Here is a 55,405-nt window from a genome sequence, read left to right on the forward strand (position 1 = left end):
GACCCCGCACCCCACCACAACAACGGCGGGCCGACCCCGCACGCCGTCACCAGCTTGTGGTCACCACTATTTTCGTGTCAGCGAGACCGAGCATTGCCCGTTCGCAGCGCCGCAGGCGCTGCAAAACAAACACAGCACATCAAAACGGATCCGCTGCCGCTCGGCGCAGGACCTCACGGGCGAGCGGGCCGTGCAGGGCGTCGATCGGTTTGCCGGGCAGGCTGTCGTCCTCGGTGAAGATCCATTCCAGGATCTCTTCGTCGGTGTACTTGGCGTCGCGCATCACCGTGATCAGACCGGGCAGTGGCTTCACCACCGCCCCGGTGTCGTCGAAGAAGCGCTCGGGGATGCCCGCCACGCCGTTTCGGCGCACGGCGATCAGTTGGTGATCGCGCAGCATCTGATGCACCCGGGTCACCACCAGCCCGAGTCGGTCGGCCACCTCCGGCAGCGGTACCAGGGTCACCGACTGGGGAAGGACGTCCTCACTACAGGGAAATGCACTCACCCGCACAACGGTAGACCGTCCAGCCTCGCAGGTCGTGAGACACCCGGTGTGGCCGGAGTCGATACCATCGTGAGGGCCGCAAGGAGCGGCTGATCACTTGGCGCAGGTATCGCGCGAGGGGTGAGAGCTTTGTGAAAGCCGGAGGACGTCACTTGATCGGCCAGATGCTGGAAGGGCGCTATCGGATCGATGCGCCGATCGCCCGCGGCGGCATGTCGATGGTCTTCCGGGGGGTCGACACCCGCCTGGACCGGCCGGTCGCCATCAAGGTGATGGATCCGAAGTTCGCTGGTGACCCGCAGTTCCTGTCCCGGTTCGAGTTCGAGGCGCGCGCGGTCGCCAAACTCAAGCATCCGTCGCTGGTCGCGGTGTACGACCAGGGCGTCGACGGCGACCACCCGTTCCTGATCATGGAGCTGGTCGAGGGCGGCACCCTGCGCGAGCTGCTGCGCGAGCGCGGCCCGATGCCGCCGCACGCGGTACGCGCGGTCGCCGAGCCGGTGCTGGCGGCGATCGGCGTCGCGCACGCGGCGGGGCTGGTGCACCGCGACATCAAGCCGGAGAACGTGCTGATCTCCGATGCGGGTGAGGTGAAGATCGCCGATTTCGGCTTGGTCCGCGCGGTCGCCGCGGCGAACACCACCTCGGCGAGCGTCATTCTCGGCACCGCCGCCTACCTCTCGCCTGAGCAGGTCACCAGCGGCACCGCCGACTCGCGCAGCGACGTGTACTCCTTCGGCCTGCTGATCTTCGAAATGCTCACCGGTCGTGTGCCGTTCACCGGCGACACGTCGCTGTCGGTGGCCTACCAGCGCATCGAGAACGACGTGCCGAGCCCGAGTGGTTTCATCTCCGGGGTGCCGCCGGAGTTCGACGAGTTGGTCGCCAAGGCCACCGCGCGGGAGCCCGCGCACCGGTTCGCGGACGCGAACGAGATGGCCGGCGCGCTGCGGCAGATCGCCACGGCGCTGCAACTGCCCGCCTACCGGGTGCCCGCGCCCCAGGAGTCCGCCGAACATCTCAGCGCCAGCTACCGGGCCGTTCAGCCGGAGCACGATGGCCCCCAGGGTCTCGCCGGTGCGTCGGTGCGTGCGCCGCAGCCACCACAACCGGTGCAGCACACCAAGGTGGTGACCGCACAGCGCCCCCGCGTCGACTACGGTCCCCCGGACGGCTACGTCCGGACGGACGGCTACGACCAACCGCCGGTTCGCCAGGCCCACCCCGCGCCGCCGTATTCGCCCTACGCCGACGAACTCAACCGGTCCCGGCGCACCGTGTGGATGTGGGTGGCCATCGTCGCGGTCCTGACCCTGTTGGTCGGCATCGGCGGTTGGTGGCTCGGTTTCGGCCGCTATTCGCCGGTTCCGCCGATCGCGGGGTTGAGCACCGACAAGGCGATCGCCACGCTCCAAGAGGCCGGGTTCGAGACCGAGGTCCGGCAGAAGGCGTCGGACACGATCCCGGTGGGCGGTGTGGTCGGCAGCGACCCGTCGGCCGGGTCCAAGGTCACCAAGGGGTCGACGGTCGCCGTGCTGGTCTCCAACGGCAAACCCAAGGTGCCCGACGTCGAACCCGGTGACCAGGTGTCGAATGTCAACCAGTTGATCCGGGATGGCGGGTTGCAGCCGGTCGACGCCGGGGAGGAATCCAGTACCGCGCCCAAAGGCACCGTCGCCAGAGTGGAACCGAGGCCCGGCACCGTGCTGCCGCTCGGAGCGCAGGTGAAGGTGTTCCGCAGCAAGGGATCTCAACCCGTGCGGGTGCCCGACGTGCGTGGCCGCCCCACCGCGGAGGCGGTGAAGATCCTCACCGCGGCCGGGATCACGGTGCGGGAGAACCGGAGTCGGTTCGATCGCGGTGTCGAGGCCGACCATGCCATCGGCACCGAACCCGGTGCGGGAGCAACCATTCAGTCCGGTGACGGCGTCGTGTTGCTGGTCTCCAACGCGTTGAAGATGCCGAGTCTGCTCGGCGCCACCGTCGGTGACGCCCGGGCGCGGCTGACGAGCCTGGGTTTGCAGGTTCAGGTCAGCCAGCTCACCCGGTCGGATTCGTCGGTGATCATTTCGCAAACACCCGCTATCGGCGCCAACGTCGAGCCCGGTAGCACCGTGTCACTGGTCGCGCTCCCGTGACCTCGGCGCACCGCATGCCGACGGTGCGCCGAAACTCAGCGCAGCATCTCCGCGACCAGGAAGGCCAGCTCCAGCGACTGCTGGGTGTTCAACCGGGGATCGCAGGCGGTCTCATAACGGCCGGACAGATCCAGATCGGAGATGTCCTGGGCGCCGCCGAGGCACTCGGTGACGTCCTCGCCGGTCAGTTCGATGTGGATCCCGCCGGGGTGCGTGCCGAGCGCGTGGTGCACCTCGAAGAAGCCCTGCACCTCGTCGACGATGCGGTCGAAGTGGCGGGTCTTGAACCCGGTGGACGACTCGTGCGTGTTGCCGTGCATCGGGTCGCACTGCCAGATCACCTGGTGGCCGGTGGCCTGCACCTTCTCGATGATGGGCGGCAGCACGTCGCGGACTTTGGCATTGCCCATGCGGGCCACAATGGTCAGCCTGCCCGGTTCATTGTTCGGGTCCAGCCGCTCGACGTATTCCACGGCCTGCTCGGGCGTGGTGGAGGGGCCGATCTTCAGGCCGATCGGGTTGGCGATCAGCTCCGCGAACGCGACATGCGCGCCGTCGAGCTGGCGGGTGCGCTCGCCGATCCAGAGGAAGTGCGCGGACAGGTCGTAGAGCACCGGCTCGCCGATCGCGTTCTCGCTCAGCCGCAGCATGGCGCGCTCGTAGTCCAGCACCAGCGCCTCGTGGCTGGCGTAGATGCGCGCCGATTTCAGGCTGGGATCGTTGACCCGGCACGCCGTCATGAACGCGAGGCCGCGGTCGATCTCCTCGGCCAGCGCCTCGTACCGGGCGCCGGCGGGCGACTTGGCGACGAAGTCGCGGTTCCAGTCGTGCACCTTGTGCAGGTCGGCCATGCCGGCGCCGGTGAGCGCCCGCACGAGGTTCATCGCGGCGCTGGCGTTGGCGTAGGCGCGGACCAGGCGCGACGGGTCGTGCTCGCGCAGCGCCGCGTCGGCGGCCAGCGCGTTCACCATGTCGCCGCGGTAGGACTTGAGGCCGAGCGAATCGAGATCCGAGGAGCGTGGTTTGGCGTATTGCCCCGCGATCCGCGCTACCTTGACCACCGGCAGGCTCGCGCCGTAGGTGAGCACGACCGCCATCTGCAGCAGGGTGCGGATGTTGCCGCGAATGTGCGGCTCGGTGTTGTCGGCGAAGGTTTCCGCGCAGTCGCCGCCCTGCATGAGGAAAGCCTCGCCGCGGGCGACCTCGGCCAGCTGGGACCGGAGCTCCTCCACTTCGGCGGGCACGCAGATCGGCGGCACGCTCTCCAGTACGGTGCGCATCATGGCCGCCTGTTCCGGATCCCAGGACGGTTGCTGCAGCGCGGGGCGCGCGAGCGCGTCGTCCAGCCGTCTGCGCAGCTCGGCGGGCAGCGGCGGCAGTTCCGGCAGGCGATCGATGGGTACGTCGACGGTCCAGTTCACCAGTTCAGAATACGGACCGTTCGCCCTCCACGGATACCCGGTGCTAGTGGTGGAAGCTCGCACCAAGGTGTCGGAAATCTCCCCCGTATGGGGCCTTGCGAGCGACCATCAGCCGTCACCATAGGGTTTGCTGGGAACCCTTCACCTGCCGCAACGGCACCTGGAAGCCGAGGAGAGACCGATCTCGCTGAGATATTTCTACGACTGCGAATTCATCGAGGATGGCGTGACCATCGATTTGGTTTCTATCGGCGTCGTCTGCGAGGACGGCCGGGAGTACTACGCGGTGTCCACCGAATTCGATCCCGACCGTGCCGGACCGTGGGTACGCAAGTTCGTGCTGCCGCAGCTGCCGTCGCCGTCCTCACCGCTGTGGCGCAGCCGCGCGCAGATCCGTGACGAGCTGTACGCCTTTCTGGTGCCCCGGCCGAGCGTGCAGCCGGAGCTGTGGGCCTGGGTCGCCGCCTACGACCATGTGGCGCTGTGCCAGCTCTGGGGCTCCATGGTGGACCTGCCCAACGCGCTACCCCGCTACACGAACGAGCTGCGCCAGCACTGGGAGGCGCACGGCCGTCCCGAACTCCCGCCGATCCCGCCGGACGCCCACGACGCGCTGGCCGACGCCAGGCACAACCTGGCCAAATTCGACGCCATCGAAGCCGCCCGCCGCGCGGCGCCGTACCTGTGACACCCCCGGCGTGACACGCGACGGCCCCGAGTCGATTCGACTCGGGGCCGTCGCGTGCTGGAGGTCAGTGGCTGTGCTTGCCGTTCGACGCCTCCTGAGCCTTCTGCAGCACCTTCAGCTGCTTGTGCTCTTCCTCGTGCTCGATCTCGAAGTGCCGGTCGCTTTCCTCCTGCGGGTCCGGCCGCAGGAAGCTACCGGTGCCCGGCTGACCGGCCGAACCCAGCTGGTTCATCCGCTTCGGGACCGGGGCGCCCTGGTATTCCAGCGGGATCGGGTGACCGTGCTCGTCCACCGGGCCGAGTGGCTGATGCACCTCGATGTACTCACCGTGCGGCAGACGCTTGATCACACCGGTCTCGATGCCGTGCTCGAGCACCGCGCGGTCGCTGCGCTGCAAGCCCAGGCAGAACCGGTAGGTGAGGAAGTACGCGATCGGCGGTGCGACGAGCAGGCCGATGCGGCCGATCCACGTCGTCGCGTTCAGCGAGATGTCGAACTTCAGCGCGATGATGTCGTTGACGCAGGACAGCGTCAGCACCACGTAGAACGCGATCGCCATCGCGCCGATCGCGGTGCGGACCGGCACGTCACGCGGACGCTGCAGCAGGTTGTGGTGCGCGGCCCTGTCGCCGGTCAGCCGTTTCTCGATCCACGGGTAGGCGATGAGCACGGTGAATACGAGGCCCATGATCAGCGCGACCCAGAACACCGCGGGCACGGTGTAGTTGCCGATGTACAGCTCCCACGGTGGCATCAGCCGCGCCATGCCGTCGGTCCACATCATGTAGAAGTCCGGCTGCGAGCCCGCCGACACCTGCGAGGGGTTGTACGGCCCCAGGTTCCAGATCGGGTTGATCTGGAAGACGCCGCCCATGATGCCGACGATGCCCAGGGTGAAGGCGAAGAACGCGCCCTGGTCCGCGGCGAACACCGGCACGATTCGGGCACCGACCACGTTGTTCTCGGTGCGGCCGGGGCCGGGGAACTGAGTGTGCTTCTGGTACCACACCAACGCCACGTGCGCGGCGATCAGCGCCAGGATGATGCCGGGGAACAGCAGCACGTGCGCGATGTACAGGCGCGGGATGATGATGTCGCCGGGGAAGTCGCCGCCGAACATCAACCAGTGCATCCAAGTGCCAATGATCGGGATCGAGATCGTGATGCCGGAGAACGCCGCCCGCAGACCGGTGCCCGAGAGCAGGTCATCCGGCAGTGAGTAGCCGAAGAACCCTTCGAACATCGCCAGGATCAGCAGCAGCGAACCGATCACCCAGTTCGCCTCGCGCGGCTTGCGAAACGCGCCGGTGAAGAAGATCCGGAACAGGTGCACGATGATCGACGCCGCAAAGAGCAACGCCGCCCAGTGGTGCACCTGGCGGACGAACAGGCCGCCGCGCACCTCGAAGGAGATGTTCAGCGCCGTCTCGTACGCCCGCGACATCGTCACACCACGCAACGGCTGGTACGCGCCGTCATAGACGACGTGACTCATCGACGGGTCGAAGAACAGGGTCAGATACACACCCGACAGCAGCAGGATAATGAAGCTGTAGAGCGCGATCTCACCGAGCAGGAACGACCAATGCGTCGGGAAGACCTTGTTGATCGACCGCTTCATGAAGGCGGCGGCCCGGTACCGCTCGTCCGCCTCGCTGGCTTGGGCTGCGACAGAAGGACTCATGAACGGCGCTCCCAGTAGGCCGGGCCGAGCGGCTCGATGAAGTCGCCGTTGGCGACCAGGAAGCCCTCAGCGTTGACGGTGATCGGCAGCTGCGGCAGCGCGCGAGCGGCGGGACCGAAGACCGGCTTGCCCCATTCGGTCGCCGAGAACTGCGACTGGTGGCAGGGGCACAGGATCCGGTTGGTCTGCTGCTCGAACAGCGAGGTCGGGCAGCCGAGGTGGGTGCAGATCTTCGAGTAGGCGAAGTAGTCGCCGTAGTTGAAGCTCTCCTGACCCTTGCGCTTGATCGCCTTCTGCGCGTCTTCGGTGCGCAGGCGGATCAGCATGACGGCGTTGCGGATACCGCGCAGCGAGTCCAGCGTGGCGTGCTCGTCGCCGCGCCACTTCTCCTTCCACGGGAACACCGTCTCCATGGCGCCCGCGTCCAGGTCCTCCGGACGCACCAGCACGACGTCGTCCGGGCGACCGGTGTCGCGGCGGATGTAGATGGTCTCGCCCGGGTAGTCCGGGGTCCAGCCGGAGACCCACAGCGGCGACTTGTCGCCCTTGGCCCACGGGTTCTTGATCATGCCGCCGACGAACACCAGCAGCGCGCCGACACCGAGCACGCCGACACCGGCGCCCGCGGTGCGGGTGATCATCTTGCGGCGGCCGAGGGTGGAGGTATCCAGCGCGTCCTGCAGCTCGGCCACCAGGGTGCGGCGCTCGACTTCCGGCGAGGGGCCGTCGTGCCGCTCCTGGATGGACAGCTCGGCGGGGATGAACAACTTGCGGATCAGCACCACCGCCACGCCGATGACCAGCACCGAGATGCCGAAGGTCAGGCCGATCAGCGGGGTGAACAGGGAGTAGAGCCCGTGGCCCTCTTCCTCCTTAGCCTTGAACTCCCACGGCCAGAACAGGAACACACCGACCAGCGCGGCCGCCGCGATGCCGGACACCGCGAACCAGAAGGTCACCGCGCGCTCGGCCCGCTTCTCCGCGCGGGTGCCCGGGATCGGGAAACGTTCGCGACGGTAGGCGACATCCACGCCATCTCGCTCGGTACCAAGTTTGACCAGTTCATCGCGCGACATCGCGTCGAGTTCCGCCTCGGTCGGCTCCGCCGGGGTGGCGTGCGCCGACTGGTCCTTCGACGGTTGCGCGTCCTGGCCCTCATCCGGCCGGCCCATGTCGTCTCGCTCCTTATCCATCATGACCTCGATCCGATCCACATCGCGGCGCCGACCACGAGCGTGATGCCGACCACCCAGATGGCCAGGCCCTCGGTCGCGGGACCGAACCCACCGAGATCCCAGCCACCCGGGCTGTGCTCCTCGGACGAGTTCTTGACGTAGGCGATGATGTCGCGCTTCTCCTCCGGGCTCAGCTGACGGTCGGAGAACTTCGGCATGTTCTGCGGACCGGTGAGCATCGCGGCGAGGATCTGCTGCTCGTTCGCGGGTTCCAGCGGCGGCGCGAACTTACCGGAGGACAGCGCGCCGCCGCGTCCGGTGAAGTTGTGGCAGGACGCGCAGTTCATCCGGAACAGCTCCGAACCGCGGGCGATGTCCGCACCGCGCAGCGACTCCTGGGCGATCTCGCCGTTGGCGTCGCGGACCACCGTCGGACCTCCGCCGTTGGCGGCCACGTACGCGCTCAGAGCGTCGGTCTGGTGGGCGTCGAACTTCGGGGGCTTGCGCTGCGCCTGGGCCTCGTTGCGGGCCATCGGCATGCGACCGGAGGACACCTGGAAGTAGACGGCGGCCTCGCCGACACCGATCAGGCTGGGACCGCGGTCGGCCACACCCTGCAGGTTCGCGCCGTGGCAGGTGATGCAGGAGGTGTCGTAGAGCTGCTTGCCCTCGCGGATCAGCGCGGACTGGTCCTCGTTCGCGGTCGCGCGCTGGGGGTCCGGCGTCAGGGCCGATGCCAGGAAGCCTGCTCCGACGAGGCCCACCAGCAGCGCAAGCCCGCCCGCGATGCGACGGCGAACGCGGCGCTGCCTGCGCGTCTTGCTGGCCTGGCCGTTCCCGGGGCTCGCGGGCTCTGGCGCTGACGGGGGAGATGAACTCATCTGTGTCCCTTTGGAGTAGACGGAACCGACTTGTGCAAAAGATCTGGGGGCTCGCCGCGCCCGCTCGGCGGCGCGGCGTCCACGCTCAGCGGACGAAGTAGATCGTGGCGAACAACCCGATCCACACGATGTCGACGAAGTGCCAGTAGTAGGAGACGACGATCGCGGCGGTGGCCTGCGCGGGGGTGAACTTGCTCACCTTGGTGCGCGCCAGCAGGAACAGGAACGCGATCAGACCACCGATGACGTGCAGACCGTGGAAGCCGGTGGTGATGTAGAACACCGAGCCGTAGGAGCTGCTCGCGATCGACGTGCCCTCGTTGACGAGGTTGTAGTACTCGTAGCCCTGCCCGCCGACGAAGAACGCGCCCATCAGGAAGGTGATGACGTACCAGCGGCGCAGGCCGAACACGTCGCCCTTCTCCGCGGCGAACACGCCCATCTGGCAGGTGAACGACGACGCGACCAGCACGGCCGTGACCGGCACGGCGAGCTTCAGGTTCAGCTCGGTCGGTTCCGGCGGCCAGTGACCGTGCGCCTGCGCGCGCGCGACGAAGTACATCGCGAACAGGCCGGCGAAGAACATCAGCTCGCTCGACAGCCAGATGATGGTACCGACGCTGACCATGTTGGGCCGGTTCAGCGAATGCACACGCTGGGTAATGGCCGATCCTGGGGTCCCTACTGCGGTCGTCACGGGGGTAAGTATGACTCGTCGTAGTACGACAGGAGTACCCGGGTACGAAACTCGTTCCTTCGCGTCGGAAAAGACAGCGAAGGACAGGCTCTCGACCAGGCGCGGATCCAGGGCGACGCGGTGTGCGCGGCTGCTCGAACCGGTCGCACCGGCGGAGGAAAGCGCTGCCAGCATGACAGGCGAGGGTAAGGAAAAGCTGAGATGGAGGCGAAGGTGGCACCACGGCTGTGGCGACGGCTGTTCCGGCGGGACCAGCGAGCGGAGCTGGACCCGAACCGAGCGGATCTGGTGGTGGTCGCCGCCGGCTTCGACGACGCGGAGGCGTGTTCGACGGCGCTGGCGCGCGCTACCGGACTGACGCCGGACGCGCCCGCGGTGCTGCGCCATCACCTGCGCATCCCGCCCCAGCAGGTCGAGACCGTCTGCGCGATCGCCGCACAGGACGGATACGCGCCCGCGCCGCGGGTCGGCGGCCCGGGCACCGACGCTTTCGAAACGGTGATCCTGCAGCGGGTCCAACTGCTGGACGCGCTGCATTGCGCACAGGAGCGCTCGCGCATGGCCGGACTCGCACAGCGCCACGACGGCAACGCCGACGGCTGGGACGCACTGCAACCACGCTCGGTTTGATTCGCAGCGCCTACGGCGCCGCGCGTTCCGGGCGCGCACGGCGAATGCTCGATCTCGCTGCGCTGGAAACCGGTGGTGGGCCTAGGCTGCTTGCGGACAAACTGGTGCGCGAGACCAGTGTGACGGGAGAAGTGTGGAATGAGCGTGCGCAGCTGGCCCCAGGTGCTCGGGACCCTCGCCGACGGTGGCGACCTGGCGGCGGACGACACGGCGTGGGCGATGAACGAGATCATGTCCGACAACGCGACCCCCGCGCAGATCGCCGCCTTCGGAGTCGCCATGAAGATCAAGGGCCCCACCCCCGCCGAGCTGACCGGTCTGGCCGCGGGCATGCTCGACCACGCCCGGCTGGTGCCGATCGACGGTGACGCGGTCGACATCGTCGGCACCGGCGGCGATCGCTCCGGCTCGGTGAACATCTCCACCATGTCCTCGATCGCGGTGGCCGCCGCGGGCGTACCGGTGGTCAAGCACGGCAACCGGGCCGCGTCATCCAAGAGCGGCGGCGCCGACGTGCTCGAGGCGCTGGGCGTGAAGCTCACGCTCGGTCCCGAGGCGGTGGCGCGCTGTGTGCGGGAGGTCGGCATCGGGTTCTGTTTCGCGGCCGTCTTCCATCCTGCGCTGCGATACGCGGGAGCGGCGCGCCGTCAGATCGGCATTCCCACCGTCTTCAATGTGCTCGGGCCGCTGACGAACCCGGCGCAGCCGCGCGCGGGCCTGGTCGGATGCGCGTTCCCCGATCTGCTCCCGGTGATCGCGGGCGTGTTCGCCGAACGCGGCGCCAGCGCTCTGGTGGTGCGCGGCAACGACGGTCTGGACGAGATCACCACCTCCGACACCACCACCGCGTGGATCGTCTCCGGCGGCCGCACCCGCCAGGCGACCATCGATCCCACTCGGATCGGCATCCCGCGCGTGGAGCTGGACGCGCTGCGCGGCGGCGACGCCGAGGTCAACGCGGGCGTGGCCCGCGACGTGTTCGCCGGCGGCGGCGCGGCGGTGCGCGACGCGGTGCTGCTCAATTCGGCTGCCGCGATCGTCGCCTACGACTGGTCGCGTGGCGTGGGCGATCCCGACGCCGACCTGCACGACGCGCTGGCCGCGGGCATCGACCGCGCCGCCGAGGCGATCGACAGCGGCAAGGCGGCCGCGCTGCTGGAGCGCTGGGCGAAACTGACGCAGACGCTCGGCGACAACTGACTCCCCCGGCACGCTGCTCCCTGCCTGCGGTGGCGAAGGCGCGGCAAGTCACCGAGGAGGCGGTCCGCCGAGCCGGTCGGCCGTGGCAACCCGTTCCGCCGCGCCGGCGTCGAACACGCCGTCTCGAGCGACTGCCCTGGTCGGAGTGGATGGGCCGGATAGGGTCACACCCGCAATCCGGCGCATAGCTCAGCTCGTCGGGCGCCGCGCCGGTCGATCCGACCGACGAGGAGCACAGACATGCGATACACGGTTTCGGCGTTGATCGGTGTGCTCGCGGCGACGGGCATCGTCGCTGCCGCGCCCGTCGCCGCGGCGTCCGCGGGAGTTCTGATCATCGACGACACGACCTATCGGGAACCGAGCGGCTGCCTGCACGTCGGCGACGGGTCGGACGTGGAGGTGCGTAACTACACAGACGGCGTCGTACGGATCTACGATTCGCCCGAATGCTCCGGCGACGTGGTCGACATGCTCGGGCCCGGCGAGCGCAACGTGTTCCCGGCCTACAGCGTCGAGATCGAAGACTGAGCAGGCCGGGCTACTCCCCCAGCGAGAAACCCGCCTCCACCTCGGCGCGCGAGTACGACTTGAACGCGATGTGCGTCATCGTGCGCAGGACACCGGGCGTCTTATCGATCCGGCCGGTCACCACGTCGGCGATCTGCTCGTGATCGCGCACCCGCACGATCGCGATCAAGTCCACGTCGCCCGCGCAGGAGTACACCTCGGCGACGCCTTCGGTGTCCGCGACCGCCTGCGCGGTCTCGGGGATGCGGCCGTTATCGGCGTGAATCAGGACGATCGCGGTAATCATGGTGCTCAGCCTAAGCGGTCGAGGTACACCTGCTCGGCCGGTTGGGCACGCGCGGCCGCGTCGGCCAGCACCGCCCAGCCCAGCCACCGCGCCGCGCCGTACATCGGTTCGCGATACCCCTCGCTGGTCCGCACAATCCGCACCCCCGGTCGCGCCAACCAGCGCGCTACCACGGCGACTTCTTCGGGCGAGGCGCCGTGCAGCGGAGGAGCGTCCTCAGCGGGATCGGCGGCATCCCGTATCGACCCGGCCGAGGCCGAGACTTCGGCCGAGACCGTCGCGTCGGATTCCGCGATCGGCTCGACGTGACCGCGGTGTGCGGACACGGGGACTTCTCCGTCCGCGGGCGCATTCTCGAAGTGGGTGAAGTTGCCTGTCGGAACGACGGTTTCGGCGGCGGAAACGATCTGTTCCACGATCGGCATCGGCGGCACTCCGCGCGGGGCGGTACCGGAACCGGCGAGACGCCCGTATCGAATGACCGCGAACTCCCAACCGCCGCTGCCGTCCGGATGCGCGGCGATCAGCTCGGCGATTCGCGCGACCGCGGCGAGTCGCTGGGTGCGACGCAGCGCGCGCACCACCTGGACGACACGGTCACGCAACCGCGCCGCCGCCTCGAAATGCTCGGCGAGCGAGTGGCTTTCGATTCGATCGAGCATGGCCCGCAGCGGCGCGTCGGAGCGTCCGGCGAACAGTGCGCGTACGAGTGCGGGCGCGGGGGCATAGTCCGCCGCCCCGAGCGAACTCCCGTCCGAGCCCGCCGGGCAGCCGCCGACCACCGCGGGCGGGCATTGGTGGACCGCGCCGCGGGTCAGCCGGGCGGTGCAGGTGCGCAGGCCGGTGAACTCCGCGATGATCACGCCGAGATCCGCGGCGTCGTTGCGGGAGTTGAACGGCCCGAGCGCGTCCCTGGCCGGTTCCCGTACCACGGAGAAGCGCGGGAACGGCTCGTCGGTCAGGGTGAGCCACCATGCCCGTTTCGGGAACTTCGACCGTCGGTTGTACGGCGGAGTGTGCGCCACCAGCAGCCGCAGTTCCCGCACTCCCGCCTCGAGCGCGTGCGCGCACACCACGTGGTCGACCCGGAGCGCCAGCGACACCATCTCTTTCATCCGGCCTCTGGTTTCCGAGCCGGTGAAGTAGTTGCGGACGCGGCGCCGCAAGTTCACGGCCGTCCCTATATAGAGGACTTCATCGGAAGGACCACGGAACAGATACACCCCTGGGGCGGCGGGCAGGTCGGCGGCGAGGAAACGCTTGGAACGCTGCCGGGGCGTCACGTCGGGGAGGTAGTCGAGCAACTCGGTGAGGCTGTGCACGCCTTGGTTGCCGACGCGGCCGATCAGCGCGTGCAGCACGTCAACGGTCGCACGCGCGTCCTGCAGGGCGCGATGGGTCGGCTGGGTGGTGGCGCCGAGCAAACGGGCCAGCGAGCTCAACCGTACCGAGGGCGCTTCGTCGCGGCCGAGCACCCGCCGCGCGAGCTTCACCGTGCACAACACCTGCGCCGCGGGCCATGGGATGTCGCACTGCACCGCGGCGGCGCGCAGGAAAGCCATGTCGAAGCGGGCGTTGTGCGCGACGAGCACCGCACCGGCGGCGAATTCCAGGAAGCCCGGCAGCACCGCCTCGATCCGCGGGGCGGCGTACACCATCGCGGTAGTGATCCCCGTGACGTGCACGACCGCGGGCGGTACCTCGCGTCCAGGGTTGACCAGTGTGGCGAACTCGCCGAGCACCTCGCCGCCACACACCTTGACCGCGCCGATCTCGGTGATGCCGTCGGCACCAGGGCTGGTCCCGGTGGTCTCCAGGTCGACCACCACGAAGGTGGTCTCGTATAGAGGCGTGTCGAGTTCATCGAAGGCCAGTTGCTTGGCGGCGGTCGCGCGCGGCGCTGGGTCGGACACGGCGTGCAGCGTAGGGCCACGGTCCGACAGGCAACGGGCCCGCGATCTCGGCACGAAATGTCCGAATAACACCGTGCGGATTCGGTGGCGATACCCGGGAAATGATCTAGAAATGCCCAAAAGTGATGCATATCACACATGGGATGCCGCTGTATCAAACATTGAAGCGTGTCGGGAGATGCACGACCGACTGCCCCCGGGCGTGTCGGCCAACTCCGGCACCACAGCGCACGGATGCATCACCGTATTGCCGTCTACGCCTGTTTCATCCGGACCACCTGGGCAAATGGCCCCATGAAGAGGTTCGAGCCCCCGGGTGATCCACCCATCTCGCGCTACCGCCCGCACTCGGGCGCGCCCCACCATTTCGCTGTCGTTATCTTTCCGTGATTGCGTGGGACGCATCTCACACCCATTCGCCCGCGAATTCACCGGACGTCGGCTTTTCGCATTCCGCCCTCTTTACAAATCACTGTGATGTGTTCGTAACCTTTTTGAGACCTCACGGAGCACGACGAAGTCCGCGGCACCACCGGGTGCGGCGTCGTGGGGCAGATTGGGAGTACCGCATCATGACGACCAACGCCGTCAAGCGTCAGGCCCAGCGCGCTGTTGCCGCCGGGGCCGTCGGCGCCGCCACCCTCGGCGCGTTCCTGCTGCCGGCCGCCCCCGCGTCGGCCCAGCCGGTGACCATCCCCGGCGTCGGAACCTTCGAGGTTCCCAACGAGATCCCGGTCCCGCCGGGTGTCCCGGGTCTCGAGCTGCCGGGTCCGGCTCCGCTGCCCTTCGCCGCCCCCAAGCCGGCGGGCGAGATCGCGTTGGACGCCGCCATGAGCAAGGTGGGCTCCCCCTACGTCTACGGCGCCGCGGGCCCCAACGCGTTCGACTGCTCCGGCCTGGTCCAGTGGTCCTACCGGCAGGCGGGCGTCGAGCTGCCGCGCACCAGCGGCGCGCAGCTCGCCGCGGGCACCCCGGTGTCGCTGGACGCCCTACAGCCGGGCGACCTGGTCTCCTTCTACGGCGGCGGCCACTCCGGCCTGTACGCCGGGGACGGCAACATCGTGCACGCATCCACCTCCGGCACGCCCGTGCGAGTCGCGCCGATCTCCTCGATGCCGGTCACCGGTGCGCGCCGGTTCTGACAAGGCCGCTGGTCGGACCACACATCGTGGCCCGACCGCAGCGCGGATGGCGTGATCATTCCGTCCTCCACTGGACATCGACACACGCCGTTCCGTAACCTAACCGAGACCTTCCGCCGAATACCCCGGGTTCGCACCTGCCAAACCTGCGGGTTCGACGAAGGCCTCTGCGTCGGTTTCACGAGAGATCGCTTCACGAGAGAACGGGGCACCACGGGCGTGGCTGAACATCACCGGAGACAGCGCAGGAAACGTCTGGTGGGAGCGACGCTCGCAGCCGGAATCCTCGCCACGGGGCTCTACGGCGGCGGTCCCGCCGGAGCCGATCCGGTCGCGCTTCCCGCGACGGCCACCGAAGCCGTGCAGCGGATGATCGACCTGTCCCGCCAGTCCGAGCAGCTCAATCAGCAAGCGCTGGACGCCGAGACGGAGTTGGACGCCAAAATCGTCGTCCAACGCGACGCCGAAGCCAAACTGGCCGCCGGCACCGACATGGTCGACCGCGCCCGCGACGAGGTGCGCCGGTACCAGCCGGTCATCGACCGCACCGCGATCGCCGCCTACCAAGGCGCACGCACCAACCGCCTGTTCGCCGTGCTGGTGAGCGACTCACCGCAGCAACTGCTCGACCAGATGTCCACGCTGGACGTTGTCACCGCGCAGACCTCCCGGACTCTCGACCGGTACAAGAAGGCCACCGACGCCGCGACCGCGGCCGAAGCGACCGCCCGCGCCGCCGCCGACGCCGCCCGCGCGGCCGCGGACAAGGCCGAGGCGGTGCGCAGCGATCTGGAGCGGAAGCGCAACGACCTGGGCAACGCGACCGCCCAAGTGGTGCAGGCATGGAGCGCGCTGTCGGCCTCGGACAAGTCGGCGCTGGCGGGCTCGCCGTTCCCGCCCGGCTACGACCGCGACAGCCTGCTGCAGGGCCTGGTCCCCGGCAGCGGCACCAGCGCGCTGGCCGCCGGGCTGACCCGCGTCGGCGACCCGTACGTCTGGGGCGCCACCGGCTCGAGCCAGTTCGACTGCTCCGGCCTGGTCCAGTGGGCGTTCAAACAGGTCGGCAAGACCGTGCCGCGCACCAGTTCCCAGCAAGCCGCGTACGGCACACCCGTCGCCAAGAAGGACATGCAGCCCGGCGACGTGGTCTTCTTCTACTCCGACGCCTCACACGTCGGCATCTACGCGGGCAACGGACTCATGCTGCACGCCTCCACCTTCGGCGTCCCCGTCGCGGTCGCCCCCCTGGGCTCGACGCCGTTCCACTCGGCTCGGCGATACTAGGCGCCGTGAGCGAGCGCCAGCGAGCGAACCATCGACACAGCCGAGCACTCGCTCGTGCCGGAGCCGAGCGCCAGCGAGGCGCAGGCATGAGCGAGCGCCAGCGAGCGAACCGAGAACACAGCCGAGCACTCGCTCGTGCCGGAGCCGAGCGCCAGCGAGGCGCAGGCATGAGCGAGCGCCGATGACCGGCATGCGGAGATTGCGCGATTGGGGGTCGGCGCGGCGGCGCTTCGAGTTCTGTCTCACCGTCGCCGTGGTGGTGGCGCTGACCGGTGTGGGTGTTGCTCTGCTCATGCTGCCGAACGCGGTGCTGCCGGCAATGCGTGCCGCCCAACCGGGTTCGACCGATGTCGTGGGCCAGGCCACGGCCGCCGATCCCCGGCTTGCCGAGGTACGGCGCATCGTCGAACCGTTCGGGCCGGTCGTCGTCCGCCAGGTGCCGACCGGTGCGGGTCGGCCGTCCCTGGTCGTCGGCCATCCCGGCCAGCGGGCCGATATCGACATCCTGGAGCGCGAACTCCCCGCCGCCATCGCCGCGGTGACCGACGTGTGGGGCACCGGCTGGGCGCAGTCGGCGCTGGTGGTCGTGGCATCGTCCCCGTCCGAATTCGCGGGCCTGGTTCGCGCGAGCAGCCTCGTGCCCGCCGAGGTCGCCGCCGCGTCGATCGCCGACCCGTTCTCGCCCGGCAGCCAGCCCACCGGCCAGCGCGTGGTCTTCGGACCCGACACCGGCCGACGCCTCGATCCGGCGGGCATGGCCACCCTGCTGCGTCACGAACTCACCCACATCGCCGCCCGCGCCGACACCGTCGACGGCGCACCGCTGTGGATGCTGGAGGGCTTCGCCGACTACACCGCCAACTACGGACAGGGCCGTCGCTTCGCCGACGTCGCTCCCACCGTCACCGCCCGTGCTCACGCGGGCGACATCCCCGGCGATCTCCCCGCCGACGCCGAATTCTCCGGCCCCAACGCCGCGCTCGCCTACGAGAAGGCCTGGTCGATCTGCGCTTTCGTCGCCGAGAAGTACGATCAGCCCCGCCTCGTCCAGCTCTACCACCGCATCGCCGCGGCCGAGCAGAACCCGGCCACCGAAGACCGCATCCTCCGCGATGTTCTCGGCACCACCCGCACCGACTTCATCACCGACTGGCGCTCCTGGCTGCGAACCCAGGCCACCTGACCATCGCCAGTTCCCTCGCACCCAGGCCTGCGGTCCGGCACCGAGCGCCGTAACGCTGCGCGATGCAGCCACAGCCATCCAGCCGCAGCACACCCAGTGCCCGCGGTGGCGCCTCACACAACTGTCGGCGCAACCCCTTATTCAAGCGCAGCCAGACCGCGCATCCCTGTTCGCGCCCGGCTCACATCCGACCAGGCGCCTCGCTCACGACAGAACACCGGGCGGCAACACCCGTCCGCGTCCCATCGAACACCGCAAACCCCGGGTGCAGCCACTGCCACCGCACGCAACCACATCGGCCCGACTCCCGCTTTCGAGGCCAGCGAGATCGAACACCCCGCGCCGCAGGCGCTGGCAAAACCAACACAGTGCCGCAGGCGCTGCAAATCAAACACAGTATTTTGTTCCGCATGGCCCGAACTTTGCTGGTTACCAATGATTTCCCGCCGCGGCCGGGCGGTATCCAGTCGTATCTGCAAGCGTTGGCCGGTCAGCTGCCGCCCGATGACCTGGTGGTCTATGCCCCGCGGTGGCGCGGCGACAGCCATCTGAAGTTCGATGCCAAGCAGAAGTTCCAGGTGGTGCGCCATCCCACCACGCTGATGCTGCCGACTCCGCTCGTGCTGCGCCGCGCCGCGCGCCTGCTGCGCAGCGAGCAGTGCGACACGGTGTGGTTCGGCGCGGCGGCGCCGCTGGCGCTCATGTCTGCGGCGCTGCGTCGTGCGGGCGCCGAGCGCATTCTGGCCAGCACCCATGGTCACGAGGTCGGCTGGTCGATGCTGCCAGGCGCCAGGCAGTCGCTGCGCGCCATCGGCGAGCACACTGACGTCGTCACCTACGTCAGCCGCTACACCCGCCGCCGGTTCGCGTCCGCGTTCGGGCCGAACGCGGCGCTGGAGTACCTGCCGCCCGGCGTGGACTCCGAGGTGTTCCGCCCGGATCCGGCGGCGCGAGCCGAGTTGCGCGAACGCTACGGCCTTGGCGATCGCCCGACCGTTCTGTGCCTGTCCCGGCTTGTTCCGCGCAAGGGTCAGGACGCGCTGATTCTCGCGATGCGCGATATCCGGGAGCGGGTCGATGGAGCCGTGCTGGTGATCGCGGGCGGCGGCCCGTTCGAGCAGAAACTGCGCGCGCTGGCGGTGGCCGCGGACGTCTCCGATGACGTGGTGTTCACCGGTCGTGTCCCGTCCGGCGAGCTGGCGGCGCATCACACGCTGGCCGACGTCTTCGCGATGCCGTGCCGCACCAGGGGCGCGGGCCTGGACGTGGAGGGCCTGGGCATCGTCTACCTGGAGGCGTCCGCGGCCGGCGTTCCGGTCGTCGCTGGCAATTCCGGTGGTGCTCCGGAAACCGTCATCGAGGGCGAGACCGGTCGCGTGGTGGACGGCCGTTCCGTGCAGCAGATCACCGACGCCCTGGTGGAGATCCTGTCCGATCGGGATGAGGCCGCGCGGATGGGCGCGGCGGGGCGGGCGTTCGTCGAGCAGCAGTGGCGCTGGGACAGCCTGGGCGCACGCCTGCGGCAGCTGCTGCGGTGATCCGCGTCGCATCTACTACGCTCAGCGGAGTGAGCAGTATCCAGGTCGCAGATCAGACCTTCGTCGCCGCATCGGGGGCAGCCGTCGCCGAGCTGCTGGCGGGTCCGGGCAAATGGCGTCAGTGGTGGCCGGACCTGGTCCTGGAGGTCCGGGAAGACCGGGGCGAGAAGGGGATCCGCTGGTCGGTGACCGGCGCCATGACCGGAACCATGGAAGTGTGGCTGGAACCGTCCCTCGACGGCGTGATCCTGCACTACTTCGTGCACGCCGAACCGGTGCCCGCGCTCCCCGCGGGCAAGCTCGCCGCGGCCAACCGGGCGCGCCGCGTCGCGGGCAAGAACATGTCGTTCGAACTGAAGTCCCGGCTGGAGGCGGGTCGCCCGGCCGGTGTGGCGCCCGCGCACCTGTCTTGACGCCCCAGCACCGACGCTGAAAGGAAGCGCTGTCCGCATGGCCGACCGGACCCAGAGATCGATCGTCATCGAGGCTCCGTCGCAGCAGGTGATGGCCGTCATCGCCGACCTGGAGTCCTACCCGCAGTGGGTGGCGGCGGCGAAATCGGTCGAGGTGCTCCAGAAGCGGCCGGACGGCCGGGCCGAGACCGCGCGGTTCGTTCTGGACACCGGGGTGGTGAAGGACACCTACGTCCTGTCCTACGACTGGCGGGCCGATCACAAGGCGGTGAGCTGGACGCTGCTCAGCGGTGAACTGCAGAAAGCGCAGCACGGCACCTACGAGCTGATGGATCTGCCCGATGGCAACACCGAGGTCGTCTACACGCTGACCGTCGACTTGAACATTCCGATGATCGGCATGTTCAAGCGCAAGGCCGAAAAGGTGATCACCGATACCGCGCTGAAGGAACTGAAGAAACGGGTCGAAGGCTGATCGCGCACGAGACCCGGGTCGACCTGTTCATCGGCAAAGGCGGGGTAGGCAAGACCACGCTGGCCTGTGCCACCGCTATGGCAGAGGCCAGGTCGGGCCGACGCGTGCTGGTCGCCTCGCTCGATCAGGCGCACTCGCTGGGCGACGCGCTCGGCTTCCGTTTCCCGCACGATCCCGGCACCGTGACCGGCATCGCGACGGTGCTGCCCGGTCTGGACGTGATCGAGGTGGATTCGCTCGCGTTGCTCGAGGACCGGTTCCGCGACGTGGTCCGGATGATCTCGGCGGGTCGCGGCCACCAGCACGGTGTCGATCTCGCCGCACTCGACCCGGCGGAGCTGACCGGGCTGCCCGGCGTGCAGGAACTGCTGATGCTGGTGGAGATCACCCAGTTCGCCGCGGAGGACACCTGGGACCTGATCGTCGTCGACTGCCCGCCGTCGGCGGACATGCTGCGCATCGTCACCGCGCCGGACACGCTGCTGGGCTATCTGGAGCGGATCTGGCCGCCACACGCGCGGGCGCTGAGCGCCGCGGGCACCGATCTGCGCCGCGCCGTGCTCGCCGCCACGGTCGAACGGATCGTCAAGGCGGTGACCGAGGTTCGTGATCTGCTCGCCGACCACCGGCGCACCGGGGCGCGGCTGGTCACGGTCGCCGAGCAGGTCGCGGTGGCCGAATCCGGGCGGGTGCGGTCCGCGGCGGCGCTGCTGGGCCTGCGGCTGGACGCCGTGGTGGTGAACAAGGTGCTGCCCGATCTCGCTGCGCCCGCTGGTGCGGCCGCAGCCGAACATCCGGCGGTGCAGTGGTATTCGGACCGGCGCGGCGAACAAGAGGACGTGATCGCCGAGTTGCGGCGCAAGATGCCAGGCGTCCCGGTACTGATCGCGCGGCACACCGGCGCCGAGCCGATCGGCCTGAATTCGCTGGCCGTGCTGTCGTACGCGGTGGACTCGGCGGGCAATACGCGCGACGCTGCGCTTATGCTGAGCGACAATCAGACGGAGGTCGACGCGAGTTCCGGCGAACCGGTGGTTCGACGGGAATCCGGCACCGGGTTGCAGTCGGTGTACGCGCTACGCATGCACCTACCGGTGGTCGACGCCGCGACGCTGCGCCTTGGCCGAGTGGAGGACGATTTGATCGTGGGAGCGGACGGTGTCCGGCGCCGGGTGCGGCTGGCGCCGGTATTGCGGCGGTGCACGGTCGACGGCGCCGAACTGAACGACGGATACCTGGTGGTGCGGTTCCGGCCGGATCCGCGGGTCTGGTCGCCGCTGTCCGAAAGCCACGACTATGACGGGTGATCCGCGTCCGCCCGTGGACGACGAGACCGGCGGCCACGCCGCGCCCGACGGCATCGCCGAATTCACGGAGGAACTGAAACTGCTGGCCGAGGCGGTGCTGGAACGCGTCGAGCCAGTGTTACGGCGCGCCGCCGAAGGACAGGTCGAGTGGTCCAGTTGCAGCTGGTGCCCGGTGTGCGCGGCCGCGGCGCTGGTGCGCGGCGAGCACCACGAGGTACTGGCCGCGGTCGCCGAGCACAGCACCGCGATCGTCACCGTGCTGCGCGAGGCGCTGGCCGGGGTGCCGGTGGAGCCGGTCATGCCGACCGATGCCGACCCGGAAACCGGTGCGCCGCATCGGCACGGCCCGCGCGCGGACGTTCAGGACCAGGAGGGCTCCCGCTACGTCGACATCCCCGTGACGATCAAGGTATGACGCACCAGATGGCCGGCGCACGACCGCTGACCGTCGGAATCGACGTCGGCGGCACCAATATTCGCGCCTCTGTGATCGACGCCGACGGCGAGGTGCTCGACACCGTCCAGGCGCCGACGCCGCACTCCGCGCGGGCACTGGAGGACGCGCTCGACCGTGCCGTGCGCGACCTGTGCGGCAGGCACCCGATCAGCGCGGTGGGCCTGGCCGTCGCCGGATTCATCAACGGCGACCGTTCGACCGTCCGGTTCGCCCCGCACCTGCCCTGGCAGGACGCCCCGGTCGCGCAGCGGCTCAGCGAACGCCTCGGGCTGCCGGTGATCCTGGAGCACGACGCCAACGCCGCGATGTGGGCCGAGTACCGGTTCGGCGCCGCGGCGGGCGGGCACAACGTGGTGCTCATCGCGATCGGCACCGGCATCGGCGCCGCCCTGCTCATCGACGGCCAGCTGTATCGGGGCACGCACGGCGTCGCGCCGGAACTCGGTCATCTGCAAGTGGTTCCGCAGGGGCGGCCCTGCCCGTGCGGCAAGCGCGGCTGCTGGGAGCGCTACTGCAGCGGAACGGCGCTGGCCGATACCGCGATCGAGTTGCTGGCCACCGACCCGGTGCGTTCGGTGCTGGCCAGGGACGTGGCACGCGATCCGGGGTCGCTGACCGGACGCCGGGTCGCAGGCGCCGCGCAGGACGGTGACCCGCTCGCGGTGCGGGTGATGGCCGACTTCGCCCGCTGGCTCGGGCTCGGGCTCGCGTTCGTCAGCGACATCTTCGATCCGGATCTGGTGGTCATCGCGGGCGGCGTGAGCAGTTCGGCGCCGCTGTTCTTGGATGAGGCGCGCGAAGAATACGCGCGCGCGGTCACCGGCGCGGGGCACCGGCCACTGGCCCGTATCCGGACCACCCAGCTGGGCGAGGCGGCGGGCATGATCGGCGCCGCGGACCTGGCCAGGGCGGCGCTGCCCGCGGGCGCGCGCAAGTCCGCGCGCGTGGCGCGAACGAGCCATTGACGCGCCCCGGCAGGACCCTCGTGGCCTGCGGCGACACGCTGCGGGTCGCGATCGCTCGACGACGCGGCCGAAGTGTGGTGAGATTCGCCGCTGCGGTTGGATGTGATCTTGCACCAGCGGTAAAGTCGGCACTTGATGTAGGTGCCCGCAACTATCCCGGTTCCGGGGGAAGGACGTCATGTTCTACTGGCTGCTGAAGTTCGTGCTGCTGGGACCATTCATTCATCTCTACAACCGACCTACGGTCGAGGGTGTGGAGAACATTCCGGCGCATGGGCCGGCCATCATGGCGGGTAACCATCTCTCCTTCGCCGATTGGCTGTTCGCGCCGCTGCTGAGCCCGCGGCGGATCAACTACCTCGCCAAGGCCGAGTACTTCACCACCCCGGGCATCAAGGGCCGGTTCCAGAAGTGGTTCTTCAGCGCCACCGGCCAGTATCCGATCGACCGCAGCGGCGCCGACGCGGCCGAGGACGCGCTCAACGCGGCCCGCAAGCTGCTCGACGAGGGCCGCTTGGTCGGTCTCTACCCGGAGGGCACCCGCTCCCCCGACGGCCGCCTGTACAAGGGCAAGACCGGCCTGGCCCGCCTCGCGCTGGAGACCGGCGTCCCCGTCATCCCGGTCGCCGTCATCGGCACCGACGAGGTCTCCCCGCCCGGACCGTTCCGCTGGCGCCGCAGGAAGGTGACGCTCAAGTTCGGTGAGCCCATCGACTTCTCCCGCTACGAGGGCATGGGCGGCAACCGCTTCGTCGAACGCGCCGTCACCGACGAGGTCATGTACGAGCTGATGCAGCTCACGGGCCAGGAGTACGTCGACGTCTACGCCCACAGCCTCAAGAAGGGCGTCCCGAGCGGCAGCCGCCCCGAGGCCGTCCCCGTGCGCATTCCCGACACCGCCGCCGGCTGACCCGAAACCCCACCGCGGCCCCGAGACACGTGATCTCGGGGCCGTTTTCATGGTCGGGCCTCGGTCGCCTACGACGGCCTCGGATACCCTCGCGACTCGAGAGAACAGCGCTGGCCGGAATCGAAATGTGCTCGCGTGGTCGAGTATTCCGAGGGCACGCGGACTGCGGTGGCGAACGCCGGAGACAGCGGATCGTGGGATGAGGTTGCTCACAGCGTAAGGAAACGCAAAGGTTTTGTTCGGGTGGGGCGGGGACACTGCGGGGCATGTTCAAGAAACTGTTGGCGGCGGCCGGTGTCGGCGGGGCCGAGGTGGAGACCGAGTTGTTCACGCCGGGGGTGCAGCCTGGGGGCACGGTCGAGGGCGTGGTCCGGTTGCGGGGTGGGCAGGTCGCGCAGGAGATCGCCTCGGTGGGCGTCGAATTCGTGACGCGGGCCGAACAGGAGTACGAGGATCACTGGGCGGGCGAACTGCACCACCGCGTGGAACGCTTGGCGCACTGAGCGATGCCATACCCGGGGCGGGCGGCTGTTGGCCGTACGGACCGTGCCCGTTTACATGGCGTTGAGATAGCTGCGCCAAGGTTGCTGCATGACCGATTCGGAATTGGGCATCTCCCGGCGCACCGTGCTGCGCGCCACCGCTCTCGGACTCGTATCGGCTCCCGCGCTGGCCGCGTGCTCGTCGGACAGCGGCCCCGGCCTGGTCCGCCCGCGCCCGGTGCTCACACACGGCGTCGCGGTGGGTGACCCGCGCACCGATGGCGCCCTGATCTGGGCGCGGACCGACCGTCCCGCCACGTTGATCGTGGAGACCGCCGCCACCGAATCGTTCACCGATGCCAAGCGTTTCACCGGGCCGCTGCTCACACCGGATTCCGACGGCACCGGCCGGGTGCGGGTCAACGGCCTGCCCGCGGGACAGCAGGTGCACTACCGGGTGACGCTCGAGGGCGAGGACGGCGCCACCTCCGCACCCGTCACGGGCATCTTCCGCACCGTGCCCACCGCCGCCGCGGACATCAAGCTGCAGTGGTCCGGCGATGTCGCGGGCCAGGGCTACGGCATCAACCCGGACCTGGGTGGCATGAAGATCTTCGCCACCATGGCCGCCCGCGACCCGCACCTGTTCCTGCACTCCGGCGATTCGATCTACGCCGACGGACCGCTGAAGGAATCGCTCACCCTGCCCGACGGCCGGATCTGGCGCAATGTGGTGACCGAGGCGAAAAGCGCTGTCGCGCAGACCTTGGAGCAGTTCCGCGGCAACTACGCCTACAACCTGACCGACGAGAACTACCGCCGCTTCAACAGCGCGGTCGCCCAGGTAGTGCAGTGGGACGACCACGAGACAGTGAACAACTGGTACCCGGGCGGTCTGGTCGCCGCGTCCAAGGGCTACGGCGAACGCAGCATGGACACGCTGGCCGCCCGCTCCTGGCAGGCATTCCACGAATGGATGCCGCTGGAGCCCAAGGAGGCGGCGGACGGGCGGCTGTATCGCAAGATCGCCTACGGCCCGCTGCTCGACGTGTTCGTGCTGGACATGCGAACGAACAAGGACGCCAACGACGCCAACAACGGATCCACTGGCCGGATTCTCGGTCCGGCACAGGCGACCTGGCTGATCGACGGCCTGCGCGAGTCCAGGGCGACGTGGAAGATCATCGCCAACGACATGCCGCTGGGTGTGATCATCCCGGACGGCGAGCAGAAGAACACCAGCGCCTACGAAGGTCCCGCCAACGCCGACGCCGGCGCGCCCTCGGGCCGGGAAGGCGAGATCGCGCGGGTGCTGTCGTCCATCAAGGCGAACAAGGTGGCCAACGTCGTGTGGCTCACTGCGGATGTGCACTACACCGCGGCGCACCGCTACTCCCCCGAGCGGGCGGCCTTCACCGACTTCGACGAGTTCTGGGAGTTCGTCTCGGGTCCGCTCAACGCGGGCGCGTTCGGCCCGAACCAGCTGGATGGCACGTTCGGTCCGGAGGCGGTCTTCGTGCACGCACCCCCGGACCAGAACAGTTCGCCGCTGGACGCCTTCCAGCATTTCGGCGAGGTTCGCATCGACGGGAAGTCCAGAGAACTGACCGTCGAGCTGTGCGATGCGAGCGGATCGGTGCTGTTCAGCCGGCGCCTTACACCCGCGTCTTGATAGCACCTGGCATCGGGCGAGCGTCGCGGGCCGCGCTGTGGTTAGCTTTCGTGCCATGAGCACGCCGCACATTGTCTCCAACGCGGAAGAATATCTCCCCCGCGATACCGCTGATGTCGTTCGCACGGTGCGGGATTCACGGGGGCGAACGCAGCAGCTGATGGTGCGCGGCGGCGAGCTGGTCGACGAGGGGCTCACGCTGCCCGCCCAGCCGACCGTGGTGTCACTGCGCCGGATGAATCAGGTGCTGGATATCAACCTGGGCAGGCGCACCGTCCGGGTGCAGGCGGGCGCCAAGCTCTCCGACATCGACCGCAGGCTCGGCGCGCACGGGCTCGGTCTGCCCATCGTCGGCGACCACCGCGACATCACCGCGGGCGGTTTCGCCTCGGTCGGCGGCGTCAGCGCGGCTTCACACAAGTACGGCCTGTTCATCGATCAGGTCGTCGATCTGGAGTACGTCGACATCGACGGGCGCATCGGCACCTGCGGGCGCAACCACCACACCGACCGATTCCAGCGCATCCTCGGCGGAGGCGGGCGCGCGGGCATCATAACCGCGCTCACCCTGGACGCGATCGAGGTCGACAAGGACCGCACCTGGCTGACCACCTCCGCCGACCGGTTCCTCGATTTCGACTCGTTCGTCGAGCACGCCCACGCCGAGATCGCCCGGCCGGGCAACGCCGAACTCCAGGTCGGCCGCTGGGTCGACACGGCGCCGCTGAAGGTGGCGCGTCCGGTCGGCACCGGCCACGTGCAGCTGGGCACCGTCCGCTTCGGCCAGTGGTCGAGCCTGTACCCCACCGCGCCCACCCGAGGACTGCGAGCCCGCCGCGAGGTCGGGTCGCGGGCGCGGAAATCGCTGGGCGCCATCGCCTCGGCGACACCCGGCAAAGCGGGCATGCCGGTGCGCCACGCGGCCGCGGGCGCGGTGCTGTTCGCACCGAAAGTGCAGACGCTGCGCGACGCCGAGTATCTTGCCGACACGGCGCTCAGCTCCTCCGAGCGTGGCCCGGCGTACCGGGTAGGCGTGTTCGCGCCGCTGTCGAGCTACACGTCGGTGTTCTACCGCCTGCACGACCTGTTCTCCGGACACCGGGAACACACCGGCTGTTTCACCGTCATCTCCGCGATGACCTATGGCGTGCGCTCCCGCAATCTCCGCGCCGAATCGGCCACCCGCGGCCTGTCCCCCGAAGACCACGGCCTGATCACCTTCACCTGCCGCCTTCGGACCGCCGCGCTGGCGTCGGAACTGCTGCGCGACATCATGTCCGGGATCGAGGAGATCTGCCGCTCGGAAAACGCGCTGCGCTACGAGGGCGGCAACGGCTAGTCCCCTACCCCTTGTGCCCCCGCCCACGGTGACTGTTGAAGCAACTCATCGGAGACCGGTGGCGCAGAACGATCATCCCGACGGTGCTGGCCGGGGTCCGGCGGGAGCGGGCGGCCACTCGTCAGGTTTCACGCTCGACGGTTTGCCCCCGGGCTCTCCGTCCCAGTCGAACGTGACACCGACCCATGCCTTCGGGCGGTCGAAGCGCACCTCCCTGGCCTCGAATCGGGTGCCGGCGAAGGTGATGGCGCCGAAGAAGTCGGCTGTTCGGAAGCTCACCTCCCCCCCGCCGAGCTGCGCGCGGTCGAACGAGATATCGCCGTGGAATTCCGCGCGGTCGAAGCGCACGCTGCTGGTGGCGCTGCCGAAACGGCGCAACCGGCCGCCCGGATGGCCGAAGGATGCCTGCGCGAAAGAGGTGAACGCGGCATGGAACAGGGCCCGCGCTGATATCTATGTGCGCTCCGCCGAATATCGCACCGTCGAAGACGACGTGCGCTCCCTCGAAGGTCGCGGCGCCGAACTCGACTCGATCGGCGAGAAACCTGGCTTCGGCGAACGACGTGCGCTCACCGCGGAACGCCGCGCCATGGAACCGGACCGCCGAGCCGCGGAAAACCGTCCGGTGGAACGAGACCGGTGCACTGAAGATCGCCCCGGCGAACTCGAGTCCAGCTCCGCGTAACTCGGTACGCGCGGAGTCTGTCGGCGCGAATGTCACATCGTCCAACAGTGTGCGCGCGCCGCGGAAGACCGTGTCACGGAAGGAAACGTACTGCCCGGTGAACTTCGCGAACTCGAATGTAGTGGCACGCGCTCCGGTGAACACTGCCCGCGCGAAATACGTGCGCTCCCCCGAGAACACGGCATATCGGAAATCGGCATCCTCCAATACGGCGTCGGCGAAGTCGAAATCACGGTCCGACCACGATGTTTCCGCCGACGGGCGAACGTGGGCGACGATCACGTCGACGATTGCGCGGCGCACTTCGCGGTCGTTCTGCCGGAATTGATAGCGCCGCTCCACCTCCACGCCGTTGTGCTCGCTGGTCTCGGACCGGGATACCAGGTGATCGGCCCCGGCGTCCGGTTCGTACGGCAGGCGCAGGTATCCGCACAGCACATCGATGCACTGCTGCCGCCTGCCTGGCGCACCGAATTCGTCCGCGACACCGGCCATCGCGTACACCCCGGCGATGCGCACCGCCACATCCGGATCACCGAGCTGCTTCGCCGCCGCACCGAACAGCTCCGCGAAACGTGCGCGCTCCTGATCGCGCTGCTTGCGATAGGACACCACGAGCGCGACGGCACCACCGACGCCCGCGGTCACCGTCAACGCGATCTTGGTGAGATCCACCTGATTCGGCGTCTCCGCCTTGGCCCCGAGGAAAGACCACAGCAGCCACCAGACGATCCCCGCGATCAGCAGTCCGCCGACTACAGCCAGCAGCACCGCCAGCAACAACGCCGAACGATGCACCCTCCGGCTCACCCGCTCGCCGAACCTCCCCAACCGCCGCACAGCGGAATGGTAGCGATCGACGTGCGACGAGTCGATTCCCTAGCATCCCATCATCTTTCGGACAGGCCTCGTCGCCGCCCGGAACACCACCGGCGATCGCATCCGGTGTGTCACAGCGGGACTGCGCCGCCGGAGGGACAACCGCGACAGCTTCTGCTGTGTGCGTGCGTTATCGCAGCCAGGCTCACACAACCACCTCGATCACCCCGACAACCACCGAGCCGGCACGAACACATTCAGCCGTAGACAGGCACAAGCCGGAGTCGGCCGGGCGCGTGTCGCAGTACCGCTCGAGCGTGCGACCAGCATCGTTTCGGCCCTGAGCAGCACACCGCGGCGCAAGCTCGCTGCTTATCGCACCGAATGCGGCCGGGGTCGATCGACCGCGACGGCGTTGTACGGTGTGGTCGGCGCAGGCGGCGTGGTGAAGCGGGCGTTCGGCAGGTACAGCTGGTCTCCGAACGCCGCGACGGTCGTCGGCACGTCGAAGCGCGGGTCGGTCACGCGCCGCACGACCGTGCCCGTAGCGCCCGCGTGGCCGAGCGCGACCACGGCGATCGCGTTGAGCCGGTTCTGCACGACATACAGCGTGCTGCCGTGCAATAGCAGTCCGTCACCGCCCGGCACCGTCTCGGCGCCGAGATCGACGCGCTGTGTCGCGCCCATCGCCGGGTCGACGCGGAAGAGCAGGCCGGTCACCGACTGGACGATGATCAGACCGGTGCCGTCGGGCGTGGACACGATCCCATTGGCATTGATCGCTTCGGGCTGGTGAACGATGTCGCCGGTCAGCGGGCGTGGCACCACGGCAGCGGGTGGCGGCAGCGCACCGTCGGGGCCGAGAGGCAGGTGGTACAGCACGGGCGTGCGCGAGTCGGTGAACCACGCGCCCGTCGACGTGAGCACCACGTCGTTGACGAACGTGTCCGGCGGCGTCGCGAGCTGGTAGTTCGCCAGCACCGCTCCCGTACCGGTGTCCACCACGCGGGCGTCGCCCCCGGTGCCGCCCGCGACGAACAGCCGGCCACGGTGGTCGACCTCGAGCCCGAGCGACGGCGTACCCGGCCCGGGGCTCAGGATCGCGCCCCGCCCGGTCTCCAGGCTGGCTCGGTAGATGGAGCCGTCTGCCCGCGAGCCGAAGTAGGCCACTGGCGGCGACCCGATCGCGATACCCTCCGGCTGGAACCCGGCCGGAAGGTCGATCGTGGTGGGGAATGCCGGACGGCGCTCCGCCGCCGGGTCCGCGGGTACCAGCGCCATAGCGCCGAGACAGGCGAGCGCGGCCGAGATACCGAGGACTCGTTTCCTCTCATGTTTCCCTCCGCCGTCATGTTTGCCGGGCCTGCGGGGACTCATCCGATGCCAGTCGGCACCGTCGGCGCCGGGCAGCTCATGGGTCGGCATCGCGCCTAGTAACCCACGGTGAAGTGTTTGTCCTCGCGCGGGTTTTCGAGCTCGTCGAGGACGGCCACGGCGAGGTCTTCGGCCGAGATTCGGGACGCACCGTCGGCGCCGGTGATGAGTGTGATTGTGCCGCGGCGATATTCGCCGGTGCGGCGCCCTGGTTCGAGAAGGGCGGGCGGGCTGAGATAGACCCAGTCGGCCGGGTGCGCTCGGCAGGCCTCCAGTTGCGCGGCGCTGGCGGCGGCGATGGGTCGGATTTCCGGCGGCACGTACTCGGCGGTGTCGAGGACGAGCTGGCCGGAGCGCCCCGGGACGTGCAGCGGGGCCGCGCCGCCGACCACGAGGATGCGCGTCCGGGTACTCCTGGCCGCGTCCAGCAGGGCCGTCGTGGTCGTGGTGACGGTGTGCTCCTGCCCGGGCCCGGGCCGGGTCGCGGCCACGACCGCGTCGGCGCCGTCGAACAGTCTGCTCATGTGGTCGGGGTCGTTCGCGTCGCCCTCGACGGCGGTCACGCCGGGAGGCAGGGCGGCAGGCCGCTGTTTCCGGAATACCGCGATGAGGTCATGGCCACGGCGTGCGGCTTCGGTGACGACGCGTGAGCCGACCATGCCATTGGCGCCGACGACGGCGATCTTCATTCGAGTGTCCCTTCAGGTGAAACAGAGCCGGGCGAGCGGGTGGGCGCGGGAAGCTGTCCCGCGACGATCGCGGCGAGCGCGAGCCCGAACCCAACCAGTTGGATCGGGCCGAGTGTCTGGCCGAGCAGGAGCGCGCCGAGAACGGCGGCGACCAGCGGCGAGAGCAGGACGAGAACCGCGACCGAGGTGACGGGCAAGGTGCCGATGCCGCGGAACCAGAGGACATAGGCGATGAGACCGCCGACCAGACCCAGCCAGAGGTAACCGAGGGCGGCGGTCAGGTCGATCGTGGGAGGCGGTCCCTCGACGAGATAGGTGACCGGCACCAGGAACAGACCTCCCGCGGCGAGCTGCCAACCGGCGAAAGCAGTAGGAGTGGCCTCGGCAGGACGACCCCAGCGCTTGGTGAGCGTCAACCCGAGCGCCATCGAGGCCGCGCCGGCCAGGCCCGCCACGATCCCGGTCGGGTCGAGCGCCGCGGCCGGCCCGATCACCACCAAGCCGACACCGGCCACGCCGGCGACTCCCCAGGCGAGGCGCCAGGGGGAGGGTTGCTCGTGCAGGACGAGCACCGCCAGCATGGCGACAATGAGCGGCTGGGCCGCGGCCAGAGTCGCGGCAACACCTCCCGGCAGGCGTTCGGCCGCGATGAACAGCAGCGCGTTGAGCAGGCCGATGTTCAGCACACCGAGCACCGCGGCCTTCCACCACCATCCTCCACGCGGCAGGACCCGGGTGATCGCCAGCGCGATCAGGCCCGCGGGCAACGCCCGCATGACCGCCGCGAACAGAGGATGTCCCGACGGCAGAAGCTCGGTGATGACGACATAGGTCGTGCCCCACGACATGGGAGCGATCGCCGTCAGGGCGACGCGAGACAGATTTCCATCGGAAGCGCCTCGGCTGGCCCCCTCGGAAACCCGCTGTGCTGGTGGACTATTCACACTCACCATCTCACCGAGCAGCGATCAATGAGTCCAACACATGTTTGTCACTCCATCAATCCTGATTCACGATTGATCCATGGAGCTCCAGCAGATGCGCTATGTCGTCGCCGTCGCCGAGACGAACAGCTTCACCCGGGCCGCCGAACGATGTCTGGTCGTCCAGTCCGCCCTCAGTCACCAGATCGCGCGTCTGGAACGGGAACTCGGCGCCAAACTCTTCGAGCGCACCAGCCGCCGGGTGCGGCTGACACCGGCCGGTGCGGCATTCCTCCCGGCCGCCCGCCAGTGCCTGGACGCCGCCGAACGCGCGGCCGCCGAGGTCGCCGCGGCGGTCGGGGAGGTACGCGGACGGCTTGCCGTGGGCCTGATCCCGACCGTCGCCGCGGTCGATATCCCGGGCGCGCTGCGTGACTTCCGCCAGCGGTACCCGCACGTGCGCATCAGCCTGCGCGTGGGCGCGAGCGAGGACCTCGCCGCGCGGGTCGAGCAGGGAGCCATCGACGTGGCCTTCCTCGGGCTGCCGACCACCGCGCGACCCCGCGGTGTCGCAGCCCACGAACTCGCCCGGGACCGCCTCGTCGCCGTGGTGGCGCCGGATCATCCCCTCGCCGGCCGATCAACGGTCGACCTCCGCAGGCTTTCTTCCGAGGTATTCGTGGATCTTCCGGCCGGGACAGCCGGACGTATCCAATCCGACCAAGCATTCTCCGCCGCTGGTCTCGACCGTGACGTCGCCTTCGAAGTGACCACCGCGGACTACATCGCTCGTCTCGTCGAGCCTGGCCTCGCCGTGGCCATGCTGCCCTCCGCCTACGCGCCCCAGCTCGCCGGCGTAGTCACCATCGAGGTCGCCGACGCTCCGGCCCGCGTCGAGTACGTCATTTGGAGCCGCTTCAGCCGCACGCCCGCGGCGACCGCCTTCCTCGCCGTTCTCGGCATCACGGCACATGATCGGCACGATTCGTAGCGCGGCTCGGGTGCGAGAGAACTCGCTCCCGATCAGGCGTAGGGGTCGGTGATCTCCCTCAGCCGCGTCAGAGCCTCGCGCAGGTTCCGCATGCGTCGCGCACCGAGATGCGCGGCCCACTCGGCCTGGACGTTGTCGGCGATCTCGTTGGCGTAGCCGGCCATCCCGCGTCCCCGTTCCGACAGACGCACCAGGCGGGCTCGACCGTCGCGCGGGTCCGGCATTCGTTCGACATAGCCCGCACGTTCGAGCTGATCGACCAGGAAACCGGCGGTCTGCTTGGTGACCTGCGCCTGCTCGGCCAACTCGGTGATCCGGCTACCCTCCGGCGCGATCCTGGCCGCCAAACGGCCTTGCGCCACACTGATGTCGCCGTAGCCCGCCTCGGCGAGCGCAGCGAAGACTCGCTCCTCCATGGATCGATAGGCGACGAACATCAGCAGGCCCGCGTTCGTCTCGTCCTCGGACATCTCACCCCTTGACTTAGTAAGAGAAGCTGACCACACTAGTCAGTGTATCTTACTAAACTCACAGAGGGTGGCCCACAAGTCCCTACCGGTACCGACATCGGCCGCCACTGTCGATAGGGGTTGCCGTGGATCGCGAAACGTGTTGGCAGATCATCGAGCAGCAGCGCCGTGCGATTGCCGATCTGCTCGCCGATCTGACACCACAGCAATGGGAGACGCCGTCGCTGTGCGCGGGCTGGCGCATCCGTGAAGTGGCCGCCCATATCGCGGTTACACCGGACCCGCCATCACCGGCCGTGCTGCTGGGCATCGGGCTGCGAGCCCGCGGCGACTACAACCGGTTCATCCACGACCTGACCACCCGCCACGCGAATCGCCCAGCATCCGAGCTTGTTGCGCAAATTCGCGCGAACGCGGACTCGCGACGGTTGCCGAAACTGACCAACTACCGCAATATCCTGTTCGACACCATGGTCCACGGCCAGGACATCGCGATCCCGCTCGGTCGCAGCATCGCCGTCCCGCCCGCCGCGGCCGCCGCGGCGGCCGACCGGGCCGTACAGGTCGGGTGGCCGGTGTGGGACCGCCACCGCCTGGACGGAATCCACCTGAGCGCAAACGACATCGGCTGGGAATACGGCAACGGCAGCGAAATCCGCGGACCCATCACAGCCATCCTGCTACTGATCACCGGCCGCACCGCCATGCTCGACCAGGTGACCGGAGACGGCATCGAAAAGCTGATCCGCCAGCTGGCCTGACGACGATCCGATCTCGACATGCCCCGGACTAAGGCGAATCACCAACTGCCAGGCGGATTGCCGGAAACGCCCCCGTGTGGTGTCACTCTGCGCCATAGTGGTAGACGCTCGCGTACCCCACTTATACGCGGTCGTACCCTACTCTATGTTCGCGAATTGGATCAGAGACTTCATGAGGACGAGCACATCTCCCACGGCGGCGCGCACCGCCGCCATCACAGCCCTGATAGTTGGAACAGCAGGCGGATTCGCCGGACCGGCCTACGCCGACAACGCACCCGGTTCGCCAACGGTGATCACTGTCGACAGCACGGCAGACGGTGTCGCGGCCGATCCACAAAGCGGGCTATGCCGTACCGTCGCCGGCACTTGCACACTGCGCGCGGCAGTTCAGACGGCCAATGCCCGGCCAGGGAGCACAGTCGTGGTGCCCGAGGGACGGTACGTCTTGACGATCCTTCCCGACCCACAGAAAGTGCAGGGCCGCAACCCGGATGCGACCACGGGCGACCTGAACCTCACCGCGCCGACAACGCTGCGTGGTGCGGGCCGCGACCAGACAGTACTGGATGCCAATGCGATCGACAGGGTGCTCAGTATCTCCGCGGCCGTGACGTTGACCGGATTGACCGTGACCGGCGGAGTCACCGCACAACACGAGATTCCCTACTACGACACCGGCGGCGGTGGAATTTCCAATTCGTCGAACCTCGTCCTCGATGATGTCGTGGTCCGGGGCAACAGCGCCGGGTACGGCGGCGGGATCTTCAACGTGCCGGGATCGGACCTACAGACGAGAAACACGACCATCACCGGCAACAGATCCGGCGAGGCGGGCGGTGTGCGATGCGATAACACCTGCACCTTCACCAACTCGACGATCTCCGACAACCGCGTGATCAATCCCGGAGTGTGGTACCGCCCAGGTGGATTCGCCGGACGCGGCGGCGGCGTAGACGTCCGGGGCCGCGGCGTGGTGACTTTCGATCGTGCCACCATCACCGGAAACAGTGCCTCGGACGCGGGCGGCGGCATCAACGTGGCGCCCGCCTACCTCGACACCCTCCCCCGCCAGGTGACGGATGTGGTCGATGTTCCGGTCGGCACCGTGATGTTGCGGAACTCCACCATCACGGGGAACACATCCGGTACCGCCCAGGCCAACTGCGCGAAGGTGTTCGCGAGGATCGTCTCCGAAGGTGGCAACACCAGCGACGATGCTTCCTGCGACCTCACCGGGCCAGACGACAGAAGCGTGCCCTAGTGCGGATACTGTGCACGGATGTGCGGTGACGATCTATTGGAGCTCTGGCAACAACGTTGGCCGCTGTGTGCCCCGTTGGCTGATGAGCTCGAGCATGCCTATCGGGATCGTTGGGTACGGTTCCATAGCCTGCCCGGGTCGAAGCGCTATCCAGAAACTGCTGGCGAGTACAGCGTTGTGCTCGATCGGTACAACACGGTCCTGGACGAGTTGTTCGCCGGGCAAGAGGTCTACCTCATCACGTGCGACTGGTCCAACCGTCCCGAGCCAGGCGCGCGGCCCGATGACCACGCACAATGGCATCCCGGTGCCCGCTACTGGACCTCGGTCTGCAATGACCCGGCCGAGACCGACGCCGAGTTCATCTCCTACACCCACCTGTTCATCAGCCGGATCCCCTGGCAGCACGGCGCTGTCGATGACCTTCTGCGCGCCGTCGCCGACGACGCCACCGCAGGGGTCATGATGTGTGATTCGTCCTTGGAACGGATTCACCATCCCTACGACGGCGGCGCGGATGTTCTGCTGCCCACTGCCGCCGAACGTGACACCCTGATGCATCGGCATGCGAGCTGGCTTTCCCATCACCCCAACGGTTTCTGAGCTCGCCGTGGCAACAGCCGCTCGATTTCCTGGCAGCGGCGGACTTTCGCGCGATGCCGGAGCAAGCCCACTCGACGGGTCGAGTTGGTCTGGAAAGTGTCATCCGTCGGCGGCAGACGTCGCCGAACCGAGCAGCGCGCGGTGGATGTACAGCACGGTGTCCTCGAGCTCGAGCAAGTCGCCTCCGGCCCGGAGGGTTCGGCGGACGGCCTCGTTGGTCGCATCGGTCACCGCCATGTACGCGTAATCCGGGACCGATGGATCGACTAGGCCCGCCGCTCCACGCCACGATCGGATGAATCCGGAAAACCAGCGTTGGCATCGTTCGAATGACTCGATCGCGCGCGACCCGGCCACGGCGGTCTCCAGATAGAACGAGCGGGCGAACGACGGTTCGTCACGCAATAGGGTGAGATATTCGCGAATACCGCGCCGAAGAGCCTCGAACGGCTCCACCGGTTCGGCGAATACCTGCCTCATCACGCGTTCGAGATGCTCGATCATCAGATCCCGGCCCGTCTCGGCCGCGGCGAGGAAGCACGCTTCCTTATCCGGGAAGTGCTGGTAGAACGTACGGCGCGAAACCTTGGCCGCCGCAGCGATATCCGCGATCGTCACGGTGAGATAGCCACGATCCGCGACGACAACCGTCACCCCGTACAAAAGCCGCTGCCGCTGCGACCCGGTCACCAGATCACGAGCAAGGCCATGCGGCCCGTGCGGCAACTCCGTCAGTGTCGGCTCCAGCAACTTCTTACGTTCCACCTGCACCTTGATATCAGGCGGGTCGGGGGCAGGGTGCGGGTACTGGCCGAGCCGGGCCAGGCAGATGGCTGGTCCGAAGGAACCGAGTTGTTCTGCGGATCGATCACCTCACCCTCGGACTGCGTCACCCCTTTCGCTGGTGTTGACGCCTTTTTCTTCGAACGAAACGGCTGGCGAACCGCCTCGGGCAGCTGACGCGTCAAGCAATCAAGGTTTCCCCGAGCCACGGGTGGCCGGGGTGGACCCGAGACAGCCAATCGGATAGCCGGGACCTTTGCGATCGGTCCATCGCGGGCAGCACACGCCGTAAGTCGGCTTCGTCTTTGTCGCGCCGTGCTTTTGCCTTGAACAGGAGCGCGACCTCCGGAGTTACATAGGGAATGCCCTCGCTGGTGTGGAGAATCAGTTCGTCGTACGGCAGGGTGATCGACGGGTCGCGGCGGCACACCCATCGATCGCCTACGTGCGGTTCACGAAACACGTCGAGGCGATAGCGCCCGGTCGCCGGTTCCCGTAACCAGGTCTGATGCTGGTTCGCCGCCTCCGCCGGAAACGACCAGACTCGGCCGTCGCCGACGACGTCCCACTCGAAGCCAGGGAAAGCGGCGGCAACCTCGCTGAATCTGTCTTGTGGGACGGAAATTTCGAGATCACTGTGTTCCCGGGCGTCTCCTCCGGTGAACAGATCGAGCGCCCACCCAGCCGCTATGCACCACGGGACCGTGACACCCGACATTCGCTCCGCGACTTCGGCGGGAGTCCACGCCGCCCAGAGCTCAGTGGCTTCCTCGGCAGAAAGCAGACGGCCGCCCACCTCAGGCAGGCGCTTTCTCGGTCGCGCGTACGAACTCACCGTCGATGACACCCGCCGTGAAGACAGCCCACTCGCCAGGGCTGAACAGCAGCGCCGGACCGGTCGGGTTCTTCGAATCCCGGACGCCGACCCGGACGCCGTCGAGCCACGCCACTTCCACGCAATCGGTCTGGCTGCCGCTGTAGCTGCTCGTGAACCAAGTAGCTCCGCACGAATCGATACTCATGTTCCCACCTCCGACATCCACCGCAGCGAACTACGCGGTTCCCCCACGCGATCGTCAGGGCTGGTTGAACTCGCCGTCGTTCACGCCTACGGTGAAAGCGTCCCACTCCCCCGGGGTGAAGACCAGCGCCGGACCGGTCGGGTTCTTCGAGTCACGAACGCCGATGTCGCCGCCTGGCAGCCACGCAACCTCTACGCACTGCCCGCCTGTCTCGCTGTAGCTGCTCTTGAACCAATCCACACCGGATAGACCAACGCTCACTTCTCATACTCCTTCGTCACCCGACGTATCAGTTCTCGGGTTCTCACTTCATCCAAGCACGAGCTTCGGATGTCCGAGGCAAGCTCACTATAGAGCTGCACCTCCTCCGGCTTCTCGAGGTAGACATCGGCTGACGGCCCTCCTTCGAGATAGATGATTGGAGGTTCGACGGGCTTGCCTTTGGCATTCGTCTCGAACTCCATGATGCTGAAGGGGCCGTGCAGGATGCCCCAGGTTGATCCAGCTTCGTACGGCTGAATCCGTACCGTGACGTTGGGGAGCTTGCTCACCTCGACCAAGTGTCGGCGCTGAGCAGCCATTACCCTGGGGCCGCCGATGTTTCGGTGCAGCGCGGACTCATGCAGAAGCAGCTCCAATTCCAGCGGGTTCCTCTTGCGTGTGATCATGGCTTGTCTCTTCATACGCAATTCGACGCGGCGGTTGATCTCGTCCGGATCGCCGCCACGATAGAACGCCGAGATCAGTGCCCGTGCGTAGTCGGGTGTCTGGAGGAGGCCATGGATCTGTTCGTGGTACTGCGTCAGCCGTCGCGCTGATGCCTCCAACCCGAGATACATGTTGAAAGTGTCGGAGAAGAGCCCGCCGTAGGCGTGATACCAGCTCTTCCGCCTGGCTAGCGCCGACAGATCGACAGCCATCCTCGCCTCTTCGGGAGGGACACCGTACAACTCGCACAGGGCTTTCACGTCCTGCTTGCGAATCCGCTGGTTCCGCCCGGTCTCGATTCTCTGGAGCGCAGACCTCGACAGGTCCGCCAGCTTGCCCGCCGCGTCGATCGTCAACGCTTCCTTCTCGCGCCAGTCCCGGAGGAACCGGCCGAGCTGTCGCCGGGGCAGTGTCGAGGCCGGGCCCTCTTCGTCGTCTTTGCTGCTCACGCTTATCCCCTCGTTCGTGAACTCGAATCACCTGCGCTTGGCAAGTGGGTCTGTTGTACCGCGCACGTGGGTCGAGTCGTGGGTAAATGAGCCAATTCGACTCGGGTTCCCGAGTTTGCTGATTCCGCGCGGCATCCGGTGGTGTGCTTGGTCATGGCGTTCGGCTCGCACAACACGAGTTTCGGACTTGGCAACACCCAATTGGCCGTAACTACAACAACTTCGGCTGCACCGCCTCAGTTTTCTGCCGCCCACGAACTAGCCCAGCAGGCAACGCACGTTGGGTGCCAATTGCCCGGACGCCGCACAGACCAACCCACCGATCGAGTTCCGGGGGAACGCATGACCTACACCAACATCATCAAACCACCGACCACCGACATCATCGCGCCGCCGACGACCGGCCGGCCGAAAGCCATTGGGTTCGTGCGCGGCGACGTGTCCGGACTGCACGCGCCGCGTCATGCGAACGAGGTGCAGCGGCACGCCCGCACGCTGGGCTACCAGTACGTCTACACGGTCCGACCATCAGCCGACGAGCGCGATCCGATCCGGTACGCGCTCGGCATGGCCGCTGGGCTCGGCGTCGAGATCATCGTCGTGTTCGATCTGGCGCACGTGGACAACCAGCCCGCGCTGATCTGCGATGCGGGCTATGACCTGGAAACGGTTTCACCGCAATGTACTTGGGCGCGTTCGGCATCCGGCATAGGGATCGGTGCGGCCTGATGAACGAAGTCACCCTCGTCACCCCGCCGAGCATCTGCGGCCTCGCCGAGATCGAGTTGGCGCACCGGCAAATGCAGCGGCACCGCACGTGCCGGATTGATCGCTGCGCATGGAAGTGGGCCGCATACTGCACCCTCGTCCACTACGGCCGCGTCAAACCGCCGGAATTGAGCCCACGCGAACGGGCATATCTGCGCGGCATCGCCTTCCCCGCCGTCGACAGCGACCACGGACCGCATCCGGAAGGCATGCCGAAAGCCCAGACATTTCAACAGGTTCTCGACGGGCTCAGCGCCCTGACACGGGACACGCGCCACCCATCCGGCGAGGGGAGCGAGCGGTGAAGGAGACCAGGCCACTCCTGCCTTCGAAAAACTTTGTGCTCGAAGCATGCACAGGCAACATCCGGCTGCCTCATCCGCTCCTCGAGACGGCGTATGAACTTGCCGCGCTCCACGAAGCACGCTTGGACACTCCGTATCCGGCACGGGAGGAAATCGACTTCCATCGCACGAGGCTGACTCGATACCTGGACCGCTGGGTCGCGTCCGCGCTGCCGCAGCCATCGGGCGCGGCATACATGCACACCGAGACGGTCGGCGCGGTGGTCGACCGCCTCGCGAGGTATTCAGTACTTGCCCACACCGCTTTGAACCGCGACACACAGCAGCCGCACATCCACTATGCATGGCAACAACTCGCCGAACTCTCACTCGGCTACGGCGATCTGTCCTTCGAACTGACCGCGGGCACCCGTCGTCTACCGAACTTCGTTGTACTGCAATCGGATAACCGAGCATGACGCTCCGAGAGCGATCGCGACTTCGGCACTCCAGCGGCACCTGTTCGTCCGTCGGTGGTGGCATTTCGAGGGATCAGCGGCTCACAGGAGTCTCCCGCTGCATGTACGACAGCTTCTCGGGGTTGCGCACGGCGTAGAACCCGGTGATGAGGCCGGCGTCGACCTGTACCGCCACGACGGTGTCGATCTGCCCGTTGTACCGGACGATCAGCGCTGGGTATCCGTTGACGTGTGCGGACTCGAGTGATGCTGCGGCGATCTTGCTCAGCACGCCGGCCACGCGGTCGGCGCCCACGACCGGAGCCAAGGCGGCCTGCGCGAGCCCGCCACCGTCGGTGAGGAGAACGACGTCAGGTGCGAGCCTGTCGAGTAGTCCTTGGAGGTCGCCGGTTTCGATTGCTCGTTGGAACGCGGCGAGCGCGTCTCGTGACTCGGCTGGGGAGACGATCGCGCGCGGTCGGCGCGCGGCGACGTGCGCGCGTGCCCGGTGGGCGATCTGGCGGACTGCGGCCGGGCTCTTGTCGACGGCTTGGGCGATCTCGTCGTAGGACAGGTCGAAGACCTCGCGGAGCACGAATACTGCCCGCGCGGTCGGTGCGAGCGTTTCCAGCACGAGCAGCATCGCCATGGACACGCTCTCGGCGAGCTCCACGTCGTCGGCGACCTCGGGCGCGGTGAGCAAGGGTTCGGGCAGCCAGGGGCCGATGTAGGACTCCCTGCGGCGGCCGAGGGTGCGCAGCTGCATCAGCGCTCGGCGGGTGACGATCCGGACCAGGTACGCGCGCTGGTCCTGCACGGTGTCGAGGTCGACGTCGGCCCAGCACAACCACGTCTCCTGCAGGACGTCCTCGGCGTCGGCGGCCGAGCCGAGCATCTCGTAGGCGACGGTGAACAGCAGATTGCGGTGGCCGACGAACGCCTGCGTGGCGCGGTCCATGGGTTTGCTCATGAGCGGATCCTGTCTGTTCGTTCCCCACTTCGGCACATGCAGTGGATGCCGGCCGGGCCCGTTCTGTGACAGCCACAACCGATGGCGTACGTCACATCGTCGCTCTGTCACGAGAACGCGGTCATCGGCATCTGGTGTTCGTTCGAAACACCCAGCTCCCACAGTGAGGACGCAGCCATGACAACTGGAGAACAGCACACCTCGGACCGAAAGATCGCGCTGGTTACCGGGGCGAACAAGGGCATAGGGCGGGCGGCTGCCGAGCAACTGGCCGCGCTGGGCATAACTGTCCTGATCGGTGCCAGGGATCCGCGGCGAGGCGAGGAGGTTGCTGCGGCGCTCCGCGGGGTGGGCAGCGACGGGCATGCGGTCATGCTGGACGTCACCGACCCGACCACCATCCAGCAGGCCGCCGAGCAGATCGAGGAACGCTTCGGCCACCTCGACATCCTGATCAACAATGCCGGTATCACCGGCTCCGGGCAGGTCGATCCGCAGGCGGCCTACGATCAGGTTCCCAGCACCGTCGACCTGGCCATGGTCCGCACGGTGTTCGAGACCAACGTCTTCGGGGTGATCGCGGTGACCAACGCCATGCTGCCGCTGCTGCGGCGCTCGCTGGCGCCGCGCATCGTCAACGTCAGCTCGCATGCCGCGTCACTGACCCTCGCCAGCGACCCGGACGGCCCCTTCGCCGCGCTCCTGCCGTCGGCCGCGTACAGCCCGTCCAAATCGGCGCTGACCGCGCTGACCGTGCAGTACGCCAACGAGCTGCGCAAGGACGGCTTCCTCGTCAACGCCGGCTGCCCCGGCTACGTCGACACCGACAGCAACAACCACACCGGGTTCCTCACACCTGCGCAAGGCGCCGCCGTGTTGGTGCGCCTGGCCACACTCGGCCCGGACGGTCCGACCGCCGCACTCTTCGCCGAAGAGGGCCCGGTGCCGTGGTGATGGCCGTAGACAACCGCGGACCGAACATGGAAATCAAAAAGATGTAACCACGGGGCATCGAGCCGCCTATTCATCCGCGAAACGGCCCCGCTGGGGTCGCCGGTAGGGCCGTTTCGGTAGTTCTCAGGCCGGTCGAGGTCACGGCCATCGGTTCGCGTGGTCGTCGAGGTGTGGCTATCCGAATTCTGCGCCCGGTCAGTCACCTGCGGCGGCATCGTTCAGTGCACGCAGGTCGGCCGACAGCTCGGCTTTCAGGGGTTCGACATGCGAGCGCAGTAACGGGCTTGTATCGCGAAGATACTCCAAGTCCTGAGTCGTCCGTTCGATTGCGGCTGCTCGTTCCGCGGCGCTGCCCTCCGCCGCGATCGTCTGGTTGTTGAGAACCCGCCATTCGGTCCCGGACTGGTCCAGCGCCTGTCGCAATGCTTCGCCGGGTGGCTGGTGCAACCCGATGAAATCGATGTCTGCTGTTGTGACATCGAACATCTGGGCTTCGATGAAGTGCTTGGCGCGAAAATCCGCTCCGAGATAGTCGCGGTCGATAGGAGGGATATCGTTCACTCCGACGCCATAGGAATATTCCGACGGGTTGTCCAGGGGGGAGGGTATCGACCGCTCCATCTCCACCAGCGAGTCACCGAACGTGATGGTCGTACGTGACCGCACTTCTGGCTTCAGGAAGATCTGATTGTCACCGTAGTCGAGCTCCGACAGCGCATCGATGGTGCCATCTTGTGATGGGCGCACGCCGTCCACGGCAATGTATCCGTAGACGGGTGGGTTTTCGTGGACGTGTGGGCCGAACCACTCGGCTTCGGCTTGGGCGCGATGGCCGACCGGGTTGCGTGATCCCCTGATTCGCCCCTCCTCGAGGATGGCCACGAGATTGTCGTCGCGGACACGGATAGCGATCTGCTTCCCGTCGAGCGCATCCTTCAGCTCTCGCCGCATCTGCTCACGCAACTCGGCGCTGTCTCGGCCGAGAGAAGCCGCTGTTTCGTCGATTCTCCGGTCGATGATGGCGTATTGCTCCAGCCGGGACAGCCACCGCTTGGATATGAAGTCAGCCAATTCCTCGTCGGTCGGTCCATTCTCGCCGAATCGTTGCCTCAGTTCGGCTTCGAGCGTCTGTCTGGCCGGGGTCAACGTCGCTCGGTCCGGCGGTGGAAAGCACAAATTCTGCCCGGGACCGGCATCGCTGGACCATTGACGTCGGATCGCGAGGGCGCCCTCCACGTCGCCGTGCGAGTGCTCATCGAGGACTTGCCGGACAACGCGGGCTGCGTCTGTGGGGATGCCCGCGAGGTCCTCGGCTCCTCTACTGGTCAGCCGTTTGAGATCGTTCAGGACCTGGACGAAGGCCCTGATGATGCCGTTGCTCAATCGGCCCTCACCACCGATCTGCCTCGTGGATGCCTTCGAGCCGCCCGCGCACCGGACACGCGAAACGGCCCCACCAAGATTTCTGGTGGGGCCGTTGCATTAGTTCTCGGATCAGTGCTTCTCGGGCCCGAGGTAGTACTCGAACACCAGCCCGGCCGCGGCGACCAGGACGCAGACCACGCCGATGCCGATCAGCCAGAACTGGAAGAACGCCAGGCCGATGGCGGTCACCGAACCGGCGGCGGCCAGGGTGATGGGCCAGAAGCTACCGGGCGAGAAGAAGCCCAGGTCGCCGGCGCCGTCCACGATCTCGGCGTCCTCGTAGTCCTCCGGGCGCAGGTCCAAGCGGCGTGCGACGAACCGGAAGTAGGTGCCGATGATCAGCGAGAGGCCCGCGGTCAGCACCGTGGCCGTGGTGCCCGCCCACTCGACCCCGGTGCGCGACTGGCCGGTGAAGAAGCCGTAGACCACCGCCACGACGATGAAGAACACCGTGAGCAGTTCGAAAATCCGCGCTTCGATCTTCATGTCAGATCAATTCCTCACTTGCTCTCGGCCGGGGCCGCGCTCTTGACGTCGCGCTTGGTGTTGAACGGCTCGGTGGAGGTGGCGACGGGGGACTCACCGATGGACTCGAGCGCCTCGGCGTTGGTCTTGCCCGCCTGGCGCGCGTCCAGGTACTTGGTGAACTTCTCCGGCGTCACCGCCCGGACCTCGAAGTTCATCATCGAGTGGAAGGTGCCGCACATCTCGGCGCAGCGGCCGACGAACGCGCCTTCCTTCTCGATCTTGGTGATCTGGAAGACGTTGTCGGACTGGTTCTCCTTCGGGTTCGGCATCACGTCGCGCTTGAACAGGAACTCCGGCACCCAGAAGGCGTGGATCACGTCCGCGGCGGCGAGCTGGAACTCGATCACCTTGCCGGTGGGCAGCACCAGGACCGGGATCTCGCTGCTGGAGCCGATCGTCTCGACCTTGTCGTAGTGCAGGTAGGACAGGATGTCGTTCTCCGGCTTGCCGTGCACCGGACCCGGCCGCGGGTGACCGTTCTCGGTCCGCTCCTCGTAGGCCTCGAGCTGTTCCTGGCTCAGCGCCTCACGCGTTGTGTCGATGCCGTCGAACTTGTAGCCGTCCTTGAAGTCGACGTTGCGGTAGCCGAACTTCCAGTTCCACTGGAAGGCGGTCACGTCGACCGTGACGTCGGGGTTGCTCACCTTCTCGTGCACGTAGTTCTGCACGACCACGGTGAAGTAGAACAGCACGGCGATGATGACGAACGGGATCGCCGTGTAGGTCAGCTCCAGCGGCACGTTGTAGCCGGTCTGGCGCGGGAACTCCGGCGAGTCCGCCTTCTTGCGGTGGAAGGCGACGGTCCAGAAGGTCAGGCCCCAGACCAGCACGCCCATCGCCAGCGCGGCGATGACCGACCAGGTCCACAGTTCCCGCATCCTGGTGGCCTGCGGCGTGACACCCGAGGGCCAGCCGAACCGCAGCCAAACATTGTCGATCGAGCAGCCCGAGACGAGCAGCGCGGTGATCCCCAAGGACACCGCCAGCCCGGCCCGCCGAAGGATGCGGCTTGAGGGACGGTTGGCCGGCGGAGCCGGCGGGGCGGGTGAATACCGCCGACCCTTCACGGGTCGTGCCCCGATCTCTTCGCTCGCCTTGTGCGCCACGCTCACGCCTTCCTGGTCGCCACACATTCCGACAGTGCATCGTCAGGGCTGCGATCGGCCCTGACGATACGTCCTAAGCTCGTTTCAGGGCACCCTCCGGGCCTGCGCTTTCTCGCGCGGGTCGCCTGAGAGAGACCTGAGTACTACGCAGCGTAGACCAAACGGACGCCCCGTTTGTCGTCGGGTCCGCTTCGACACCTCACCGAGCGCGGGCGGGTCACCGTCACCAGCGCTTCCGGCCGGGCCCGGTGCGCACGACGCGCGAACGCGCTATCTGGGGCATACTCGGACACTGGATTTCGTCCCCCTGCGCTCCGTCCGGTGAGCGCGTATCCCGACTGCGAGAAATGAGGTTGCCGACGCCGTGTGTGGACTGCTCGGATTCCTGGCATCTGACGAGGCAGCACCTGGCACGGTGGAGCAGGTCTACGAAGCCTTACACTGCGTGCGCCACCGCGGCCCGGACGAGCGCGGTACCTGGCACGACGAGCGCCTGATCTTCGGGTTCAACCGCCTGTCGATCATCGACATCGAGCACTCCCACCAGCCGCTGCGCTGGGGCCCGCCCGAGCAGCCCGAGCGCTACGCGCTCACCTTCAACGGCGAGATCTACAACTACCTGGAGCTGCGCGCGGAACTCGCCGAGGCGCACGCCGCCGAGTTCCCGGGCGGCAAGATCTTCCAGACCGAGGGCGACAGCGAGGCGATCGTCGCGGCCTTCCACTACTGGGGACCGGAGGCGGTGCGGCGGCTGCGCGGCATGTTCGCCTTCGCGATCTGGGACACCGAGACCCGAGAGCTGTTCCTCGCCCGCGACCCGTTCGGCATCAAGCCGCTGTTCCTGGCCACCGGGCCAGGCGGCACGGCGTTCGGCAGCGAGAAGAAGAGCCTGCTGGAGCTGCTGCCCGCGCTGGAGCTGAGCGACGCGCTCGACCCGCGCGCGCTGGAGCACTACACGGTGCTGCAATACGTGCCGGAGCCGGAGACGCTGCACAAGGACGTGCGCAGGCTCGAATCGGGCAGCTACGCCACCGTTCGCCCGGGTGCCGCGCCGACGATCACGCGATACTTCACGCCGAAGTTCCCGGTGCGTCCGTTCGCCCCCGGTTCCGCCGCGGCGCGCTACCGGGAGATCGCCGAGGCGCTCGAGGACTCCGTCGCCAAGCACATGCGCGCCGATGTGACCGTCGGCTCGTTCCTGTCCGGCGGCATCGACTCCACCGCGGTCGCCGCGCTGGCCATGCGGCACAACCCGAAGCTGATCACCTTCACCACCGGGTTCGAGCGCGAGGGCTACTCCGAGGTCGACGTGGCCGCCGAGAGCGCCGAGGCGATCGGCGCGCGGCACGTCGTCAAGGTGGTCTCCCCCGCCGAGTTCGCCCAGGCGATTCCCGAGATCGTCTGGTACCTCGACGACCCGGTCGCCGACCCGGCGCTGGTCCCGCTGTACTTCGTCGCCAAGGAGGCCCGCAAGCACGTCAAGGTGGTGCTCTCCGGCGAGGGCGCCGACGAGCTGTTCGGCGGCTACACCATCTACCGCGAGCCGCTGTCACTGAAGCCCTTCGAGAAACTGCCCCGCGGGCTGCGCAGGCTGGCAGGCAAGCTGTCGGACCGGATCCCGGAAGGCACCAGGGGCAAGAGCCTGCTGCACCGCGGCTCGCTCACCCTGGAGGAGCGCTACTACGGCAACGCGCGCAGCTTCAACGACGCCCAGTTGCGCGCCGTGCTGCGTGAGTTCCGGCCCGAATGGACCCACCAGGACGTCACCGCGCCACTGTACGCCCAGTCGCGCGGCTGGGACCCGGTCGCCCGCATGCAGCACCTGGACCTGTTCACCTGGTTGCGCGGCGACATCCTGGTCAAGGCCGACAAGATGACCATGGCCAACTCGCTGGAGCTGCGCGTTCCCTTCCTGGACGCCGAGGTGCTGAAGGTGGCCGAGGGCCTGCCGTTCGACCAGAAGATCACCAAGGAGACCACCAAGTACGCGCTGCGCCAGGCGCTGGAGGGCATCGTCCCGCCGCACGTGCTGCACCGCGCCAAGCTGGGCTTCCCGGTTCCCCTGCGGCACTGGCTGCGCGGGACGGAACTCTACGACTGGGCCCAGCAGCAGATCGCCGAGTCGCAGACCGGCCACCTGCTGAACAAGCCCGCGATCAGCGAGATGCTGGTCGCCCATCGCGCCGGGAACGCCGATCACAGCCGCAGACTGTGGACGCTGCTGGTGTTCATGGTGTGGCACGGCATCTTCGTCGAGGAACGAATCAAGCCGGAGATCCAGGAGCCGGTGTACCCGGTTTCGCTGTAAGTAGCCGGCGACTGCGCCAGTAGCCGCCGCCAACCCCATAACGCGACAACCAGGGGTGACCCGCCGCCGTCATCGACGGCGAGTCACCCCTGTTGAACGCAACAAGTGATTTCGTGAGCACATGGGTAACTCACCGTGTACGCCCAGAACTAGAGCGGCACCCAACGCAGGACCTGAACGCAAATCCCGCGCCACCCGCTTGTACGGCCTGAATACCCGGAGAGGCGGCTACAGCAGGGGTTTGATGTCGCCGGCGGCGTCGGGGCCGTAGGCGTCGGACAAGCGCTGGAGGGCTGTCTCCTTGTTCAGCGTCCACTCCTGGGTACCCATGGTCTCCAGTACCAGCACGGCGATCAGCGAGCCGAGCTGCGCGGAGCGCTCCAGGCTCAGCCCGGCGGTGTGGCCGGTGAGGAAGCCCGCGCGGAACGCGTCGCCGACACCGGTCGGCTCGACCTTCTCCAGCTCGGGCACCACGCCGACGGTCACCTCGGTGCCGTCGGCATCGACGATCCGCACCCCGTCCGGACCCAGCGTGGTGACGCGGATACCGACCTTCTGCGCGACCTCTTCCTCGCTCAGGCCGGTCTTCTGCAGCAGCAGCGCCCACTCGTATTTATTGGTGAAGAGGTATGCGGCGCCCTCGATCAGCTGCACGGACTGGTCGCCGTCCAGGCGGGCCAGCTGCTGGGAGGGATCGGCGGCGAACGGGATGCCGAGTTCCCTGCACTCCGCGGTGTGGCGCAGCATCGCCTCGGGGTCGTTGGCGCCGACCAGGACCAGGTCGAGTTCGCGCGTCTCGGCGAGTTCGGCGATGGAGATGTCGCGGGCCTCGCTCATCGCGCCCGGGTAGAAGGACGCGATCTGGGCCATGTCGTCGTCGGTGGTGCACACGAAGCGGGCGGTGTGCGCGCGATCGGAGACCAGCACGGTGGAGCAGTCCACCCCGCGCGATTCCAGCCACGCCTGGTACTCGCCGAAATCCGCGCCAACGGCGCCGACCAGCAGGGGCGTGCGGTTGAGCAGGCCCATCGCGTAGGCGATGTTGCCGCCGACGCCTCCGCGGCGGATCTGCAGATCGTCGACGAGGAAGCTCAGCGACACATGGTCGAGCTGATCGGCCAGCAGTACGTCGGCGAACCGTCCGGGGAAACGCATGAGATGGTCGGTCGCAATGGACGCGGAAACGGCGATGGACACGTGGCTGAGCCCTTCAACGGTAGGCGGCAGGCGGTCAAGACCGGACTCGCGTCCCGCTCTTACCGTGACGCGAGTCCAGTTTTACCGTAGCCGATCCGCCGCTCCGGATCTTCAGGCCGTACCAGTGGCGTGGCGCAGGATCCGTGTTCGGTACTGCGCTAGTGCCGCTTCAGTTTTGGGCGTTCCCGGCGAGTTACCCATGTCCGCACGAGATCAGGTGTCCCGTTCGGACCAGCCTCTCGGGGGCGGCCGGGACCTCCCTCAGTTGAAGGAGTCGCCGCAGGCGCAGGAGCCGGTGGCGTTGGGGTTGTCGATGGTGAAGCCCTGCTTCTCGATGGTGTCGACGAAGTCGATCGAGGCGCCCTGCACGTACGGAGCGCTCATCCGGTCGACGGCCAGCCGGACGCCACCGAAGTCGACGGTCAGGTCGCCGTCCAGCGCGCGGTCGTCGAAGAACAGCTGGTAGCGCAGGCCGGCGCAACCACCCGGCTGCACCGCGATCCGCAGCGCCAGGTCGTCGCGACCTTCCTGGTCCAACAGTGCCTTCGCCTTCGCCGCGGCGGCGTCGGTCAGAGTCACACCGTGGGTGGCGGTCTCGTTCTGCACAGTCATGAACTCTCCTCGAGGAACCTATGGTCGACCCGTGAACAGCGCACGGGTCGTGTCGGTCAACACCACTCGGCTGGCTGCTATTCCCCCATCTTGCCACCACCCGGTCCGCCGCGGCACGCAACCTCCGTGACCCCGCACACTCCCCGCGAATCGGACCGCGTTTCCCGCCACGCAGCCCATCGAATAGCCTGGTCGCTGTGAAATTGTTCCGTCGCGGCGAGTCCAGCACCACCGACGCGACCGCCGAATCGACGGTGGTCACGGACGGCGGCTCGGCCGCAGGTACCACCCGCACTGCGCCAACGGCTACCGCTGGCAAGGGCCGTCCCACCCCGAAACGCCGTGACGCGCAAGGCAAGCGCCGCGGCCCGATAGCACCCGCTCCGCTTACCGCCAAGGAGGCCCGCGCCCGGCGCAAGGCCGTGCGCGGCAGCAAGGAAGAGCGCAAGGCGGCCGCCGCCGAACGGCGTGCCGCCGCCCAGGACCGGCGCGCCCGCATGCTCGCGGGCGAGGACAAGTATCTGTTGCCTCGCGACCGCGGGCCGGTGCGGGCCTTCGTCCGCGACATCGTCGACGCCCGGCGCAACCTGGTCGGCTTGTTCATGCCGATGGCGCTGGTGCTGATCCTGTCGATGTTCGTCGCGCCCGCGCTGCAGACCATCGTCACGCTGGCCATGCTGGTGATGATGGCGTTCATGATCATCGAGGGCGTCCTGCTCGGCCGTGTGGTGAACAACCGGGTCAGGGAGCGGTTCCCGGACACCACCGACACCGGATACCGGCTGGGCTGGTACGCCTTCGTGCGCGCCTCCCAGATCCGCAAGATGCGAGCGCCGAAGCCCCGGGTCGGCCCTGGCGACGCTGTGTAGTTTCGCGGCAGGCCGGGCGTTCAGCGGTGGTGGGCGGCGCGGCCGACCATCGCCGCCAGCTCGGACCGGAGCCGCTCGGCGTCGCGGTCGATGACATCGGACGAGCCCGCGCGGCCTGTGCTGTGGGCGATCAGCGCGGCGACGGCCACGATGACCGCCAGGGAAACGAGAAAAGTAACCATGGCAGTAATTTTGCGGTCAGTGATTTACCGCCGAAAGTGGCCGTACAGACAATGTTCGTAAAAATACGGCCAGTAGACTGACGGGCATGCTGTCAAAGGTCGCCGTGGTGCTGTCCGAGCGTATGGCCATGTTCGAATTCGGGGTCATCTGCGAGGTTTTCGGCCTGGATCGCACCGCCGACGGACTGCCCGCCTTCGATTTCCGGGTGTGCGGCGCCGAGCCCGGCGTCCCGCTGCGCTCCACCAGTCCGGGGATCACCGTCACACCGGATTACGGGCTCGCGGAGCTGGCGAAGGCCGATCTGGTCGCCATCTCGGCCGCCTCGGTCAGGGGCGAATTCGATCCGCGCGTCGTCGCGGCCGTCCGAGACGCGGCGGCCGCAGGCGCCACCGTGCTCACGGTCTGCTCGGGAGCCTTCCTGGCCGGGGCGGCCGGGCTGCTCGACGGACGCAAGTGCACCACACACTGGCGTTATGTGGAGAAACTCGCCGCCGAGTACCCGGAGGCCACCGTCGACCCGGACGTGCTGTTCGTCGACGAGGGCGATCTGATCACCAGCGCGGGCACCGCCGCGGGCATCGATGCCTGCCTGCATCTGGTGCGGCGCGAACTGGGCAGCGGCGTGGCCAACGCGATCGCGCGGCGCATGGTGGTGCCGCCACAGCGTGACGGCGGGCAGCGCCAATTCATCGAACGTCCCGTCGCGGCGTGCACCTCCGACAGCCTCATCCCGATCCTGGAGTGGATGAACGAACACCTCGACCTGCCGCACACCGTCGAGGAACTCGCGGCCCGCGCCAACATGTCCACCCGCACCTTCGCCCGCCGCTTCGCCGCCGAGACCGGAACCACCCCGGTGAAATGGCTCACCAACCAGCGCGTTCTGCTGGCCGAGCAACTGCTAGAGGAAACCGGGCTCGGCCTGGAACACATCGCCACCCGCTCCGGCTTCGGCTCCGGCGCCCTGCTGCGCCACCACTTCCAACGCCTGGTCGGCATCGCCCCCACCGAGTACCGCCGCCGCTTCGGCCGGAGCACGGATAGCGCGGCGGAGACCTCAGCCTGAGCGCCCTGCGAAACCGCAGACCCCTTCATTGCGGAACCCCGCCCCGCCCGGCACGCTGCCGTGACCTTCGGCAACCCGGCCCTGGCGGAGCAGGACTACGCCGAGCATGTCCCCCGACCGACACCCGGCGCCCGAACCTCCGATCAATCAGCACCCCGCTACGTAGGATCGCGGACATGCGACTCTCCACACGTAACCAACTGCATGGAACAGTCGTCTCGGTCACCCGCGGCGAAGCGATGGCCGTCGTCCGTGTGCGCCTGACCGGCGGCGATGAGATCACCTCCGCGATCACCCGCGACGCCGCCGACGACCTCCAACTCGCCGACGGTTCCCCGGTCACGGTCCTCATCAAATCCACCGAAGTCACCCTCGGGGTCGACTAGAACCGCACCCGGCCGACCGCTATCCGATTGATACGGTGCCACCCGTGTCGCACAGTTCCTCGCCAGCAGCGCCGCGCCGCATCCTCGTCCTCGGTGGTGCGCGGTCCGGGAAGTCGGCATTCGCGGAGAATCTCGCGGATGAGGCCGGAGGGGCCGTGCGTTATCTCGCCACCGCGGTGCCCGACCCGGACGACCACGATTTCGCCGAACGGATCGCCCAGCACCGCAGCCGGCGACCGGCGAACTGGTCGACTGTCGAAAGCGCCGATCCAGCAAAGGTTCTCGCCGAATCCACGAACCGACCGTCCGTCCTGCTCATCGACGACATCGGCACCTGGCTGACCGCCCGCATCGATGCGCGTGAGGCGTGGGAGGCACCGCGCGGCACGATCTCCCCCGACACCGACGCCCTCGTCGCGGCCGTGGCCGCCTACCCGGGTGACCTCGTGATCGTGACACCGGAGGTCGGCATGGGCGTCATCCCCGCCACCCGCTCCGGCCGCCTGTTCCGAGACGAGATAGGCATCCTCAATCAACGCCTGGCACAGACCTGCGACGAAGCCTACTTCGTCGTCGCCGGTCTCCCCCTCCGCCTCAAATAGCCCGCACCGGCGCAGGCACGCCCTTCGCCGCCGTCGACTACCTCGCCTAACCTGCCCGGCAGCGAGCAGCCGGCCAGTCCGGTGGGGCGCTCGGCACCCCACCGTGCGTCCTCGGGCGAACCCTTCCAAGGAACCCACGGCCACCACGTCCGGAAGACGGGAGGGAGCCGGTTCGCCGTGTGCGGTCCGGCCGACGACGGGGATGGGCAATGGCAAGATTGGGCGGCGTAGTCGGCGGGACCCGCCATGACCGGAAAGGCTCGATAGTGACGCACGGATTCGGACCGGTAGCGCCTCCGGACGCACAATTTCGTGCGGCCGCCGAGCAGCGGCAGGCGCAACTGACCAAACCCGGTGGGGCGCTGGGCCGATTGGAGAAGCTCGGCAACTGGGTGGCGGCGTGCCAGGGCGCCTGCCCGCCGAGGCAATTCGAGCGCGCCCGTGTCGTCGTGTTCGCCGGGGATCACGGCGTCGCGCGGCACGGGGTGTCGGCGTATCCGAGCGAGGTCACCGCGCAGATGGTGGCGAACTTCCTGGGTGGCGGTGCCGCGGTGAACGCGCTCGCGGCCGTGGCGGGTGCGACGGTGCGGGTCGCGGACATCTCGGTCGACGCCGACACCGACCCGCAGGTGTCCAAGCACAAGGTGCGCCGCTCCAGCGGGACGATCGATCGCGAGGACGCGCTCACCGACGAGGAAGTCCAGTCGGCCATCGCCGCGGGCCGGGCCATCGCCGACGAGGAGATCGACGCGGGCGCCGACCTGCTGATCGCGGGCGACATGGGCATCGGCAACACCACCCCGGCCACCGTGCTCATCGCCACCCTCACCAACACCGAACCGGTGGCCGCGGTGGGCCGCGGCACCGGAATCGACGACGCGGGATGGATCCGCAAGGTCGCCGCCATTCGGGACGCGATGCGCCGCGCCCGGCCGGTGCTGAAGGAACCGGTCGAACTCCTCCGTGTCGCGGCCGGCGCCGACTTCGCGGCGATGGCCGCCTTCCTTGCCCAGGCGGCCACCCGGCGCACACCGGTCATTCTCGACGGCGTCGTCGTCACGGCAGCGGCTTTGGTCGCCGAAGACCTCGCCGCGGGCGCCAGCGCTTGGTGGCTGGCGGGCCACCGCTCCACCGAACCAGCGCATGCCCTCGCGCTCCGGCATCTGCGCCTGGAGCCCCTGATCGACCTGGACATGCGCCTCGGCGAAGGCTCCGGCGCCCTCACCGCCCTGCCCATCCTCCGCTCGGCCGTCGCGGCCCTCGCCGACATGTCCACCTTCGCCGAAGCGGGCGTCAGCACCGCCGACCCCGAACCTTCCACCCCCGCCCCGAACCTCCGCAAGTGAAGCCCTCCCGCGCCAGCGACACCCAGCCCCACTCATCGAGTGCGGGTTCTGTGAGTGGCACACCCTGGAGGGGCCTTCTCGCGTTTTGCCGCAGCCGTGTGCCACTCGTCGGGCGGGAACTGGGGGCGTCCTGTCCTGGATGGGGGTCGGTGTGAATGGGGTTCGGCTGGCGGTCTCGTGGCTCACGGTACTGCCGGTGCGTGGGCCGGATGATATCGATCGGGCGGCTGGACGCGCGATTCTGTTGGCGCCGATGGTCGGGGTGCTGCTCGGGGCGGGGGCAGCGGCGCTGCTCTGGGTGCTGACCTGGGCTGGTGCGAGCGCTTCGCTGGCCGGGTTGCTGGTAGTCGGTTCGCTGGCGTTGGTCACGAGGGGCATGCACCTCGACGGGCTCGCGGACACCATGGACGGGCTCGGCAGCTACGGGCCGCCCGAACGGGCCAGGCAGATCATGAAGAGCGGCGGGGCCGGACCATTCGGGGTCGCGGGAATCGTGTTCACCATTGGGGTGCAAGCGTTTTCGTTCGCCGCATTGGCCGACGCAGGCCGCTGGTCGGCGGTGATCGTCGCCGTGGCGACGGGTCGCGTCGCCGTAGTGCTCGCCTGCCGGGGTATCGCCGCCGCTCCCGGCACCGCATTCGGCGTCCTGGTCGCGAATACTCAATCGGCACTCGCTTCAGCGTGCTGGTCCGTGGCCGCCGTCGCCGCGGCGGTCCTGGCTGTCCCGGACTGCCCGTGGCTCGGTCCCGTCGCCGTGGTCGTCGCACTGGTCGCCTCGACCGTCCTCGTCCGCCACTGCGCCCGGCGCCTGGGCGGGCTCTCCGGTGACGTCCTCGGCGCCGTCGTCGAAACAACGGTGGCGCTCACCGCGGCGGTGCTGTCCCTCTCCGTCTGACCGGTCCCGCACCTGAACATCGATCCAGTTCGGACCGGGCCAGAGTCTGGGCCACTGAAATTTTTCCGGCCGTGGCGCGCGAAGCGTCTGGGTCGGGCAATAAGGTAACCGGTATGTCTTCTGAGCGCCTGTACTTTCGCCAGCTGTTGTCGGGACGCGACTACGCCGTGGGCGATCCGATCGCGACGCAGATGCGCAACTTCGCGTACCTGATCGGCGATCGGGAGACGGGCGAATGCGTGGTGGTCGATCCGGCCTACGCCGCGGGCGACCTGGTGGACATCGCCGAAGGAGACGGACTGCGGCTGAGCGGAGTGCTTGCGACCCATCACCACCCCGACCACGTGGGCGGCACGATGCTCGGCTTCACCCTGCGCGGCGTGCGCGAACTGCTCGAAAAGGCAAGCGTCCCAGTGCATGTCAACGCCAAAGAGCTGCCGTGGGTAGCCGGCGTCACCGGGATAGCCGAGAGCGAGCTGACCGGTCACGAGCACGGTGACAAGGTCACCGTCGGCGCTTTCGACATCGAATTACTCCACACTCCGGGGCACACGCCGGGCAGCCAATGCTTTCTGTTCGACAACCGGCTGATCGCCGGCGACACCCTGTTCGTCGACGGTTGCGGCCGCACCGATTTCCCCGGCGGCGACTCGGACGAAATGTTCCGGAGCCTGCGCTACCTCGCCGGACTCGCCGGCGACCCGGTGGTCTACCCCGGCCACTGGTATTCGGAGGAGCCCAACGCGGCACTGTCCACTGTCCGGGACAAAAACTACGTCATGCGCCCGCAGACCCTGGAGCAGTGGCACATGCTCATGCCGGGCTGAGTCACATCCGGCGCATCCACCCGTGGATATCGGCGAAGGTGCCGCGCTGGATGCCGGTGAGGGTATCGCGCAGGGCCATGGTGACCTCGCCGGGCTCGCCGCCACCGATGGTGAACTCGCCCTCGCCGGAACGGACCCAACCGACCGGGGTGATCACCGCG

The 55,405-nt window shown here is 68.0% G+C and carries 60 protein-coding genes and 1 pseudogene (1 of these 61 cut by a window edge); 35 read left to right on the forward strand and 26 right to left on the reverse strand.

The genetic code is table 11. The annotated features are described in order from the left end of the window. Positions 1 to 139 precede the first annotated feature (139 nt). On the reverse strand, positions 140 to 508 hold the full coding sequence (locus tag AB0M45_RS28985) for an Rv2175c family DNA-binding protein (RefSeq protein ID WP_357734682.1): 369 nt from the start codon (positions 506 to 508) through the stop codon (positions 140 to 142). A 164-nt stretch (positions 509 to 672) separates the two neighbouring features. On the opposite strand from AB0M45_RS28985, the gene pknB reads away from it, so the two are divergent. Then, on the forward strand, positions 673 to 2,646 hold the full coding sequence (gene pknB / locus AB0M45_RS28990) for a Stk1 family PASTA domain-containing Ser/Thr kinase (protein WP_364335863.1): 1,974 nt from the start codon (positions 673 to 675) through the stop codon (positions 2,644 to 2,646). A gap of 35 nt (positions 2,647 to 2,681) precedes the next feature. On the opposite strand, the gene AB0M45_RS28995 is transcribed toward pknB, so the two are convergent. Beyond that, entirely contained in the window at positions 2,682 to 4,067 is a 1,386-nt protein-coding gene (locus AB0M45_RS28995) for a class II 3-deoxy-7-phosphoheptulonate synthase (RefSeq protein ID WP_364335734.1), read from the reverse strand. Between the two features lie 187 nt (positions 4,068 to 4,254). On the opposite strand from AB0M45_RS28995, the gene AB0M45_RS29000 reads away from it, so the two are divergent. Continuing rightward, entirely contained in the window at positions 4,255 to 4,755 is a 501-nt protein-coding gene (locus AB0M45_RS29000) for a polyadenylate-specific 3'-exoribonuclease AS (RefSeq protein ID WP_364335865.1), read from the forward strand. A 64-nt stretch (positions 4,756 to 4,819) separates the two neighbouring features. Here AB0M45_RS29000 and AB0M45_RS29005 read toward each other — a convergent pair whose 3' ends face one another. The 4 genes from AB0M45_RS29005 to AB0M45_RS29020 all read right to left on the reverse strand — a co-directional run bounded on the left by AB0M45_RS29005 (position 4,820) and on the right by AB0M45_RS29020 (position 9,192). After that, the gene (locus tag AB0M45_RS29005) at positions 4,820 to 6,439 is read right to left on the reverse strand and encodes a cytochrome bc complex cytochrome b subunit (protein WP_364335736.1); all 1,620 of its coding nucleotides are present in this window, start codon (positions 6,437 to 6,439) and stop codon (positions 4,820 to 4,822) included. After that, complete coding sequence (locus tag AB0M45_RS29010; protein ID WP_364335738.1) at positions 6,436 to 7,611, reverse strand: ubiquinol-cytochrome c reductase iron-sulfur subunit; 1,176 nt, start codon at positions 7,609 to 7,611, stop codon at positions 6,436 to 6,438. Before AB0M45_RS29010 ends, AB0M45_RS29005 begins: the two co-directional genes overlap by 4 nt. Positions 7,612 to 7,631: 20 nt before the next feature. Continuing rightward, entirely contained in the window at positions 7,632 to 8,495 is an 864-nt protein-coding gene (locus tag AB0M45_RS29015; RefSeq protein WP_364335740.1) for a cytochrome c, read from the reverse strand. 85 nt (positions 8,496 to 8,580) lie between these two features. Next, positions 8,581 to 9,192: a heme-copper oxidase subunit III gene (locus tag AB0M45_RS29020; RefSeq protein WP_357734699.1), complete on the reverse strand. Its 612-nt coding sequence runs from the start codon at positions 9,190 to 9,192 to the stop codon at positions 8,581 to 8,583. A 201-nt stretch (positions 9,193 to 9,393) separates the two neighbouring features. Between AB0M45_RS29020 and AB0M45_RS29025 the strand changes: the two genes are divergently transcribed. The 3 genes from AB0M45_RS29025 (at position 9,394) to AB0M45_RS29035 (ending at position 11,553) form a co-directional block, all read left to right on the forward strand. Further along, the gene (locus tag AB0M45_RS29025) at positions 9,394 to 9,822 is read left to right on the forward strand and encodes a hypothetical protein (RefSeq protein WP_364335743.1); all 429 of its coding nucleotides are present in this window, start codon (positions 9,394 to 9,396) and stop codon (positions 9,820 to 9,822) included. A gap of 138 nt (positions 9,823 to 9,960) precedes the next feature. Then, positions 9,961 to 11,022, forward strand: coding sequence for an anthranilate phosphoribosyltransferase (gene trpD, locus AB0M45_RS29030; protein ID WP_364335745.1), 1,062 nt, complete (start codon positions 9,961 to 9,963; stop codon positions 11,020 to 11,022). 240 nt (positions 11,023 to 11,262) lie between these two features. Next, positions 11,263 to 11,553, forward strand: a complete 291-nt coding sequence (locus AB0M45_RS29035) for a hypothetical protein (protein WP_364335747.1) — start codon at positions 11,263 to 11,265, stop codon at positions 11,551 to 11,553. A 10-nt stretch (positions 11,554 to 11,563) separates the two neighbouring features. Here AB0M45_RS29035 and AB0M45_RS29040 read toward each other — a convergent pair whose 3' ends face one another. Both AB0M45_RS29040 and AB0M45_RS29045 read right to left on the reverse strand, forming a co-directional pair. Further along, on the reverse strand, positions 11,564 to 11,839 hold the full coding sequence (locus AB0M45_RS29040; RefSeq protein WP_364335749.1) for an Lrp/AsnC ligand binding domain-containing protein: 276 nt from the start codon (positions 11,837 to 11,839) through the stop codon (positions 11,564 to 11,566). Positions 11,840 to 11,844: 5 nt separating this feature from the next. Then, the gene (locus AB0M45_RS29045; RefSeq protein ID WP_364335751.1) at positions 11,845 to 13,752 is read right to left on the reverse strand and encodes a DEDD exonuclease domain-containing protein; all 1,908 of its coding nucleotides are present in this window, start codon (positions 13,750 to 13,752) and stop codon (positions 11,845 to 11,847) included. Positions 13,753 to 14,324: 572 nt separating this feature from the next. Between AB0M45_RS29045 and AB0M45_RS29050 the strand changes: the two genes are divergently transcribed. From AB0M45_RS29050 to AB0M45_RS29110, 13 genes are all read left to right on the forward strand, one after another. Further along, positions 14,325 to 14,894 (forward strand): C40 family peptidase, encoded by a 570-nt coding sequence (locus tag AB0M45_RS29050; protein WP_364335753.1) that lies wholly within the window; start codon positions 14,325 to 14,327, stop codon positions 14,892 to 14,894. 258 nt (positions 14,895 to 15,152) lie between these two features. Further along, complete coding sequence (locus tag AB0M45_RS29055; protein ID WP_364335755.1) at positions 15,153 to 16,178, forward strand: NlpC/P60 family protein; 1,026 nt, start codon at positions 15,153 to 15,155, stop codon at positions 16,176 to 16,178. Between the two features lie 181 nt (positions 16,179 to 16,359). Continuing rightward, positions 16,360 to 17,361, forward strand: coding sequence for a hypothetical protein (locus tag AB0M45_RS29060; protein WP_364335757.1), 1,002 nt, complete (start codon positions 16,360 to 16,362; stop codon positions 17,359 to 17,361). 410 nt (positions 17,362 to 17,771) lie between these two features. After that, positions 17,772 to 18,899 (forward strand): glycosyltransferase family 4 protein, encoded by a 1,128-nt coding sequence (locus AB0M45_RS29065; RefSeq protein ID WP_364335759.1) that lies wholly within the window; start codon positions 17,772 to 17,774, stop codon positions 18,897 to 18,899. 29 nt (positions 18,900 to 18,928) lie between these two features. Further along, the gene (locus AB0M45_RS29070) at positions 18,929 to 19,312 is read left to right on the forward strand and encodes a polyketide cyclase / dehydrase and lipid transport (RefSeq protein ID WP_364335761.1); all 384 of its coding nucleotides are present in this window, start codon (positions 18,929 to 18,931) and stop codon (positions 19,310 to 19,312) included. A 37-nt stretch (positions 19,313 to 19,349) separates the two neighbouring features. Next, positions 19,350 to 19,787 carry an SRPBCC family protein gene (locus AB0M45_RS29075; RefSeq protein ID WP_364335763.1) on the forward strand — a complete coding sequence of 146 codons (438 nt, stop codon included), beginning with the start codon at positions 19,350 to 19,352 and terminating at the stop codon, positions 19,785 to 19,787. Between the two features lie 23 nt (positions 19,788 to 19,810). After that, positions 19,811 to 21,094, forward strand: a complete 1,284-nt coding sequence (locus AB0M45_RS29080) for an ArsA family ATPase (protein ID WP_364335867.1) — start codon at positions 19,811 to 19,813, stop codon at positions 21,092 to 21,094. Beyond that, entirely contained in the window at positions 21,084 to 21,509 is a 426-nt protein-coding gene (locus AB0M45_RS29085) for a hypothetical protein (RefSeq protein ID WP_364335765.1), read from the forward strand. Before AB0M45_RS29080 ends, AB0M45_RS29085 begins: the two co-directional genes overlap by 11 nt. Further along, positions 21,506 to 22,516, forward strand: coding sequence for an ROK family protein (locus tag AB0M45_RS29090; RefSeq protein ID WP_364335767.1), 1,011 nt, complete (start codon positions 21,506 to 21,508; stop codon positions 22,514 to 22,516). The genes AB0M45_RS29085 and AB0M45_RS29090 overlap by 4 nt, the downstream gene beginning before the upstream one ends. A 178-nt stretch (positions 22,517 to 22,694) precedes the next feature. Then, on the forward strand, positions 22,695 to 23,426 hold the full coding sequence (locus AB0M45_RS29095; protein ID WP_364335769.1) for a lysophospholipid acyltransferase family protein: 732 nt from the start codon (positions 22,695 to 22,697) through the stop codon (positions 23,424 to 23,426). Between the two features lie 266 nt (positions 23,427 to 23,692). After that, the gene (locus AB0M45_RS29100) at positions 23,693 to 23,929 is read left to right on the forward strand and encodes a sporulation protein (RefSeq protein WP_364335771.1); all 237 of its coding nucleotides are present in this window, start codon (positions 23,693 to 23,695) and stop codon (positions 23,927 to 23,929) included. An 88-nt stretch (positions 23,930 to 24,017) separates the two neighbouring features. Next, entirely contained in the window at positions 24,018 to 25,580 is a 1,563-nt protein-coding gene (locus AB0M45_RS29105; RefSeq protein WP_364335773.1) for an alkaline phosphatase D family protein, read from the forward strand. Positions 25,581 to 25,635: 55 nt separating this feature from the next. Then, entirely contained in the window at positions 25,636 to 26,919 is a 1,284-nt protein-coding gene (locus tag AB0M45_RS29110; RefSeq protein ID WP_364335775.1) for an FAD-binding oxidoreductase, read from the forward strand. A gap of 121 nt (positions 26,920 to 27,040) precedes the next feature. Here the strand turns inward: AB0M45_RS29110 and AB0M45_RS29115 are convergent, their stop codons facing one another. The 4 genes from AB0M45_RS29115 to AB0M45_RS29130 form a co-directional block, all read right to left on the reverse strand. Continuing rightward, on the reverse strand, positions 27,041 to 28,444 hold the full coding sequence (locus AB0M45_RS29115) for a pentapeptide repeat-containing protein (RefSeq protein ID WP_364335777.1): 1,404 nt from the start codon (positions 28,442 to 28,444) through the stop codon (positions 27,041 to 27,043). 351 nt (positions 28,445 to 28,795) lie between these two features. Beyond that, the gene (locus AB0M45_RS29120) at positions 28,796 to 29,848 is read right to left on the reverse strand and encodes a superoxide dismutase (RefSeq protein WP_364335779.1); all 1,053 of its coding nucleotides are present in this window, start codon (positions 29,846 to 29,848) and stop codon (positions 28,796 to 28,798) included. A gap of 5 nt (positions 29,849 to 29,853) precedes the next feature. After that, a complete protein-coding gene (locus tag AB0M45_RS29125) occupies positions 29,854 to 30,486 on the reverse strand; it encodes an NAD(P)H-binding protein (RefSeq protein WP_364335781.1) in 633 nt (210 codons plus the stop codon). After that, the gene (locus AB0M45_RS29130) at positions 30,483 to 31,430 is read right to left on the reverse strand and encodes an EamA family transporter (protein ID WP_364335783.1); all 948 of its coding nucleotides are present in this window, start codon (positions 31,428 to 31,430) and stop codon (positions 30,483 to 30,485) included. The genes AB0M45_RS29125 and AB0M45_RS29130 overlap by 4 nt, the downstream gene beginning before the upstream one ends. A 79-nt stretch (positions 31,431 to 31,509) precedes the next feature. Here AB0M45_RS29130 and AB0M45_RS29135 point away from each other — a divergent pair, with 79 nt between their 5' ends. Continuing rightward, positions 31,510 to 32,400 (forward strand): LysR family transcriptional regulator, encoded by an 891-nt coding sequence (locus tag AB0M45_RS29135; RefSeq protein ID WP_364335785.1) that lies wholly within the window; start codon positions 31,510 to 31,512, stop codon positions 32,398 to 32,400. A 32-nt stretch (positions 32,401 to 32,432) separates the two neighbouring features. Here the strand turns inward: AB0M45_RS29135 and AB0M45_RS29140 are convergent, their stop codons facing one another. Further along, positions 32,433 to 32,870: a MarR family transcriptional regulator gene (locus AB0M45_RS29140; RefSeq protein ID WP_364335787.1), complete on the reverse strand. Its 438-nt coding sequence runs from the start codon at positions 32,868 to 32,870 to the stop codon at positions 32,433 to 32,435. Between the two features lie 125 nt (positions 32,871 to 32,995). On the opposite strand from AB0M45_RS29140, the gene AB0M45_RS29145 reads away from it, so the two are divergent. The 4 genes and pseudogenes from AB0M45_RS29145 to AB0M45_RS29160 all read left to right on the forward strand — a co-directional run bounded on the left by AB0M45_RS29145 (position 32,996) and on the right by AB0M45_RS29160 (position 35,498). After that, a complete protein-coding gene (locus AB0M45_RS29145) occupies positions 32,996 to 33,631 on the forward strand; it encodes a maleylpyruvate isomerase family mycothiol-dependent enzyme (RefSeq protein WP_364335789.1) in 636 nt (211 codons plus the stop codon). Positions 33,632 to 33,803: 172 nt separating this feature from the next. Further along, positions 33,804 to 34,022: pseudogene (locus tag AB0M45_RS29150) on the forward strand (hypothetical protein); the annotation flags it as partial. 33 nt (positions 34,023 to 34,055) lie between these two features. Further along, a complete protein-coding gene (locus AB0M45_RS29155) occupies positions 34,056 to 34,895 on the forward strand; it encodes a hypothetical protein (protein ID WP_364335873.1) in 840 nt (279 codons plus the stop codon). A gap of 177 nt (positions 34,896 to 35,072) precedes the next feature. Then, positions 35,073 to 35,498 (forward strand): hypothetical protein, encoded by a 426-nt coding sequence (locus tag AB0M45_RS29160; RefSeq protein WP_364335791.1) that lies wholly within the window; start codon positions 35,073 to 35,075, stop codon positions 35,496 to 35,498. 99 nt (positions 35,499 to 35,597) lie between these two features. On the opposite strand, the gene AB0M45_RS29165 is transcribed toward AB0M45_RS29160, so the two are convergent. The 5 genes from AB0M45_RS29165 to AB0M45_RS29185 all read right to left on the reverse strand — a co-directional run bounded on the left by AB0M45_RS29165 (position 35,598) and on the right by AB0M45_RS29185 (position 38,460). After that, a complete protein-coding gene (locus AB0M45_RS29165; RefSeq protein ID WP_364335793.1) occupies positions 35,598 to 36,263 on the reverse strand; it encodes a TetR/AcrR family transcriptional regulator in 666 nt (221 codons plus the stop codon). A 199-nt stretch (positions 36,264 to 36,462) separates the two neighbouring features. Continuing rightward, positions 36,463 to 36,999 carry a hypothetical protein gene (locus AB0M45_RS29170; protein WP_364335795.1) on the reverse strand — a complete coding sequence of 179 codons (537 nt, stop codon included), beginning with the start codon at positions 36,997 to 36,999 and terminating at the stop codon, positions 36,463 to 36,465. Between the two features lie 79 nt (positions 37,000 to 37,078). Then, positions 37,079 to 37,303, reverse strand: coding sequence for a DUF397 domain-containing protein (locus AB0M45_RS29175; protein WP_364335797.1), 225 nt, complete (start codon positions 37,301 to 37,303; stop codon positions 37,079 to 37,081). A 54-nt stretch (positions 37,304 to 37,357) separates the two neighbouring features. After that, a complete protein-coding gene (locus AB0M45_RS29180) occupies positions 37,358 to 37,564 on the reverse strand; it encodes a DUF397 domain-containing protein (RefSeq protein ID WP_364335799.1) in 207 nt (68 codons plus the stop codon). Beyond that, positions 37,561 to 38,460: a helix-turn-helix transcriptional regulator gene (locus AB0M45_RS29185; RefSeq protein ID WP_364335801.1), complete on the reverse strand. Its 900-nt coding sequence runs from the start codon at positions 38,458 to 38,460 to the stop codon at positions 37,561 to 37,563. Before AB0M45_RS29185 ends, AB0M45_RS29180 begins: the two co-directional genes overlap by 4 nt. Positions 38,461 to 38,613: 153 nt before the next feature. Between AB0M45_RS29185 and AB0M45_RS29190 the strand changes: the two genes are divergently transcribed. The 3 genes from AB0M45_RS29190 (at position 38,614) to AB0M45_RS29200 (ending at position 39,991) form a co-directional block, all read left to right on the forward strand. After that, positions 38,614 to 39,189 (forward strand): hypothetical protein, encoded by a 576-nt coding sequence (locus AB0M45_RS29190; RefSeq protein ID WP_364335803.1) that lies wholly within the window; start codon positions 38,614 to 38,616, stop codon positions 39,187 to 39,189. Next, positions 39,189 to 39,533: a hypothetical protein gene (locus AB0M45_RS29195; RefSeq protein WP_364335805.1), complete on the forward strand. Its 345-nt coding sequence runs from the start codon at positions 39,189 to 39,191 to the stop codon at positions 39,531 to 39,533. Before AB0M45_RS29190 ends, AB0M45_RS29195 begins: the two co-directional genes overlap by 1 nt. A 122-nt stretch (positions 39,534 to 39,655) precedes the next feature. Then, positions 39,656 to 39,991, forward strand: coding sequence for a DUF4254 domain-containing protein (locus tag AB0M45_RS29200; RefSeq protein WP_364335807.1), 336 nt, complete (start codon positions 39,656 to 39,658; stop codon positions 39,989 to 39,991). A 73-nt stretch (positions 39,992 to 40,064) separates the two neighbouring features. Here the strand turns inward: AB0M45_RS29200 and AB0M45_RS29205 are convergent, their stop codons facing one another. Further along, positions 40,065 to 40,940: an RNA polymerase sigma-70 factor gene (locus tag AB0M45_RS29205; protein ID WP_364335809.1), complete on the reverse strand. Its 876-nt coding sequence runs from the start codon at positions 40,938 to 40,940 to the stop codon at positions 40,065 to 40,067. Positions 40,941 to 41,117: 177 nt separating this feature from the next. On the opposite strand from AB0M45_RS29205, the gene AB0M45_RS29210 reads away from it, so the two are divergent. After that, positions 41,118 to 41,894, forward strand: a complete 777-nt coding sequence (locus AB0M45_RS29210; RefSeq protein WP_364335811.1) for an SDR family oxidoreductase — start codon at positions 41,118 to 41,120, stop codon at positions 41,892 to 41,894. A 195-nt stretch (positions 41,895 to 42,089) separates the two neighbouring features. Here the strand turns inward: AB0M45_RS29210 and AB0M45_RS29215 are convergent, their stop codons facing one another. The 3 genes from AB0M45_RS29215 to AB0M45_RS29225 all read right to left on the reverse strand — a co-directional run bounded on the left by AB0M45_RS29215 (position 42,090) and on the right by AB0M45_RS29225 (position 44,953). Continuing rightward, positions 42,090 to 43,277, reverse strand: a complete 1,188-nt coding sequence (locus AB0M45_RS29215) for a hypothetical protein (protein WP_364335813.1) — start codon at positions 43,275 to 43,277, stop codon at positions 42,090 to 42,092. A gap of 111 nt (positions 43,278 to 43,388) precedes the next feature. Then, on the reverse strand, positions 43,389 to 43,805 hold the full coding sequence (locus tag AB0M45_RS29220) for a cytochrome c oxidase subunit 4 (protein ID WP_364335815.1): 417 nt from the start codon (positions 43,803 to 43,805) through the stop codon (positions 43,389 to 43,391). 14 nt (positions 43,806 to 43,819) lie between these two features. Further along, positions 43,820 to 44,953, reverse strand: a complete 1,134-nt coding sequence (locus AB0M45_RS29225) for a cytochrome c oxidase subunit II (RefSeq protein ID WP_364335817.1) — start codon at positions 44,951 to 44,953, stop codon at positions 43,820 to 43,822. A gap of 364 nt (positions 44,954 to 45,317) precedes the next feature. Here AB0M45_RS29225 and asnB point away from each other — a divergent pair, with 364 nt between their 5' ends. After that, complete coding sequence (gene asnB, locus AB0M45_RS29230) at positions 45,318 to 47,261, forward strand: asparagine synthase (glutamine-hydrolyzing) (protein WP_364335819.1); 1,944 nt, start codon at positions 45,318 to 45,320, stop codon at positions 47,259 to 47,261. 228 nt (positions 47,262 to 47,489) lie between these two features. Here the strand turns inward: asnB and AB0M45_RS29235 are convergent, their stop codons facing one another. Next, positions 47,490 to 48,458, reverse strand: a complete 969-nt coding sequence (locus tag AB0M45_RS29235; RefSeq protein ID WP_364335821.1) for a carbohydrate kinase family protein — start codon at positions 48,456 to 48,458, stop codon at positions 47,490 to 47,492. Positions 48,459 to 48,719: 261 nt separating this feature from the next. Further along, positions 48,720 to 49,070 carry an iron-sulfur cluster assembly accessory protein gene (locus AB0M45_RS29240; protein ID WP_364335823.1) on the reverse strand — a complete coding sequence of 117 codons (351 nt, stop codon included), beginning with the start codon at positions 49,068 to 49,070 and terminating at the stop codon, positions 48,720 to 48,722. Between the two features lie 254 nt (positions 49,071 to 49,324). Between AB0M45_RS29240 and AB0M45_RS29245 the strand changes: the two genes are divergently transcribed. Beyond that, entirely contained in the window at positions 49,325 to 49,939 is a 615-nt protein-coding gene (locus AB0M45_RS29245; protein WP_364335869.1) for a DUF3043 domain-containing protein, read from the forward strand. A gap of 20 nt (positions 49,940 to 49,959) precedes the next feature. Here the strand turns inward: AB0M45_RS29245 and AB0M45_RS29250 are convergent, their stop codons facing one another. Then, positions 49,960 to 50,121, reverse strand: a complete 162-nt coding sequence (locus AB0M45_RS29250; RefSeq protein ID WP_364335825.1) for a hypothetical protein — start codon at positions 50,119 to 50,121, stop codon at positions 49,960 to 49,962. A gap of 86 nt (positions 50,122 to 50,207) precedes the next feature. Between AB0M45_RS29250 and AB0M45_RS29255 the strand changes: the two genes are divergently transcribed. The 6 genes from AB0M45_RS29255 to AB0M45_RS29280 all read left to right on the forward strand — a co-directional run bounded on the left by AB0M45_RS29255 (position 50,208) and on the right by AB0M45_RS29280 (position 55,244). Then, positions 50,208 to 51,188 carry a helix-turn-helix domain-containing protein gene (locus AB0M45_RS29255; protein WP_364335827.1) on the forward strand — a complete coding sequence of 327 codons (981 nt, stop codon included), beginning with the start codon at positions 50,208 to 50,210 and terminating at the stop codon, positions 51,186 to 51,188. Positions 51,189 to 51,364: 176 nt separating this feature from the next. Then, entirely contained in the window at positions 51,365 to 51,574 is a 210-nt protein-coding gene (locus AB0M45_RS29260) for a TOBE domain-containing protein (RefSeq protein WP_364335829.1), read from the forward strand. Between the two features lie 44 nt (positions 51,575 to 51,618). Beyond that, a complete protein-coding gene (gene cobU, locus AB0M45_RS29265; protein WP_364335831.1) occupies positions 51,619 to 52,176 on the forward strand; it encodes a bifunctional adenosylcobinamide kinase/adenosylcobinamide-phosphate guanylyltransferase in 558 nt (185 codons plus the stop codon). A gap of 266 nt (positions 52,177 to 52,442) precedes the next feature. Next, a complete protein-coding gene (gene cobT / locus AB0M45_RS29270; protein WP_364335833.1) occupies positions 52,443 to 53,522 on the forward strand; it encodes a nicotinate-nucleotide--dimethylbenzimidazole phosphoribosyltransferase in 1,080 nt (359 codons plus the stop codon). 151 nt (positions 53,523 to 53,673) lie between these two features. Beyond that, entirely contained in the window at positions 53,674 to 54,417 is a 744-nt protein-coding gene (locus AB0M45_RS29275; RefSeq protein ID WP_364335835.1) for an adenosylcobinamide-GDP ribazoletransferase, read from the forward strand. Between the two features lie 113 nt (positions 54,418 to 54,530). Further along, on the forward strand, positions 54,531 to 55,244 hold the full coding sequence (locus AB0M45_RS29280; RefSeq protein ID WP_364335837.1) for an MBL fold metallo-hydrolase: 714 nt from the start codon (positions 54,531 to 54,533) through the stop codon (positions 55,242 to 55,244). A 1-nt stretch (position 55,245) separates the two neighbouring features. Here AB0M45_RS29280 and AB0M45_RS29285 read toward each other — a convergent pair whose 3' ends face one another. Further along, a protein-coding gene (locus AB0M45_RS29285; RefSeq protein WP_364335839.1) for a branched-chain amino acid aminotransferase crosses the window boundary here: on the reverse strand, positions 55,246 to 55,405 show its 3' end. It continues 938 nt past the right edge of the window; the window shows 160 of its 1,098 coding nt (coding positions 939-1,098); its start codon lies beyond the right edge, outside the window — the gene reads right to left on this strand; its stop codon occupies positions 55,246 to 55,248.

The organism is Nocardia sp. NPDC051787, from assembly GCF_040681325.1.
In the GTDB taxonomy this organism is placed as follows: Bacteria; Actinomycetota; Actinomycetes; order Mycobacteriales; family Mycobacteriaceae; genus Nocardia.

What these genes read in the sequence shown, in the direction of transcription:
- AB0M45_RS29075 (WP_364335763.1), top strand. Translation starts at nt 19,350, where the DNA reads ATGGCCGACCGGACCCAGAGATCGATCGTCATCGAGGCTCCGTCGCAG.
- AB0M45_RS29140 (WP_364335787.1), bottom strand. Translation starts at nt 32,870, where the DNA reads ATGTCCGAGGACGAGACGAACGCGGGCCTGCTGATGTTCGTCGCCTAT.
- AB0M45_RS29040 (WP_364335749.1), bottom strand. Translation starts at nt 11,839, where the DNA reads ATGATTACCGCGATCGTCCTGATTCACGCCGATAACGGCCGCATCCCC.
- AB0M45_RS29175 (WP_364335797.1), bottom strand. Translation starts at nt 37,303, where the DNA reads ATGAGTATCGATTCGTGCGGAGCTACTTGGTTCACGAGCAGCTACAGC.
- AB0M45_RS29190 (WP_364335803.1), top strand. Translation starts at nt 38,614, where the DNA reads ATGGCGTTCGGCTCGCACAACACGAGTTTCGGACTTGGCAACACCCAA.
- AB0M45_RS29110 (WP_364335775.1), top strand. Translation starts at nt 25,636, where the DNA reads ATGAGCACGCCGCACATTGTCTCCAACGCGGAAGAATATCTCCCCCGC.
- AB0M45_RS29250 (WP_364335825.1), bottom strand. Translation starts at nt 50,121, where the DNA reads ATGGTTACTTTTCTCGTTTCCCTGGCGGTCATCGTGGCCGTCGCCGCG.
- AB0M45_RS29035 (WP_364335747.1), top strand. Translation starts at nt 11,263, where the DNA reads ATGCGATACACGGTTTCGGCGTTGATCGGTGTGCTCGCGGCGACGGGC.
- AB0M45_RS29255 (WP_364335827.1), top strand. Translation starts at nt 50,208, where the DNA reads ATGCTGTCAAAGGTCGCCGTGGTGCTGTCCGAGCGTATGGCCATGTTC.
- AB0M45_RS29005 (WP_364335736.1), bottom strand. Translation starts at nt 6,439, where the DNA reads ATGAGTCCTTCTGTCGCAGCCCAAGCCAGCGAGGCGGACGAGCGGTAC.
- AB0M45_RS29090 (WP_364335767.1), top strand. Translation starts at nt 21,506, where the DNA reads ATGACGCACCAGATGGCCGGCGCACGACCGCTGACCGTCGGAATCGAC.
- AB0M45_RS29105 (WP_364335773.1), top strand. Translation starts at nt 24,018, where the DNA reads ATGACCGATTCGGAATTGGGCATCTCCCGGCGCACCGTGCTGCGCGCC.
- pknB (WP_364335863.1), top strand. Translation starts at nt 673, where the DNA reads ATGCTGGAAGGGCGCTATCGGATCGATGCGCCGATCGCCCGCGGCGGC.
- AB0M45_RS29240 (WP_364335823.1), bottom strand. Translation starts at nt 49,070, where the DNA reads ATGACTGTGCAGAACGAGACCGCCACCCACGGTGTGACTCTGACCGAC.
- AB0M45_RS29135 (WP_364335785.1), top strand. Translation starts at nt 31,510, where the DNA reads ATGGAGCTCCAGCAGATGCGCTATGTCGTCGCCGTCGCCGAGACGAAC.
- AB0M45_RS29010 (WP_364335738.1), bottom strand. Translation starts at nt 7,611, where the DNA reads ATGGGCCGGCCGGATGAGGGCCAGGACGCGCAACCGTCGAAGGACCAG.
- AB0M45_RS29095 (WP_364335769.1), top strand. Translation starts at nt 22,695, where the DNA reads ATGTTCTACTGGCTGCTGAAGTTCGTGCTGCTGGGACCATTCATTCAT.
- AB0M45_RS29210 (WP_364335811.1), top strand. Translation starts at nt 41,118, where the DNA reads ATGACAACTGGAGAACAGCACACCTCGGACCGAAAGATCGCGCTGGTT.
- AB0M45_RS29050 (WP_364335753.1), top strand. Translation starts at nt 14,325, where the DNA reads ATGACGACCAACGCCGTCAAGCGTCAGGCCCAGCGCGCTGTTGCCGCC.
- AB0M45_RS29025 (WP_364335743.1), top strand. Translation starts at nt 9,394, where the DNA reads ATGGAGGCGAAGGTGGCACCACGGCTGTGGCGACGGCTGTTCCGGCGG.
- AB0M45_RS29100 (WP_364335771.1), top strand. Translation starts at nt 23,693, where the DNA reads ATGTTCAAGAAACTGTTGGCGGCGGCCGGTGTCGGCGGGGCCGAGGTG.
- AB0M45_RS29205 (WP_364335809.1), bottom strand. Translation starts at nt 40,940, where the DNA reads ATGAGCAAACCCATGGACCGCGCCACGCAGGCGTTCGTCGGCCACCGC.
- AB0M45_RS29120 (WP_364335779.1), bottom strand. Translation starts at nt 29,848, where the DNA reads ATGCCGACCCATGAGCTGCCCGGCGCCGACGGTGCCGACTGGCATCGG.
- AB0M45_RS29060 (WP_364335757.1), top strand. Translation starts at nt 16,360, where the DNA reads ATGACCGGCATGCGGAGATTGCGCGATTGGGGGTCGGCGCGGCGGCGC.
- AB0M45_RS29195 (WP_364335805.1), top strand. Translation starts at nt 39,189, where the DNA reads ATGAACGAAGTCACCCTCGTCACCCCGCCGAGCATCTGCGGCCTCGCC.
- AB0M45_RS29280 (WP_364335837.1), top strand. Translation starts at nt 54,531, where the DNA reads ATGTCTTCTGAGCGCCTGTACTTTCGCCAGCTGTTGTCGGGACGCGAC.
- AB0M45_RS29220 (WP_364335815.1), bottom strand. Translation starts at nt 43,805, where the DNA reads ATGAAGATCGAAGCGCGGATTTTCGAACTGCTCACGGTGTTCTTCATC.
- AB0M45_RS29065 (WP_364335759.1), top strand. Translation starts at nt 17,772, where the DNA reads ATGGCCCGAACTTTGCTGGTTACCAATGATTTCCCGCCGCGGCCGGGC.
- AB0M45_RS29015 (WP_364335740.1), bottom strand. Translation starts at nt 8,495, where the DNA reads ATGAGTTCATCTCCCCCGTCAGCGCCAGAGCCCGCGAGCCCCGGGAAC.
- AB0M45_RS29085 (WP_364335765.1), top strand. Translation starts at nt 21,084, where the DNA reads ATGACGGGTGATCCGCGTCCGCCCGTGGACGACGAGACCGGCGGCCAC.
- AB0M45_RS29260 (WP_364335829.1), top strand. Translation starts at nt 51,365, where the DNA reads ATGCGACTCTCCACACGTAACCAACTGCATGGAACAGTCGTCTCGGTC.
- trpD (WP_364335745.1), top strand. Translation starts at nt 9,961, where the DNA reads ATGAGCGTGCGCAGCTGGCCCCAGGTGCTCGGGACCCTCGCCGACGGT.
- AB0M45_RS29170 (WP_364335795.1), bottom strand. Translation starts at nt 36,999, where the DNA reads ATGTCGGGTGTCACGGTCCCGTGGTGCATAGCGGCTGGGTGGGCGCTC.
- AB0M45_RS29125 (WP_364335781.1), bottom strand. Translation starts at nt 30,486, where the DNA reads ATGAAGATCGCCGTCGTCGGCGCCAATGGCATGGTCGGCTCACGCGTC.